Below are 57,671 nucleotides of genomic sequence, written 5' to 3'. Positions count from 1 at the left end.
TGCCGTGATCTGGACCTTGTTGCCAGGTGCGGGAGAGGGCAAACCGGAGCCGTATCAGACCCTGAAACAGTCGATGCAAATTGGCGAGCAGAAAGGCGTGCGCCTGTCGCATGCTCTGTATGCAGTGGCCGCGCAGGCCAGCGGCGATGATGCCAAAATTCGTGATGCGCTAAAATCATTTGCGGCTGCACGCACCGAAGAAAAACCGATTAACCCACAATTCAAGTTAATTGACAGTATGGCCGCCACCATGGTGCAGGGGATTTCTGACCGTTACTGGACTGAAAATACCGGGGTACGTACTGCCGATGATGGTATGAGCCGTTTCTGGGATGAGCAGGACAATGCGTCTGAACTGGATGATTTATTTGGTGAAGATACAACGGCCGTTCCAGATACGGAACTCAACAATCTGTAAATAGTCGCTACGAGGAGGACGCTTTATACTTAAAAGATTCAACAGGGACAACGACATGACACTTCATTTTTTCAGTAAGAAAATTATTTTTATTGCCGTGTTTATGTCGCTGGCGGCCTGTTTGCAGGTGTTTGCGGATCATTTTATTTATTGGCGTCCTGCTCTCTTACAAGAATTCTGGCGCTTGTGGACAGCGCATTGGGTGCATGTGAGCTGGGTGCATTATCTGCTGAATATTCTGGCCTTTGCCTGTTTGCCTTTTATTTTTCCGCGGGTCAAAACCTGGCATTTTGTCAGCCTGTTATTGCTGTTACCTCCGGCTATCAGTTTCAGTTTCTATTTCCTGTTTCCACATATTGAAGCCTATGCTGGCCTGTCTGGGGTGCTGCATGGAGCGTATATGGCAGTGGCGGTGGTGCATCTGCTTGATGCTCAAGAACGCCGGTTTGCTGCGCTGGTATTGCTGCTGATTCTGGCCAAACTGCTGTGGGAAAATACCTTTGGCAGTAAGGAAACGGCCGAGCTGATTGGCAGCCCGGTACTGGTCGAGGCGCATTTGCTGGGCGTGATCTGGGGTGCGGGATTGGCGATTGTCTATCTGATCTATACCCACAGCTTGAAAAAGTGATCCGGTTGACCATTTCTACCAAAAAGAAAATGAATATTGTCATTTTAAATGAATGTACTTTGATGCACATTCGAAAAGAATGACAACAAGATTTGAATAGCAGCAGGATGGCTGCTTGCTACAGGATGCGCGAAATACGGCCCTGTTGCCGTTTCCGAAAATAAAAAAACAGGAAAAAATATGTCAAATCAAGGACAACGCAGATCCGGACTGGATCTGCTCAGATATATATGGACAGAATGGATTTCTGCCTTTGTGATTCTGGTGCTGCTGCTGCTGACGCTGATCATTGGAACCGGTGAGATGATTCACGGCCAGCTGTTGCGTATGGGCGAACGGCTATACGGTGATCCTGCCACCGGCATGCAGTATTCATTCTTGCGCGCTGAACCAAGTGCCCCTGACTGTGACCGTAATCCAGATATTGACGGCCAGGTGCAGGCACAAATGAAAGCTAACGCGGCCGATGAATTTGCCGATATTTTTGGAACCCCGTCTGAATCAGATGTGCGTGCCTCAATTATGGCCGCGCAGCAGGTCTGTGAAGAAAAATATGTGTTCTATGATCAGGCTGTGCAGCATATGCAGGCGCATCCAAGTTTACGCACCTATCGCAGTGTAGAAACCACCTTCTTTGGCATCTTTAAATTTGGTACTGAAAACCGTGCCTTGCTGCTGGTGTTGATGGTGGTGTTTGCCGCGATTAGTGCCACTTTAAAAACCCATCATATTGGTTTGCGTGGGCCTGCCACACGAATTGATTATCGGATATATACCACCTGCATGACCGTGGCCAATGCCTTTCTGGCGTTCTCGGCCTATAGCCAGTATCGTTCGGTGCTGAATTCCGGGGTGCCGATGACCGGTGAAATGCAGATCATTTACTGGTTGTGGATGATCCTGTTTAGTGCGCTGACCCTCATCAGTTTATGGCAGTTTATTCGCCCGCCTGCACCAACGCGAGAAGGGGGCAGTCTAGGTCTGGCTTTCCTGAGTGTACCGCTGTATGCCTATATGGCCATTATTACCGGTATTGCCTTTACCTTCTTCATGGATTATCCAATGGGGCAGGGGATTTACCTGGGCCAGCTGGTGGAATTCTCCAGCATCTTCCTGAATCTGGCGCTGTTTATCTGGGCCGGTATGCTGCTGAAACAGACCCGTGTGGTGGATAAATTCCTGAACATCATGCGGCCATGGAATCTGGCACCCGAAACCCTGACCTGGTTAATCCTGATTGGTGCAGCATTACCGACAGCCTATACCGGTGCCTCGGGGATTTTCGTGATCGCGGCCGGTGCCATCATTTATAAAGAAGTCTGGAATGCTGGCGGGCGCCGTCAGTTTGCCCTGGCAGCAACGGCTTTATCTGGTTCGATGGGGGTAGTCTTACGTCCATGTCTGCTGATTGTGGTTGTTGCCTCTTTAAACAAGGAAGTCACCACCGATGTGCTGTACCACTATGGCGTGTATGTATTCCTGCTGACTACAACAATTTTCCTGGTGGTATCGCTGTTCTTTGCTGAAAGTAAGTTCCGGATTGCTTCACCAGCTGTGGCTGCACCACGATCTTTACGTGCCATGGGTGCGGTGGTGCCGTATGTGATTATTTTCGTGCTGATCTGGATGTTCTACAAATATGCGCTGGACACCAACCTGAACGAATTTACCGCGCCGGTGATGATGCCTGTGATTCTGCTGTTAATTGTCCTGTTTGATAAATTGCGGCATGAACCGGCGCCAATTCCACCAGTAGGTCATTGGGATGAAAGCCTGACAGCAAAATATACCGATTCATCGCAACCGGCGCTGGCGACCGCCAGTGCAGTCAGTGGTGTGGAATACCGCGATGGCGTACATACTGCAACTGAGGATACTGGCATGTCGGCGGATCATAGCGTGGCGGTGTCCGAGCCGGAGCGTGAGGTTGGCTTCTGGAAGTCGATGCACATTTCCATTAGTGAAACCGTGGGGCATATTGGTGCACTGGTGATTTTGATGGCCTTATCGGTCAGTGTCGGCGGCTTCCTGGAACGGATTGAAATCATGGAAGCTTTCCCGACCGATATCAGTAGTACCTTTATTGTGATTAGCCTGATTGTGCTGGTGATGGTACTGGTCGGCATGATTATGGACCCGTTTGGTGCGGTCATCCTGATTTCTGCCACGGTGGCACCGGTAGCCTACCAGTATGGGATTGAACCGGTACATTTCTGGATGATTACCCTGATTGGCTTTGAAATGGGCTATATCACCCCGCCGGTCGCGCTGAACCACTTGCTGGCCAGGCAGTCGATTGGCGATGAAGAAGTGGCGGCGGCAGATGCCGAAGTGCGCCACAAATCCTTCTACTATCGTTTTGAGCGCTGGATTCTGCCGATTCTGGTGATGCTGCCAGCGATGCTGATCATTGCCTATGTACCATACTTCTTTAAACTGTTTGGCTGGTATCAGTAAGCCAGCCGTTCAACCGTGATGATGACCATACCCTGATCTTTTGCGAAAGGTCAGGGTATTTTTATGGCGCCTGTGTAGGACTGGCTTTTTTAAACAGCGGGCTGCACAGTAAAATCGCAATTAAAATCAGGCCAAAGCCGAGCAGGCTAGACAGATCTGGCAATTCCTGCCAGAACAAAAAGCCCCAGATGCCGGCAAAAATAATCGCAATATAATTTACCGGCCCAATCTGACCGGCAGGTGCCAGACTATAGGCCCGCGACATAAAAATCTGGCTGATATTGGCCAGCACCCCGGCACTGATCAGCAGGCCCAGTTCACTCCATTGATAGCTTCGCCATAGCCAGAACATTGGAATGACTGAAATCAGGGTGCCAATCAGGCAGAAATAAAACACAATCCGTTCTGGTGGTTCGGTTTGCGTCAGGGCGCGCACAGTGACAAAGGCCATTGCGGCCAGAAAACTGGCGCCCAGACCAATGATCGACAGATGATTGAACAGGCCGGCATCTGGTTTGGCCACACAGAGTACGCCCATTAGACCAAACAGGGCGGCGATCAGCATGGCTGCACTGACTTTTTCTTTCAGGAATAACCAGGCAATGAGCGGAATAAAGATCGGGGAAGAATAGGTAAACACCATCGCATTGGACAGTTTAAGCTGGGCAATGGCATAGAAAAAGCCATACATCGCCAGCAGACCGACCACACTACGCCAGGTATGCATCCACAGACGCCGGGTTTTAAAAAAGCCGAGGCCTTTATTGAACAGCAGCGGCAGAAAAATAAACAGGCCAATAAAATTACGGAAGAACACAATAGTGGCATTGTCGACCGTATGCGAGGCGTAGCGGATACACACGCCCATCAGCGAAAACAGAAAAGCAGAGAGGGTTAATAACTGCTAATTGAAATCTACTTATTTCTATATTATTATATACAAATGAATAGATATGTTAGTATTGGCGTTGCAGCTAAAACACTGGGTGTTTCCATCCAAACCCTAAGAAGATGGGATGAGGAAGGCACTTTAGTCGCAGATAGAACCCCAAAAAATCACAGACGTTACGATCTAAGCAAGATCACACCTGAACTTATCCATGATCTATCAATCCAGAACAGCCGAAAAACTATTGCTTATGCAAGAGTATCTAGTCACGATCAAAAGGCTGATCTTGAGCGACAAAAACAAGTTTTGGAAATGTACTGTGCCAAGCAGGGATGGACATTTGAGATTATTAGTGATTTAGGCTCAGGGATGAATTATCACAAAAAAGGGCTTAAGGCTCTTTTGGATGGAATTATTAATAATGAAATTGGTCGATTGGTTTTAACCCACAAAGATCGATTATTACGTTTTGGTGCTGAATTGGTTTTTGCTTTATGTGAAGCTCGGAATGTTGAAATTGTAATTATTAATCAGGGTGAAAATTTGAGTTTTGAGGAGGAACTGGCTCAAGATGTCCTGGAAATTATCACTGTATTTTCAGCACGATTATATGGAAGCCGAAGTAAAAAGAACCAAAAGTTAATACAGGCGGTCAAAGAAGCACTATGAGTCGATTTATACGAGGGCATATCATTGAATTGATGCCCAATAATAAACAAGCAAGCCATTTTGCTCAGGCAAGTGGTGTTGCTCGTTTGTCGTATAATTGGGCTTTAAGAGAGTGGCAGCGACAATACAAGGCTGATAAGGAATATCGAGATCAGTGTGAGTATTATGATGTTGCGGTGAATGAAATGCTTCTTAATAGACCTAAAGAGAGTAAATTAAGAAAACACCTAAACACTTTTAAATTTGAAAAATATCCTTTCATGAAGAAAGTGACTAAGTGCGCACCACAGTTGGCGATTAAGCAGTTGAGTAGTGCTTTTGATAGATTTTTTAACGGCAAATCAGGATACCCCAAGCCAAGAAAAAAAGGCAAGGATGACCGTTTTTCATTATCAAATGATCAATTTAGCGTCAAGGGTCGGTCTATTAAAATCCCTAATTTGGGTTGGGTGAAAATGACTGAGAATCTGCGCTATAAGGGTAAAATTCTCTCGGCCAAAATATTTAAACAAGGTGGTAAGTGGTTTGTATCAATCGCTGTCGAACTCACCCAGATCGAAAAGCTTAAACCGAAAACAGGTTTAAGTATCGGTGTTGATTTGGGTGTCTCTAATCTTGCCACCCTTTCAAATGGTGAGGTTATTCCTTCTAACGCACCACTTAAAAGACAGCTGCAAAACTAAGACGACTCAACAAGTCTTTTAGTCGTAAGAAAAAAGGTAGTCAGAATCGAGAAAAAGCAAAAGCCAAGCTATCTCGCCTGCACTATAAAATTGTCTGTCTACGCAAGAATAATCTTCATCAAGTCACAACGGATTTGGTAACACGTTTTGATGTGATTGCAATTGAAGATTTGAATGTTAAAGGCATGTTGAGGAATCGTAAACTCGCAAGAGCTATATCCGATATGGGTTTTTATGAGTTTAAAAGGCAGTTGATTTATAAAGCCAAACAGCATGGAAAATCGGTACTTTCGGTTGGTCGATTCTTCCCAAGTAGTAAAATGTGTTCGTGCTGTGGTGAATTAAATCAATCTCTCACACTTTCTGCGCGAGAGTGGAAGTGCTTAGTTTGCCAAACCATCCAAAATCGTGATGTTAATGCATCAATTAATATCCTGCGATATGCGGATAAAGATTTAATCACTGCATAAGTGGTGATTAAGGCGGTGAGTTACACCGTGACAGCCTATGGAATTGAGGTAATCCCTAAAGCAAATGCTTTAGGTTCTTGATGGTGAAGTAGGAATTAAACATCAAACCCACATTGAGTAGGTTTGAGTAGGTTTTAAATAACGGTGAGTAAGCCAATGGCTTTGATCAGATCATGCTGAGGCGTGGAGGCAGTCATCATCAACCCGGGCGAGGAATAAGGATGTATTCTAGCCGATTTAACGCAGACTGCCGGTCATAATTATTGCTGTTTGAGCTGGGCTTCGAGCAGCTGAATCTGTTCTTCTTTCAGGCGAATCAGTTCATCAGCATCGGCGTGCTGGGCATTGAGCAGTGCGGCCTGATCATCCAGCTGTGCCTGCAGGTCTTCTAGTTTGGCCATTTCTTCTTTGGCCAGGGTCGCGTTGGTAGCAACCGGCTGTTTCAGAATATCTTCACTCACCAGTTGCTGTGGCATTTCTTCCAGCTGCACCGCTGGTTCTGCTTTGGCTTTGGCAGCCGGTGCGGCCGGCTGACTTAGCAGCTGGGCTTCAGGTGTTACCTCTGCGCTCTGGTTTTGGCTCATCCATTGATAAGACAGCACCACAAGTACGATTACGATCAGGCCCCCAATAATGGCCCATAATAGTTTTGAGCTATTTCTCTGATCAAGCGTCATGAATAAATGAACCTTAATTTTTTTACTTAGGATGACGTGGTTTAAATTGAATCACACCCACTTCATCAGGCGCTGCCGGTGGCTGAGGTTCATCGACATGGGTCGGGCGATTTTCGCTATAGCCACAGTCGATACATTCAATCCATTCATCATCACCTGAGGTCAGCATGACCACCCGATCCATAGCCTGGCATTTTGGACATTTTGCGCCTGCAATGAAACGACGTTTGATGGTCATCATACTGATCCTGTGTTCAAATTAAGGCCCTAGTTTAAGCGTTTTTAATTGGCTTCGTCCAACCTTGATGACGCAATAATGCATCTATTTTTGGCTCGCGTCCGCGGAAATTGATAAACGCGTCAAGTGCTGAATCTTTTCCGCCAACTGCTAGAATAAACTGCCTGAACTGCTTTCCGGTGTCGGTGTTAAATACCCCTTCATTTTCGAAGCGATCGAAGGCATCGCTGGCCAAAACTTCGGCCCATTTATAGGAATAATAACCGGCCGCATAGCCCCCGGCGAAGATGTGACTGAAGCTATGCTGGAAGCGGTTGTAATCGGTGGTTGGCACCACCGCATATTTATACCGGATTTCATTCAGCACATCCTGAATCTGGCTGGCGGTCAAGGCTGGGGTCATGCGGTGAATATTCAGGTCAAACAGGGCAAATTCCAGCTGGCGCAGGGTCTGCATGCCGGACTGGAAGAAGCGCGCATTCAGCAGCGCCTGCAGTAAATCATCCGGCAGGGTGGCCTGTGTGTCGATATGCTGACTGAGTACATCCAGGCTTTCTTTGTCCCAAGCCCAGAATTCCATAAACTGGCTTGGCAGTTCCACAGCATCCCAGGCTACGCCGTGAGTGCCGGCCACCGCAATGTTGTCGACTTCCGTCAGCATATGATGCAGGCCATGCCCAAATTCATGGAATAAGGTCAGTACTTCATCATGGGTCAGTAAGGCCGGCTGATCCCCCACGGGCGGGGTGAAGTTACAGACCATATAGCAAATTGGCTGTTGCAGGCCCTGGCTTTGCTGCATGCGCGAACGGAAACCGCTCATCCAGGCGCCGCCGCGTTTGCCCTGACGGGCATACAGGTCAAAATAGAAACCGCCAATTACCTGACCCTGATCTTGCAGTTCAAAATAACGGGCGTCTGGATGCCAGACTGGTGCTTCACGCTCGATAATATCCACATCGTATAGACGTTTAACGATGCTAAATAAGCCATCAACCACTTTTGGCGCCGGGAAATACGGTTTCAGTGCTTCCTGAGACAGATTGAACTGGGCCAGTTTCAGCTTTTCTGAATAGAAACTGGTATCCCACGGTTGCAGCTGCTGAATGCCATCTGCTGCGGCAATGGCTTTCAGTTCGGCAATCTCCTGTTCAGCCGGCTGACGGGCATGTTCGGCCAGCTCAACCAGGAACTGCTCAACTGCTTCGACACTTGGTGCCATTTTGCTGGCTAATGACAGTTCGGCATAGTTGTTAAAGCCGAGCAGCTGGGCCATTTCCTGACGCAGGCTTAAAATTTCTTCCATCACCGCGGTATTGTCAAAGGCCTGATCGGCCGACTGGTCAGAAGCACGGGTGGTATAAGCCTTATATAACTTTTCACGCAGGCTGCGATCTTCAGCATAGGTCATAATGGCCAGATAGGACGGGAAATCCAGCGTCGCAACCGGCTGCTCCAGCTCACGTTGCTGGCCATACTGCTTGAGTAATTCCACACTGCTGGCAGGCAGGCCGGCTAGTTGTGCTTCTGTGAGCGGTTTAAAGTAAGCCTGTGTTGCATCCAGTACATGGTTGGAAAAGTCAGAGGACAGCTGCGACAGGCGCGCTGAAATTTCCGCATAGCGTTTTTTCGCTTCACCTTCCAAGGCCACACCTGACAATTTAAAGTCACGCAGCGCCAGTTTAATTGCGCTTTGTTGCGCTGCGGGTAAGTCATTAAACGTCACTGCATCATGAACCTGCTGATAGGTCTGATACAGCACCGTGTGCTGACCGAGCTGGGTATAGTATTCGCTCAGGCCAGGTAACAGTGCCTGATAGACTTCACGGGTTTCGGCATTGTTCATCACCGCATTCAGGTGCGAGAGTACGCCCCAGCTTTCGCTCATCTGGTTTTCCAGATGATCGACCTGCGCCAGAACCTGCAACTGTGCATCGCTACTGGCCGGAATGTCTTGGAGTTGCTGTAAAAAGGCCTGCCCTTGGGTGATGGTCTGTTCAACCTGTTGTTTTAATTGGGGCAGCGTAATCTGGTCAAACTGGGGTACTGGCAGGGTTGCCTGTTCTAATGTCATTTCTTTTTCCATGTTGAAGTCCTGTCTTAGCAATAGATGTAGGGCCTCCAGCGTGGGAAATCAAGCGGTGTGTACAGAATTGCTCAACTTCATACAAAAAAGAGCGCCGTGGCGCTCTGTTTCTGATCGGGCTGCTTAGTCCAGCTTGGACTTGGCATTGGACTTTTTCTTTTTCACTTTGGCTTTTTTCTTGACCTTGTCTTTGCTTTCGGCCTTGGCGGTGACTTTTTTCGCCGGCTTTTTGCCATAAGAACTCGGTTTCGATTTGGCCTTTTTCTTCTTCAACGGCTGTTCGCCATCTTCACTCACGGCAAGCTTGACTGGACGATCATGAAAGATTTCTTCGGTGGCTTCAGCACGCGGCGCGGCTTTGGCCACGCGTGGTGCACGGCTGCGGATCGCACGACCGGCATGGGTCAATTGTTTGACCAGCTCGAAATCAATCTTGCGTTCTTCCAGGTTGACTCCGGCCACCTTGACTTTGACTTCATCGCCCAGACTAAAGGTCTGACCGCGTGACTGACCGACCAGTGACTGGCTGGCCTGATCAAACATAAAGAAGTCATCGCCCAGCTGGCTGACGTGAATCATGCCATCGACATACAGATCTTTCAGCGTGACAAACAGACCAAATTCGGTCACGGCAGAAATCACCCCGACAAATTCTTCGCCTAAATGCTGCTGCATATAATGACATTTCAGCCACATGGTCACAGAGCGGGAAGCTTCATCGGCACGACGTTCGGTTTGCGAGAAATGCTCACCGGCATCATCCAGCGCGGCACCCGAAATCGGATATGGTTTCTGGGCCAGATGCGCTTTAATGGCACGGTGCAAGAGTAGATCCGGATAACGGCGAATTGGCGAGGTGAAGTGAGTATAGGCTTCATAGGCCAGACCATAGTGGCCGGCATTGGCCGCGCCGTAATAGGCCTGCATCATCGAGCGTAATAGCACCGCATGAATACTTGGCGCATCAATGCGGTCTTTGGTGGCATCAATCACGGCCTGATAATCGGCCTGGGTTGGCTGTTCCGGGAAATTCAGTCCCAGCAGTTTTACAAATTCACGAACTTTCTGAATCCGTGAAAACTCAGGTGGTTCATGCACACGGTACAGCATCGGAATATCATTTTTGAGCGCAAATTCTGCTGCCGCCACGTTGGCCAGTAACATACACTCTTCAATCAGTTTATGCGCATCATTACGGGTTCGTGGCAGGATTTCCTGAATCCCGCCGAGTTCGTCGAAGGTCATATAGGTTTCGACGGTTTCAAATTCCATGGCATGACGCTGGGCACGTAAACCTTTGAGTACCTGATACAGCTGGAACAGGGTATTCAGCGATTTGCGTACATCCTGGTCTTCCGGAATGGCAGCGCTGTCGCCGTCAAAATATTGCGCTACCTGGGTATAGGTCAGACGGGCTTTGGAATGCATTACCGCAGGATAGAATTCGAATTTGGTTACCCGGCCGGCACGGGACAGGTTCAGGTCACAGACCATACACAGACGATCTACCTGCGGATTCAGCGAACATAAGCCATTCGATAAGGCTTCTGGCAACATCGGTAAGACAAAATGCGGGAAATAGACCGAAGTGCCGCGTTCCTGGGCTTCATCATCCAGCGGTTTGCCCGTGCGGACATAGTGGCTGACATCAGCAATCGCAACCACTACGCGGTAGCCGCCCCCTGGACGTTTTTCTGCATACACCGCATCATCAAAGTCGCGGGCATCTTCACCGTCAATGGTGACCAGAGCTAAATCACGTAAATCGACCCGGCCTTCACGGTCTTTGGCTGACGGTTCTTTAAAACTGTCGGCATCTTTTAAGACATTGTCCGGAAATTCATATGGCAAACCAAACTCTAAAATAGTCTGGGGAATGATGATTTCGGTATCGGCTTTATCGGCCATCGACTGTACCACATGGCCGGTGGCAAATTCTTCACGGCTTGGATAGTCATCAATGGCAACGCGAACTGAATCGCCCAGATTCAGTTTGGCGTGTTCAACCAGCTCTTTTTCTAAAGTCACCGGCTGATGGCTGTTCGGATTGCCCGGCTGAATAAAATATTCACCGTCATACATCGACAGTTTGCCAATGATCTGTTTCACACGGCGCTGCTGGACTTCGGTAATAAAGCCCCAGGCTTTGCCTTTGCGATCGACCGAGGTCTGGCGCACTTTAACGCGGTCGCCATTAAACACCAGACGCAATTCACGCTCGGGTAGCAGGATGTCATTTTGTCCGTCAATATGGGCAGAACCGAGACCCTTGCTATTAATGTAGACCGTGGCTTCATGGGTAGGCTGCTCGGCGGCAAGCTGGAACTTGAATCCGTCTTTCATGAGCTGGCCATCACGCACCATGGCAATTAAGCGGTGGCTCAGGGCATCAATACTTTTCTGATCGGCAATTTCAAAATATTCAACCAAGTCGGCATGCGACTGGGCCTGTTGCAGTTTTTCAATACTTTCAAGAATCAGTGTGCGACTTGGAATCGGATTATCGTAACGTTCGGCTTCAGCTTTTGCTTCAGGATCGACCCAGTTTTTCATCATGTCTTTGGCTTCAAGTCAGAAGATAGGTTTAGCATAAGTCATGCAGCGTCAGACTGCACGTAAATGATTGCAATAATGTGTTTTAAGTCTTTATTTTAAGATGATTGCGAGTAGATAAAATCACATTCCCCATAAATTTGCAGAAAATGCCAGGCTAGAAGCAATAAATTGTTTAAAAAATATTTAATTGAGCAAAAAACTGCAAAAAATAGAGTGACTGCGCTTGCAGTGCTACAGTTAAATTTGTATTATGGCGGCACGTTACGGTGAGATGGGTGAGTGGCTGAAACCACGTCCCTGCTAAGGACGCATACGGGCAACTGTATCGAGGGTTCGAATCCCTCTCTCACCGCCACTTTACTTATGTCGCGCTCATAGCTCAGCTGGATAGAGCACTTGGCTACGAACTAAGGGGTCGGGAGTTCGAATCTCTCTGAGCGCACCAATAAGTAAACCGGGAAATAACGCAGTCTAATATAGACGACACAAGTGACGCGCTCATAGCTCAGCTGGATAGAGCACTTGGCTACGAACTAAGGGGTCGGGAGTTCGAATCTCTCTGAGCGCACCAACTTGAACAATTAACCGCACATGTTGCGGTTTTTTTGTGCCTGCAATTTGGCTACTCAGCTGCATCAGCCGGCTTCCTTATTTGTTACACTTTCAACTGCAATTTAAAACCTGTATAAAATCAGCGCACAAATACATGATTTGTCCAATATCTATCCATTTGGTTGCATTTTTATGAAATAAGACTTAACAAATACCGAAAAGCCCGTATAATGCACCCCATCAAGACGTCGCGCTCATAGCTCAGCTGGATAGAGCACTTGGCTACGAACTAAGGGGTCGGGAGTTCGAATCTCTCTGAGCGCACCAATCTTGATAAAGAATTCTGAAAAAACCGCACATGTTGCGGTTTTTTTGTGTCTATAATTTACTAAAACATTCCCGCATTATTTGATCTTCTGTTGAATCTTTAAGGTCAGCACGGTATTGCCACCCAATGCCGGCAGCAGCTCGTGATACGGCATACTGCGCATGGCGCGTAATAAAAACGGTGCCTGCGCATCAATGTTCATGGCGCTGGTCACATTCAGTAAACTGCCCTCGGCTTGCGGCAAAATCTGCATGCCGCCTTGCACATAGCGTAAATCTCCCCCCACCGCCTGAAACTGCTGCTCCAGAGCGCCTTGTGCCTGAAAACGCAGTTTAAAATCAAACGGAATCTGAATCACGCCCAGTCCGACCGAAATTTTATAGTTGGCATCCAGCTGCCGGGCAGAGGGCTGCTGAATATGAACTTTTTTAATTTGCCGTGGAAACAGGTGCTGGTAGGCCTGCGGTTCAAGCCAGGGTTTTAGCTTGCTGGCCGGCTGGGCATAGTACTGATAGCTGCTGCTAAAACGCATGATTTCCTGCTTTGCACCATAGGACACCTGATAGGCCGGCAAAATAAACGATACGGGTTCTTGTGATTTCTGGCTGATCTGCCGGATTTTGTTCATCTGGCTGACACTTAATTCAGGGGCTGGTACGTCGCCGGCGGGTAAGGCTCGGGGTGTTGTGCTTTTAAATTTACGTTGCAGTGCTTCCAGAATAAAGGCATTGGTGCCGGCCGGCAGGCCCAGTTTGGCATCGGGCAGGGCATTCAGGATGGTACGAAATAAAAAGCCTTTGGGCTGCGCCAAATCTCCCCAGTGCGTGACCGTGACCAGCATCTGATGGGCCGACAAGGCAAACCATTCTATTTTTCCGGCGCCATACGGAATGGGCGCGTCAATCACTAGGGTTTCAATACTGTTGTCGGTGCGCTGATGTTGCAGGATCACATCGTCTTTAAAGTTCAGCACCGGAATGGGCGTGGGAATATGAATCCGGTATTTGACCTGACTGATGTGCTGGCGCTGCTCCAGCATCTTGGCGCTTTTTAAGGTCGGAAACAGCTGGGCATAGCCTGAATAATCACTGAGCAGCGCCGCAACTTTGTGACTGGGCACTGGCAGCACCACCGCAGCACTATAAAATTTACCCCGTTTTGTGGATGCGAAGGTTGGCAGCTGAATCGGTTGCGCGGCATGCGCATAAATCAGAATTCCATCTCCGGTCAGCGCGGCCAGCTGCTCGGCACTGCTGCCATAGCCTTGTAAACTGCCTGGCATTTTTCCTGTCCAGCGAACTAAACTGGCCCAGGCAGAAACCGGCAGCAGCAGACTGCAAAGCAGGGCGATCAATCGGGTGTGCGTCTGTGGCATAAAACATCCTGTTTTTGCTGTGGAGGTGAGCGAATCATCCCGTTTTGAATAGGGTTATTTTTTGAATGGTGGTTGCAGCATCATCATGACAGCACTGGCGAGAAAAAGAATAAGGAAATCACCTATTCTGGTGTAATATTTAGCGTAATTTAACTGATTTGATGATGAGCCGATGTCGGAACTCAAGCCTGCCTTGTCGCTACGTTATTTTTTAAATCTGGAAGAATCTCAGGATGGCTTTGCTCTGGCCACCTTTGGTAAAAAACAGTTTACCCGTTTTATTACCCCGTTAATCAGTGTCGGGATTATTGCCTGGGGCATTTATTTGGGCCTCGATGGTGTAGGTCGTTACTATCTGGCGCTGGGGGTATTTTTTCTGGTGCTACAGATGCTGATGCGCTACTGGTTCCTGCCAATGATGTTTAAGCGTCAGTTTGTCAAATACCAGTTTGGAAAAAGCGAACAGGGCATTGCGCTGTATCAGGATTATGCCGAGATTTCTGCCAATGGCCGTGACAAAGTGGTGCATTATAACGAAGTGCAGAATTTTGCTTCAGGCAAGCTGACCTATATGATTGAGCTGAAAAACCGCATGGTGATTATTGTGCCAAAACGCGTGTTTGAAAGCACAGCCGATCAGACCCTGTTTGAAAATACCTTTAAAAAATAAGCCTGTTAAAACCATCACATCATAAGAGGGAAGATCATGAATACACGTCCATCGAAAATTGTCTGTGTGGGTCGCAGTTATGCGGATCATGCCAAAGAACTGGGCAATGCGGTTCCTGATCGTCCGGTGCTGTTTATCAAGCCGCCGAGCAGCCTGCGTCCGTTATCTGCCGGGATTGCCTGGAATCCGGCCTGGGGCAGCTGTCATTATGAATGTGAACTCAGCCTGCGTATTGACCAGCCCTTAAAGGCAGAAACCGATCCGCAAAAAGCCTTGCAGGCCGTGGGGGCGGTGACTTTGGGGCTGGACCTCACCTTGCGTGACTTGCAGGATGAACTGAAACAGAAAGGCCATCCATGGGAACGGGCCAAAGCCTTTGATGGGGCTTGTGTACTGGCAGACTGGGTCGATGTTGCAGAAATTAATGACTGGAAAGATGTGCACTATACGCTGCATATTAATGACGAACTGCGTCAGCAGGGGCATACCGCGCTGCTGATTTTTGAAATTGGTGCGCTACTGGCTGAAATTAGCCACAGTTTTAGTTTGGAGCCGGGCGATGTGGTAATGACCGGTACTCCGGCCGGGGTGGGTGCCTTAAAGGCCAATGACCAGTTAAGTATGCGTTTGCAGGGCAAAACCCGGGAATTTGTCTGGAGCACTTTTGTTCAGGCTTAAGCCGTATATCCAGACGACAAGGACTGCAATTGCAGTCCTTTTTTATTGAACTTTTCGAGCCTTCCTGGTTTCAGTCTTTGAGTAAATCCTGAAACTTGCTATGCAGCTTCATCAGTTTGGGTGGAATTACAAAGTTGCAATAGCCCTGAGTCGGGTTATTGGCAAAGAAGTTCTGATGATAGGCCTCTGCCGGATAAAAACGCGGTGCAGCGGTCACTTCGGTGACCACAGCAATGCCCTCGGCTTTGAGCTGCTGGATCATCTGTTCGGCCTGTTGCTGCTGCTCCGGATTTAAATAATAAATCACCGAACGATACTGGCTGCCGACATCATTGCCCTGACGGTTAAGCGTGGTCGGGTCATGGGTGGCAAAGAACACATTTAACAGCTGGGTATAGCTGATTTGACTGTCATCGAAATCAATCAGAATGACTTCGGCGTGGCCAGTATCACCATTGCATACCGCTTCATAATTCGGATTGTCCATCTGGCCGCCGGCATAGCCACTCACCACTTTGGCCACACCGCGCAGTTGGAGAAATACCGCTTCGGTACACCAGAAACATCCACCACCAAAAATTGCCTGTTGCATAAGGTTAGCCTTCTGTTGTCAATCGTTCATAAAAAAGCCTGCAAAGATGCAGGCCGGTGCAGTATTAACGCGGTTGTACGGCACTTTCCAGCTGAATCAGCAAATTACCATAACGATCCAGCAGTTTCAGGGTTTTACCAAAGACCTGATAATGGGTTACTTTGGCCAGCGCTTCATTGAATTTCTGATCAATGCCATTGCTGTTGAGGCAGGCCATACGGGTGCCAGCCATTTGGCTTAGCGTTAGCGTGTCACGGCCGGCGCTGTAGCTGCCCATAATCCGGTTACAGCCATCGGCACCGCTAACGCGTTGGGTGGCGCTATCAAATTGCAGGCTTGGAATATTGTGGGCAGTCGGTTCGGTGCGAACCGCAGTATTGCCAATCTGGGTCACAATCCAGGTGCGGTTTTGTAGCTGGACAAGATTGGCAGTTTCAACGGTAGCACCCGGGGTTGGTAAAGTTTCACAGCCACTAAAAGCCAGGGCTGAACCTAAAAGGGCAACGGCAGCAAGATGTTTAAGCATATGGATTGCTCTTTATTTTAAAGCTGATGGATGTATCTAAACAAATTTTAAATTTGATCGCCAGTTAAAATTGTATCATTGATTTGACGGAGAACCAGTAGCGGATGGCGCGGGCAAACCCTGCCGGATTAGTGCTGAAAATTGTGCACTATCCAGCTGGCCCGGCTGTTCCACACGCGGATTGATATAAGCGCGCTGATACCAGCTTTCAATGCTCAAGCTCTGATCAAGCGCCTGTAAATCATACAAATAATTGGGTAAATAACCCGAAGCTAGCAGGCGATAATCGGTGGGCAAGGTCTGGTTGGATACTGCCTGCACCATGTCAAAGACCAGGGTAGTGCAGTTACTGGTCAGGGTGTTATACCATTTGGGCTGTTGTGCCAGTTCATCGGCTTTGGTCAGATATTCCAGAAACAGGGCTTTTTGCATTTCTTGCGGCATCTTCAGCGGGAAAAAATAGACCTGTTCACCGCGAATATTACTGCGGGTATAGATAATATCTTTTTCATCCGCCGCCACCAGACTCAGTTCATATTTGCGGAAGAATCCGCCCAGCGAAGAAAATTCTTCATGGCGTTCTTTGCGGATTTCAATCGAAAAAGTCAGCGGTGCGGCATTGGCAAAATCGAAACTGACCAGGGTGTGGGCAATTTGTGGTCCCATCCAGTAGGAAGTGATGATGTTGACGCCCCGAATCTGGTTCAGGTCATAATGGCGACTTTCCCAGCGCTGCTCGTAGGAACCATCGCTGTGCCAGTTAAAGTTACGCACATTGTGCAGAATGACCTGATCGCCGTGACGCTCGGAATGTAACAGCTGCGCCACTTCGGGATTCCAGTCGCGGTCCTGGCGAGGTGGCAGGCCAAAATACCAGAGCTGGCTGCACAGAAACACCAGCAGATAAATCAGCACATCCAGTTTACGGCTAATCAGATGCCGGCTGATATAGATGCCCAGAATGCTCATGGCAAAGGCAATCCACAGGCCAATCAGGATCCGGCTAAACAGCAGTCCAAACGGCTGCTGAAACCACAGGATCAGCACCAGCCAGATCGAGCTGCCAATTACAAACAGGCTAAACAGGCCATGCAAACTGCCTTGAATCAAACGCTGTGCCAGTTCGGGCTGTTGGGGGGTCTGCATGCTGATGAATTCATTCAGAAAAATAAGCTTTATTTTCGGTAGCTGGCAAACTCAAATGCAATGCCAGTTTTGTCATCCAAATGTTGCTCGGCACTGACTTTCTGGAACGCTGCCGGAATTTCCGGATAATGCGCATCGCCCTGCACATCCAGCTCGACATGGGTCAGTTCCAGACGGTCGGCAATATCCATGGTCTGTTTAAAGATTTCACCACCGCCAATAATAAAAATACTGTCCGGCTTTTCTGAAGCCTGCACATCAGCCACGGCCTGAGTTAAAGCTTCTTCAATTGAATAGGCGACTTTGGTGCCCTCAAAGGCCCAATTTGGATCTCGGGTAATCACCCAATTGACACGTTTCGGTAAGGCACGACCCATTGATTCCAGGGTTTTACGGCCCATCACTACCACGCCGCCCTGGGTAATTTCCTTAAAATGTTTTAAGTCGGCAGAAATATGCCATGGCAAATCATTGGCTTTTCCAATACAGCGCTGCTGATCCATGGCCACCACGTGTACAACTTCTAAACCTTGAAATGCCATGCTGTTTCATCCATATCTCATGCGAAAAATTAACCCTATTAAAATGTAAAATCCCCCTCGATGAAAGGGGGATGGGGCATTTGTCCGGAATTAATTGGCTTTAAACCGCTACCGGGGCCTTAATTGCCGGATGTGACTCATAACCGACAATTTCAATATCTTCAAATTTAAACGCGAACAGATCTTTGACGTCCGGGTTCAGTTTCAGCTGGCACAGCCCCAGCGGTTCACGACTGAGTTGCAGTTGTGCCTGTTCAAAATGGTTGGCATATAAATGGGTATCGCCGCCGGTCCAGACAAAATCACCAACCTCTAGATCACATACCTGGGCAATCATATGGGTCAGCAGCGCATAGCTAGCAATATTGAATGGTACACCCAGGAAGACATCGGCACTACGCTGATACAGCTGGCAAGAGAGTTTGCCGTTATGAACAAAAAACTGGAACAGGGTATGACAAGGTGGTAATGCCACCTGACCGGCTTCCTGCGGATTCCAGCCCGATACAATTAAACGGCGTGAATTCGGGTTGGTTTTAATCTCATTGATTAGCCAGGAAATCTGGTCAAAACCATCCTGATTATAGCTGTTATCGGCATTTTTGCTGGCGCCAAAGTTACGCCACTGATGGCCATATACCGGACCAAGCTCGCCTTCAGGACGGCCGAAACGCGCCGTCTGTTCTGCCGTTGACCATTCATCCCAAATCGTAACTTTGTTGTCCTGCAGATACTGAACGTTGGTATCACCTTTCAGGAACCATAACAGTTCAATCACAATTGAACGGAAATGCACTTTTTTGGTGGTTAACAGCGGAAAACCCTGAGACAGATCAAAGCGCATCTGATGACCGAATACAGAACGGGTTCCCGTGCCGGTACGGTCGCCTTTGTCGCCGCCGTGGTCAAGGATATGTTGTAACAGGTCAAGATATTGGCGCATGAAATTCTCTCAATCAAATAGTGATGTGGCTCCTGTGTCGACCTTCATTGCAGCGCAAAAGGCTGGCTGTGTTGAAGATCTTGGCTTTAAATGAGCACATAAAAGTGCAGCCATCATAACATTGATGCCGGGCCGAGATGAATATTCATCATCATTAAAAAAGGCATCTTAAAAAAGATGCCTCAGCAAAATAGTGGCAGCTTATGCGGTTGGCCGGCCGGTGTGCGGGGTGTAAATCAGATCACTCAGGTCATAACCCAGACTTTTGGCCTGCGCCAGATATTCATTTTGTGTGGCTTCATCCAGCTGTGGATGACGATGCAGCAACCATAAGTATTTGCGGCTCGGGTCACCGACCAGTGCGGTCTGATACTCCGGATCAAGTTTTAAAATCCAGTAATCACCTTTGGTAAACGGAATCCAGCGCAGGCCTTCTGGCAAGAAGCTGACTTCCAGCTTGCCATGTTCAGCATCGACCGGGGTGGCTTCACCAATCGATTCATCTAGTTGACCCTGACCATCCAGACGGCGGTTTTGCACACGCACTTTGCTATCTTCATTCAGGCTGTAGGTGGCGGAAATATCGGTACTGTCTTCGGGTTCATGGCGCATTGGCAAACGGGCAATTTCGTACCAGGTGCCCAAATAACGTTGCAGGTTAAAACCGGAAATGGTGTTCAGTTCTGAATTCATAAACAACTTCCTGAATTATTTTCATAAAGACTGCAGTTATTCTAAGCAGGCTGAACGGGATTCGGGTTATTGTTGTTAGCGCTCCTGTTTCGGCATGTATGCAGTGTAAATTCAGCCCGGTTTTCTGTGCAGCAACTGCTACACAGGTTATTAAAATGCAAAAAATTGGACAGGAAAATAAAGCTTAGGAGTCAAACCGTTTGGCACGTTGCTGGTAGATCGACACCATAAACAGTCCTACCAAGATAAAGCCGAGTGCTTGCAAGGCCATGGCCCAAAGTTGCATTTTCGGTAGAAACAGCAGCAATACGGCCAGCAGGAGCAGCGGTGCCAGATTCAATCCCCCGTACATCAGTCTGCGCTGATGTTCTGGCCAGGAACGACGATTGCTCCATTGATACAGCAGATGTAAGCCCATGCCCAGAATCAGACTGAGGATGACCCAAAACGGTGGCAGCTGTGCCTGCGTCGAGGCCAGATAAATCAGCAGACAGGTACCAATACAGATCATCAGTTTGAGCTGACGATGACAACGCGCGGAATACCAGAAACTGAGCATTTATGCCTGATCCTGATGTTGATGCAGCAATGACAGTGGCGAGAACAGACAAATTGCCAGAGCCATAAAGCCAAGTCCTTGTGCGCCCGGTAATAAAATTTCACCCTGTTGCATATTCATGAAAATTAGTGCCAACAGCAGGGCAATCGGAATCCAGGTCAGCAGGCGATACAGTAAACCGGTGGGACGTTGTGCCGCAAAATGAATTTTGCAGTAACGGCAAATCAGAAAAATAATTCCGGTGCCCATAAACATCAGGATGGCATCATAGGCCAGCGGTTGCATCCAGTATAAAACGCCGGTGACCACTGCAATCAGAATAAACAGCATGAGTTTTTGCAGTACGGATACGTTGGGATTAAACCAGAATTCGAGCATAGCCCACCAGATGAATTGTGCAAGGGTGCATGCACTTTAGCAAAAATGGCATAAAAAAAGCGAGGCCAATGCCTCGCTCCGGTTTAACTATTTTTCTGTGGGCCCCAGTCATAGATTTTTTTCTGGTAGGCGTACCACATCATCCAGAGACCGACCAGAATCATTGGCAGACTCAGGAATTGGCCTTTACTCATCCAGGCAATAAATAGCTGACCATTGTCCGGTTCGCGGAAGAATTCCACCACAAAACGCGCCAGACCATAACCAATCAGGAACAGTGCCGAAACCGCCATACGTGGACGCGGTTTGGAACTGAACCACCACAGCAGAATAAATAACAGCAGCCCTTCAAACAGCGCCTGATACAACTGTGATGGATGACGTACCAGCTGTAGTGGATCGGTCGGGAAAATCATGCCCAGTGCAAAGTTTGGATCACTGACCGGACGGCCATATAACTCGCCACCAATAAAGTTGCCGATGCGTCCAAACATCAGCCCGGTCGGGACACAAGGTGCAATAAAGTCCAGGGTTTGGAACCAGGTCATCTGGTATTTTTTGCACCAGAACAGCATGGCCAGCATGACCCCCAGGAAACCACCGTGGAAACTCATGCCCCCGGTCCAGACTTGAAACAGCCACACCGGGTTAGCCAGAAACTGCTCAAAGCCATAAAAGAACACATAACCGACACGGCCGCCAATGACTACCCCCAGCGCGCCGTAAAAGATCAGGTCCGAAACCATGTCCGGCGTCCAGCCACGCTGCTTGGCGCGATAGGTGGCCAGACCCCAGGCAAATAAAAAGGCCAGTAAATACATCAGTCCATACCAGTGGACTTGTAAGGGACCCAGCGATATCGCCACCGGATCAATATTTGGATAGGTCAGCATTCCTGTTCCTTGTCATTCTGTTTTGCACAGATTTTAGCTGAATAAGATGAAAAATGTTGTACATTCAATGTGTAAAGATAGCGAGCAGGAAATTATGTGTATTGTGGCCTTTGCCTGGCAGGTTCTGGATGAGCTGCCTTTATGTTTAATTTCAAACCGTGATGAGTTTTATCAGCGTCCGACTGCGGCGTTGCATGCCTGGGAAAATAGCCCGATTTATGCTGGACAGGACTTGCAGTCGGGTGGCACCTGGATGGGCGTGACCGCCAGCGGCCGCTGGGCCATTGTTACCAATTTTCGTAATGGACAGGATCAGCACAATTATCCGACCTCACGCGGCCATCTGATTCAGGATTTTCTGGAATCTGAATTAAGTCCAATTCGCTTTGCACAAGCATTGGAGCCGCGCCAGTGCGATTATGCCGGCTTTAATTTATTTGTCGGCGACCGGGAACAGGCGGTGTATATGAGCAACCGAGGGGAGGCGCCGCAAGTGCTGGCCAAAGGGGTATATGTAGTGTCCAATGGCTTAATGGGCGAGCACTGGGAAAAAACTGGTCATTTGCGTAAACGCTTTACCCAGGAATTTTTACCGATGTTACAGCAAGCCCAGATGCCAGAAGCAGATCTGCAGCATGCTGCCTGGGATATTCTGGAAGATGAACGCAAGGTGATTGCAGATTTATTGCCAGAAACCGGCATTCCTGTCGAGCTGGAAGAGTTATTGTCGTCGACCTTTATTCAGAGTCCGGCGTATGGTACACGCTGTTCCAATATTTTAAGATTAAATGCTCAGCAATGGCACTGGTTAGAGAAAAGCCAGCAGGGTGAAACCGCCGGACAGATCGTGGAGCTGAATATTCCATTACAGAAATAAAAAATACCGGCATCAAGCCGGTATTTTTAAGTTTAAGGATGCTTAAGAGAAAGCGTTTTATGCTTGCTCTAGTGCCTCACCTGCAATCGGACCACCGTCTTTACGGGTGATGACCACAGTAGCTGAACGAGGAACTTTACCTAACGCGCTGTAGCGGGTACTTTGGTTCGCTGGCCAAGCACCACCTGGATGCTGAACATTGACAAAGATCGCTTTATAGTCAGGTGTAATGGTTACCCCGGTAATTTCACAGCCAGATGGACCAACCAGGAAGCGGCGGACACGGTCATTAGAAAGCTGTGCACCCACAATTGTTTCTTGACCACCTGCTTTGGTACTTGCTGCAATCGCGGTACCGCCATCACCGACTGAACCTGGAAGTGCTGCAAGCATCATACAGTTGGTTTCATCTGTATATTGACCATCATCGGTTTGAATCCAAAGGATACCACGTGGGTCAAACCACATACCATCCGGGCTAGAGAAGTCGTTCATATCGTCTAGACCAGACAGGTTGATGTTTGACTCAGCGCGTGCTTCAGCACCAAATAAGAAGATATCCCATTTAAATGCTGTAGCGGCTACCGTGTCGCCTTCTTCACGGAAGCGAATAATATGGCCATTCATGTTTCCGGAACTACTTGCGCTTGTGCCCTTGAAGTCAATATAGCTACGTGGGTTAGCGGCATCAGTTGGATACGAACGACCACGGCTGCTGTTATTGGTTAAGGTGACATAAACTTCGCCATTTTCAGGGTTCACTGCAACCCATTCTGGGCGGTCCATTTTGGTTGCACCAACGTGGTCTGCAGCAAGACGGGCATGAACAACGACATCATCCTGACCGGAGAAAGGATAGATTGCATTCGCAGAGGTGAGGCCATTCTGGTTATGCGACAGTTCTAACCATTCACCGGTACCATCATCATTGAACTTGGCAACATATAATGTACCGTTATTCATATATTTGTCGCCAGCAGCATAGCCGCCGTTTACATCTTTAGGGTCCCACACTGCATCTGATACGAACTTATAGATATATTCACCTGTCGCATCATCACCCATATAGAACGCTAATGGCTGACCAGGGATCGGGTTACTACAACGACAATCTTCATGTGCAAAACGGCCGAGTGCAGTACGTTTTACTGGACGTTCAGTTGCGCTAAACGGGTCAATTTCAACAATAAAGCCACAAGTGTTCATGACATTACGGTAGTCTGCTAGCGCGTTTTCACCTTTAACTGAAATATCCCAACGATCATACAGATCTTTGTCACCAGTTAACTCGGCAACTGGAGTATTCCATAAATATTGCGAAGAACGGGCATTAGCACCACCACGACCATAACGTGATAAGGCAATTTCTTCTTTTGCAATGGCACGTGTGTCATTGGCTTGACGAGCGAAATAACCGCTCCAGTTTTCTTCTGCAGTCAGATATGTCCCCCAAGGTGTATAACCGTTACCGCAGTTTGCAAATGTACCACGTGTTAAAGTACCGTCTTGAGAGAATCGGGTTTTAACCAGATCAGAACCGCGCGCTGGACCACGGATTTCCATTTCAGTTGCGGCAGTAATACGACGGTTAAATTCAGAATTTAAATTAATTTTAACGTCTTGGGTATTTTCATCTTTGCTAATTTCAACAACAGATACACCGTGAGCATTTACTTCACGTAAAACCTGATCTTCAGGGCGGATGCCATCTACTGAAATCGTGCCCACAGGGGTATGTAACTGAGATTGCTGCAGATACTCATGGTTTAATACCAGCAAGCCTTGTTTTGATTCTTTGGCAGCATAGTTTTTGTTGGTTGGATGCATACCGAAGAAGCTCATACCATCATGGTTATCGCCGGCACGGAATTGATAAGATGCACCTGATGGTAGTTCAGCATCGGTTTTTTCTGGATAAGTAGGGTTAATTGGATCGCCTACTGCATATAACACTTTCAGCTGGTAGCCTGCAGGAACACTGAAGAAGTTCGCTGTATTTTTTCTCACAGGTTCAAAGGTTAATTTATTCGGGCGGGCGTTCAGATCGCTCCACTCATGCTGATCAGGAGAGGTTGTGTCTGGAGGAGAGGTTGGATTTTCACCTGAATTACCAGAATCATTATCATCATCTGAACAGCCGCTCACGCTTGCTGCAAATGCTAATGCCATTGCCCCACTTGTAGTTTTTGCAATAAAACCACGACGATTCATATGTTGATCAAGAATCGTTTGAAAATGCGTATTATTTGAAGTGTTACTATCTTCGGTCAGATCCTGACACGGAATCATTTCATCGTTGTTCATTTAAAAGTCCTAGCTTTTCTTTAATGGCTTGGTTGCTGCTTAAAAGCTAGAAATAAACTACCCGCTGAATATGACAGTACCTTGAAGAAAATATTTCAAAAAAGTTAAATAAGAACAATGGTTTACTAGAATAAAAAAGAGCAGCCGGAGCTGCTCTTTTTTAATCGGGTTTGTAAAAACTTATTCTGCAGTCAGCCGACGCTTCTCAATCAGCTTGCCAGCAAATAAGCCCAATTCGAATAACATCCACATTGGAATGGCCAGCATAATCATCGACAGCGCATCCGGTGGGGTAACAAACATCGAAACAAAGAAACAGCCGACAATAATAAAGCGACGTTTTTCGACCAGCTGCTGGGTACTAACCACACCAATTAAAATCAGCAATAGGGTAATAATCGGAATTTCAAAGGTAAATCCGAACACCAAAAATAGCTTCAAACAAAAAGTCAGATAACTATTAATATCGGTCATCGGGGCAACTGTTTCCGGTGACACACTGATGAAAAAGTGCAGAATTGACGGCAGTGCAATAAAGTAAGCAAATGAAATCCCAATATAGAACAGGGCAATACTGCTTATGAGCAATGGCAGCGCCAGACTTTTCTCTTTTTCATATAAGGCCGGTTTTACGAAAGCCCACAGCTGATAAATAATAAATGGCATCGCAATCATCAACGCCACAAAAAAGTTCAGCTTAAACGGTGCCATAAAGGTGGCCGTGACATCGGTGGCAATCATGGTCGATGAGGTCGGCAACTGCGCACGCAGCGGCTCAGATAAAATCTGATAGGTGCGATTGGCAAAAGGCAATAAGCAGAAAAACAGTGCAATAACCAAACCCACAATTTTAAATAGATGCTTGCGTAGAATCACCAGATGTTTGGTGATCGGCATTTCTTCTAAAGCAGCCTGCTCGCCCACTGTCGCCGCTGGCAATTGAGAAGGAGAACTTTGACTCATACAGCCACCTTATAATCGGTAAATTGTGACGTGGTCGGAGGAATAGCTTCAGCCGAATTTAGCGGTTGATGCTGAGGACGCAGCAACAGCGAAGGTTGCGGGGCAATAAAGGTATAGCGCATCGGCAAATTTTTATTATCCGTTGCAGCGGTCTGGTTCGGTTGTTCTTCCGCGAATATTTTTTGTTGTTTTAGCTCATGCATCTGAGATTGCATTTTTTGCTCAAGTTCCTGAATACGTGCCATTTCCTGTTGCATCTGTTCACGCAGTTCAGAAAGTCGAAGTTCCCGATCAATATCATTTTGCACATTGCTGATGGTACGTTTAATTTTGCCGTACCACTTTCCAACAAAACGTGCAGCTTCAGGCAGCTTTTCTGGACCCAGCACCAATAATGCAATGATGCCGAAAAACAGCAGCTCCGCCATTCCAATATTGAGCATAACAAAATTACCTGAAAAATTATTGTTTTACAGTCGTGTTAACATCAGATGATGTCGCTTGATGTTCAATGGTACGTGGCTCGTTTAGGGCCGCAGTGGTCGTTTCATCATCTTTAATTGATTTTTTAAAGTCTTTAACCGCACCGCCCACATCTTTACCCAGGTTTTTCAGTTTAGATGTACCAAACAGAAGAATCACCACGATTGCAAAAATCAGAACGTGCCAGATCGATAAACCAGCCATAATATTTACCTCTTTTTAATTCAAGACATATCTCAACAGGTCTAGATGACAGCGAGGTGACAGGAATATTGCGATTCAAAGACAGCAGATGGGCTAAAAGCATGTTGTGCCATCAATTATGTTAGGATAATCACCACTTTTCTACCTTCCTGTGTACCCGCATGGCGCTGCTGCTTCCGCTAATTTCATTTCTGATTGGATACTTCGGGGTCGCGTATTTAAAGCCGTTGCGTCCGGTGCTAGCGATGTTACTGGCCCGGCTGTTTATTCCGTTACTGATTATCTACAACATGGTGTTTTATCAGGACGGCAGCTTGTGGCTGATTGGTTTTAGTCTGGTCAGTTCCATCCTTTTCTTTGCAGTCTTTTATGTCTTGCAAAAAGATAAACTGATCGCACTGTGCTTCAGTTATTTAAATGGGGCCTGGCTGGGTTTTCCCTTTGCCTTGGCCCTGTTTGGACCTGCGGCCAGCAGTATTATTGTGGCGCTGTATATTGGCGGATCCTTATTTGGCAATGTCTGTGCGGTGATGGCGGTGAGCCAAACCCGGCAAGAATTAAAGTTTATTGTTAAAAATGTGCTGCTTTCACCGCCGGTGATTGCCCTGAGTCTGGCGGGTATTCTATCTTTTTGGGATGTGAGCCAGTTTGAACATCAGACCTGGGTACAAGTGATTTACCAAAGCAATAAAGTACTGGTGACCTTTGCCGGCATGTGCGTGCTGGGGATGTGGCTGAGTAAAGTTCGGATTGGCTGGGCTGACTTAAAGCGTAGCCTGGCTTTACTGGTCGCACGTATTCCGCTGGCCTTGTTGCTATGTGCTGTGGCGTACTGGTGTTTACCCATTCCGCAGCAGACCTTGATTTATGCCGTCATGCTAATGTTTTTCCTGCTGCCACCGGCTGCCAATATTGTGGCACTAGAAACCCATTATCAGGGCACCGGTGATTCTGCCAAATATATTGCCTCAGGAACGATTGCCAGTGCGATTTTGATTGGCGTATATGGCGTGGTGGTGCATGCGGTGGTGCCGGGTTTATAAATCAAAAAGTTCTCTCTCCCTTTGGGAGAGAGTTAGAGAGAGGGTATAAAAGTTTTTGAAAGTCCCTCTTTATTAAAGAGGGGGATTTACGGAAACCCTTTGTAGAAATGAGCAATATTTTAGCGTCAGAAGAAAGATGTATAGAAGAATCTCTCCCAGCCTCCCTTTTTCAAAGGGAGGAGTTTTAAAAGGATGTTACTTCTCCAAACTCGCTTTAAACAGCTGCATCGCCTGACCTCGATGGCTGATCTTATTTTTTTCTTCCTTGCTCATCTCGGCGCTGGAAATACCCAGCTCCGGTAACCAGAACAGTGGATCATAACCAAAACCATTTTCACCACGTGGTGCATCCAGAATTTCACCTTGCCAGATGCCCTGGAAAATTTGTGGCAATGGATCTTCGGCATGCTGCACTAGGGCCAGCACACAAACAAACATACCTTCAATCGCTGTTCCATCTTTGCGTAAAGGCAGTAAGTCTGCCAGCAGTTTTTCATTATTGGCGGCATCATTGCCATGTGCGCCGGCATAACGGGCAGAGTAAATTCCCGGTGCGCCGTCCAGTGCCGGTACGCAAATCCCGGAATCATCAGCAATCGCAGGCTTGCCAGAAATTTTAGAGGCATGACGCGCTTTAATAATCGCATTTTCAACAAAGCTCAGGCCATCTTCAATGGCATCTTCAATATTGAGTTGGCCTTGCGGGATGACATCAACCGGTAAATTCAGTTCTGCAAACAGTTTTTCAAATTCCGCAATTTTGCCTTTGTTATTGCTGGCTAGAACCAGGGTGCCTTGAGAGAGCCAAGCAGGTGCAGTCATCTCGAATTACTCATGATTGAAAACATGCCGGCTAGTTTAACCGAAAACCACCAGACAGCAGGCATGAAAAAAGCACCCGAAGGTGCTAGTATTTTTGAACCTGGCTTATTGCGCCTGAATCCATTTGTCGGCACGGTCACGCGCCTGACGAATCTGTTCCTGGGTCAGGTTGGCGGCCAAGGCTGTTTTTTTGCCTTCAGATAAAGAAATCACTTTATTGTCGAGCATGCCATCACGGGTAGACAGCTCATACCACTGATAAGCGCCCATATAGTTTTTCTTTTTCTCTTCCATCATCGCCAGGTTAAAGCTGGCACGGTTATCACCGCGGCTGGCCGCTTTTTCAAAATACTGACGGGCCAAGACTTCATCTTTTTTGGTGCCAATGCCATCAGCCAGCATACGACCTACGTTCAGTTGGGCTGAAGACAGTCCCTGATCGGCAGCGGCTTTATACCAGGCAAAAGCCTGACGTTCATCTTTAGCGACATCTTGGCCATGCAGATATTTGGTTGCCAGATAGAACTGCGCACCGGCCTGACCGGCTTTGGCGGCTTTAATCAGACCCTGAATGTCCATCACCGAATACTGGGCGGCCTGGCTCGACACCGAGCTGCCTGGCGCCACGTAATCTGCATGCGCCTGCAGGCTAAAAAGTCCAACCAGTAGCGTCGTGCTTAATAATAATTTTTTCATAGAGCGCTCACTCGATAAATTGCGACTTCACCAAACAGATTCGGGATATGTTTACTGAGTAAACTAACTTGTTGATCCCCATTCACAGCGAGTCGATTAATAATACGGATATTGTTTTCAGCACAGAGTGCTTCGAAATCACGGAAAGTACAGAGGTGGATGTTCGGGGTGTTGTACCACATATACGGCAAAGCTTCTGAAACCGGCATTTTTCCTTTCAGTGCCAGGAAAGAACGGGTCCTCCAGTGGGCAAAGTTCGGAAAGGTAATAATCGCCTGTTTTCCGACACGCACCATATCACGCAATAATACGTCAGGTGCATCTACAGCTTGCAAGGCTTGTGCCATGACCACATAGTCAAAAGACTGGTCGGCAAAGCGGCTTAAACCGAGGTTTAAGTCTTGTTGGATGATATTTAACCCCCGACTGACGGCAATTGCAATCTTTTCTTGGTCAATTTCCAGGCCGTAAGCACGAATATTGTGCTTTTTACTCATGTGGGCCAGCAGTTCACCATCACCACAACCGAGGTCTAAAACGCGGGAACCGGGCTTAATCCACTTTTCGGCAAGTTGCTGATCAATACGCATTACACAGCCTCCTGCGGGGTTGCCTTGAGGTGTTCTGCACCTCCCAAAAATGCTCTTAAAGATTTGACATATAAAGGAATCGGGAACAGGAAGGAGTCATGGCCCTGTTCGGCATCAATATCTAAATAGCTGACCGGTTTATGGTTGCTAATCAGCGCATCGACAATTTCCTGCGAACGCGAAGGCGAGAAACGCCAGTCGGTGGTAAACGAAATCACCAGGAACTGGCATTGGGTATGGGCCATGGCCTGTACCAGCGACTGTTCGTATTCACGCGACGGATCAAAATAATCCAGCGCCTTGGTCATAATTAAATAGGTGTTGGCATCAAAGTTACGGCTGAACTGTTCACCTTGATAGCGCAAATAGCTTTCCACCTGAAACTCGACATCGAAACCGTACATGAATTTGCCCAGTTTCAGGTCACGGCCAAATTTCTGCTTCATGGCTTCTTCAGACAGATAGGTGATGTGTCCGACCATCCGCGCCAGAATCAGGCCACGTTTTGGATAGCTGTCATGTTCCAGATAACGGCCATGATGAAAATCAGGATCAGAAAGAATCGACTGACGCGCGACTTCATTAAAGGCAATATTCTGTGCCGACAGTTTTGGCGCACTGGCAATAATCACACATTTTTCCAGACGGTCCGGATAATCAACCGACCATTGCAAGGCCTGCATGCCCCCCAAAGAACCGCCAATCACTGCATACCATTTTTGAATGCCTAAGCGGTCTGATAGCATGGCCTGGGTTTTGACCCAGTCACGCACCGTCACCAGCGGGAAATCCGGACCATAAGGGCGGTTTTCATTTTCCGGGTTGGGTGAGGTTGGACCGGTCGAACCATGACAGCCACCAATATTGTTCAGTGCCACCACAAAGAATTTAGAGGTATCAATGGCTTTGCCCGGACCAATACAGCTGTCCCACCAGCCAGACTTTTTATCATCTTCATGATGATAGCCCGCCGCATGATGATGCCCGGACAGGGCATGGCAGATTAAAATGGCATTGGATTTGTCGGCATTCAAGCTTCCGTAAGTTTCAACCATCAGTTCAAAACGTGGCAGAATGCGTCCACATTCCAGCTCTAACGGCTCTTCAAATTGAAACTGTTGTGGCGTTACGACACCCACAGAGTTAGCAGGGAAAGACACAGGAATAATTCGCCTTAGAATCTTTAGAATGAATAAATAAAAAGGATACCACTTGGGGTATCCTTTCTAAAGTACTTTATGTGCTTAAACGGCAGCAGCAACCAATTGTTCTTTGCTTAATACGCCCTGATCAATCAGACGGTTAGTGCTGGCAATAATGGCTTCAATGGATGAAGTCACAATGTTGTCATGCACCCCGGCACCAAAGGCAGATTTACCGGTACCTTTCACCTGCAACTCAACCAAGGCCAAGGCTTTGGCATTGGCACCCGAGCTGATGCCGCGTTCTTCATAGTTCAAGACATCAATTGGTAACTGCAAGGCATCCAAAATGGCCGAGATCGGACCGTTACCTTCACCGCGCAACTGCTGTGTCGAGCCATTCACCACCACTTCAAGTTCAATTACCTGTTTGCCATTGTCATCAGACAATTTATAGCTCTTGGCAGAATAATGTGAATCTTTGGCATCGACATAGGTTTGCTGGAACAATGACCAGATTTGCTGTGCTGAAATTTCAGTGCCTTCTTCATCGGTCACTTGCTGCACCACTTGCGAGAACTCGATTTGTACACGACGCGGCAACACCACGTTGTAGTTCGATTCTAACAAGTAAGCAATCCCGCCTTTACCTGACTGCGAGTTCACCCGAATCACGGCATCATAGTCACGGCCCAAGTCTTTCGGATCGATTGGCAAGTAAGGCATATCCCAGATTTCTTCGTTTTTCTGGTATTCAAAGCCTTTTTTAATCGCATCCTGGTGTGAACCCGAGAACGCCGTGAACACCAAATCACCGGCATATGGATGACGTGGATGCACAGGTAAACCGGTACATTCTTCTACGGTCGCAATAATTTCGTTGATGTTAGAGAAATCCAATTCTGGTGCCACGCCCTGGGTGTACATGTTCAAGGCAATTGCTGCCACGTCAACGTTACCGGTACGCTCGCCGTTACCAAACACACAACCTTCAACACGGTCAGCACCGGCCATAATCGCCAATTCAGAGGCAGCAATACCACAGCCACGGTCGTTATGACAGTGAACAGAGATGATCACCCCGTCACGACGTTTGATGTTGCGGTGCATCCACTCGACCTGGTCGGCATATACGTTTGGAGTCGAAACTTCTACAGTCGCAGGCAAGTTTAAGATGACTTTGTTTTCAGGAGAAGCTTCCCAGATTTCAGTCACGGCGTCACAGACATCTTTAGCCACTTCCAATTCGGTTGCGGTGAAACATTCCGGGCTGTACTGGAAAATCCAGTCCGTTTCTGGATATTGCGCTGCGTATTCTTTCACTTTTTCAGCAGCGTTAATGGCCAACTGTTTGGCACCCGCGACATCAACATTCAAGACTTTTTGACGGAAGGTTGGCGAGTTGGAGTTATAGATATGTACAATCGCGCGTTTTGCACCTTCCAATGCTTCAAAGGTACGCTGAATCAAATGGTCACGTGCCTGAACCAAAACCTCGATATACACATCATCCGGAATGTGGTTTTCTTCAATCAATTTACGGGTGAAATCGAAGTCAATTTGTGAAGCAGACGGGAAGCCAATTTCAATATGCTTAAAGCCAATTTTCACCAACATCTGGAACATTTTGAACTTCTGTTCAATGCTCATTGGTTCGAAAATTGCCTGGTTACCATCACGCAGGTCGGTGCTCATCCAGATAGGCGCTTTTGTAATTTCGTTATTCGGCCATTGACGGTCTGGCAAGTCAACACGTTGATACATGCGACGATATTTTTTACTTGGATCAGCCAACATCATGAGGTAACTCCTTGTGAAGCATGGGTTGCTTAAGCTTATAAAAAAGCAACGTACTACTTATATAGATGGTATCTATGGTATCAATTTACAAGCGTATTTCCGGAAAATATTAGGATCAGTCCACATTTTCAGAAAGAGTTGCTACCTGGCTGGTACCGTTCGCGGTCTTGCAAATTCCTAAGATAAATATAAGCCAACTGAAGTGGAAATTATTCTCTTAATTTGCATCATTAAAGGTTGTGGAGATAAAAAATTTCACTGGATCTGGTTTTTGTGAAAAATATAGCGACTATTGATCTCTTGCAGGCGCGCTGTTCCCATTAAAGCCATGGTCACTTCCAGTTCTTCCCGCAAAATTTTAATCACATGCGCCACACCTAACGCACCGGCTACTGCCAGACCATAAATATACGGCCGGCCAATCAGCACGGCGGATGCGCCCAAGGCCAGCGCCTTAAAAATATCGGAGCCGCGGCGGATGCCACCATCCAGCACTAAGGGAAAATTTGCCGGCAGTTGTGCGCGTATCATCTGTAGAGCTGTCAGTGGGCTAATGCAGTCATCTAGCACCCGGCCACCATGATTGGAAATGACCAGTCCCTGTACACCGTATTGCAATGCCAGTTGAGCATCTTCAGGATGCACAATGCCTTTGAGCAGCACCGGTAAAGACGTTTGCTGTACCAGCCAGGCGATATCTTCCCAGGTCGGTGCCTGTTGCATCAGACCATCAAACAGGGGATGTTGCTCTGGCCTGAGGATGGGGGATGTAAAGGAAGATAGATGCGGATGAGGCAGATGCGCCGGCACTTGAAAACCGGCCCGACGTTCACGGTCACGAACGCCGCTATGCGGTGAATCGACGGTCACCACAATGGCTTTAAACTGTTGTTGCTCTGCCAGTTGCACCAGTGCCAGCGATTGTTCGCGATTGCCTTGCCAATACAGCTGAAACCATTTAAGAGAGGTTGTTGGCGCAACTTCACGCAGATCGGTAGTACTTAAATGACTCAGGACCAGATTACTGCCCACCGCTTCTGCTGCGAGGGCAGTGGCTAGTTCACCCTGTGGATGAAACAGTTGCTGATGGCCAACCGGGGCGAGAAAAATTGGATGGGGAAATTCCTGCCCGAACAGTTCGCAGCGGGTATGGCCTTGGCTCAGGTCACGCAGCATTCTGGGCAGCAGTTGCAGCTGCTGAAACTGGTCCAGATTCTGTTGCAGGCTGCGCTCATCCATGGCGCCGCCTTGTAAATAGTGCCAGGTGGCCGGCGTTAAATGTTTGCTGGCCTGAGCTTCATAGTCAGCAATGGTTTGCAGATAGGCTGGAATCTGGGTAAGTGGCGGCAGTGGCTGGGCAGATGTCATAGTTCGCCCCATTGACGCAGCAGATTATGATAATGCGCGGTCAGTTGCAGCACTTGTTCATTATCGCCAAGTTGCTGACGCAGTTGGCCAATGGTCATATCCAGATTAAACAGCATGCTGCGCTGCCAGTCATCGCGAATCATGCTTTGTGCCCAGGTAAAGGCGGCAATGCGCCGCCCGGCAGTGACCGGTTCTACCCGGTGCAGGCTGGTGGCGGGATAGAGAATCACATCACCGGCATCCAGCTTGACTTCATGAGCCCCGTAAGTGTCTTCAATCACCAGTTCACCGCCCTGATATTCTTCCGGTTCAGACAAAAATAAGGTCATGGAAACATCAGTACGAATCAGCTGCTGATGTGCAGCCGAATAATGCACGGCGCTGTCGACATGATTGCCATACGTCCCTTGCTGCTGATAGCAGTTAAACATTGGCCGCAGAATATGTTTGGCTAAGGTCGCAGATTGTACCAGCGGATGCTGTCTCAGTGCCTGTTCAATCTGTTCAGCCAGCGCTGGATACACCAGATGCTGTGGGTCAAATTGCAGATTGTGTTTGCTTTTTTTTGCCTGTGGCCCGGCACTGTGCTGGCCATCAATCCAGGCGGTATGCTGGTTAAGCTGCTGACGAATATCAGCCACGGCCGCTTTACTGAGAACTTGAGGAACATGCAGCATCATGAGACTTGAATCATCCTTCAGACAGAGCGCTGTCTGTCATCATAAAGCCAAATAAAAAATGAAGCAGCATTTCAGATAAATGCTGCTTCAACAGAACAAAATAAAACTTAGAACTTATAGTTAAAGGTCAGGCTGGCACTGCGCTCCTGACCAAGCGTCATACGCGAACCGCCGTTGTTCAAGGTGCTGATGTATTCTTCATCTGCCAGGTTATAGACATTCAGGTTCAGTGAGGCATTTTCATTGAACTGATAACCGGCCATGGCATCAAATACCACATAGCTTGGAATGCTTGGCATATTGGCTGGAGCAGTGCTGTCGGTGACGACACGTTTTTGCTCATCGATATAACGTGCACCCAGACCCAGTTTAAAGCCGGCAATGTCATAGGTGGTCCATAATGAGGCGGTCCATTCCGGTGACCAGCGCACGCTATCGGTACGGGTCATGACATTGTCACGGAAACTTTGCTGATCTTCCTGTTTGGTTTTCATATGCGCCACACCGGCAGAAATATTCCAGGCATCGGTAATCTGGCCGACTGCACTCAGCTCAACCCCATCGACGATGGTTTTGCCTTCCTGGATGGATTCCTGTGTAATCGCATCTTGGGTAAACTGGTTTTCATTTTCCGTGCGATAGACTGCGGCATTCAGGGCTAGACGGCCATCAAGCAGATCCCATTTGCTACCCAGTTCATAATGATGGGTTTCTTGCGGTTCTGCCGCTGCACTGTTAATGCCCGACTCAGACATCACAAAGTTGGTGCTGCCCGGTGGGGTTAAGGATTTGCCATAAGAAGCATAAACGCTGCTGTAAGCAGTTGGTTTGTACAGACCGCCAAGTTTCCAGCTCAGCAGGGTGTCATGTGCACTGATATCTGAAGCTACAAGGGCATTTTTGCCGCGAGGTAAGGACAGGCCTTGATAGTCAGTTTCGTAATAATCTACCCGTACTCCACCGTTTAACTGGAAGCGTTCGCCAAACTTTAAGGTATCAAACAGATAAGCCGCAGCCGTCTGGGTTTCACCATCGCTATAAGCACCGTTATAGATCAGGTCGGCCATTGGATCATTGGGGTTTGGGTTATACAGGTTGGCTTCAGTGGTGGATACTGCAGGCTCATCCGGCATTTGGGTGGCCAGATTGCGGGTGTATTGCTGCTCTTTTAAAAATTCCAGGCCAGCTACCACATCATGTTCAATAGCACCGGTTTTCAGGTTCAAATTTAAAGTGGTCTGGTTGGCCAGAATTTTATTTTCCTGATCAACCCCCTGACGTGAACGGCTGATGGTCCAGTCGGCTGGATTGGTCGAATCATGTGCAGAAATGGTGTTAATCCCGGTCAGGACTCGGTTCATCTGGGTTTGACCCAAACGGGTGATATTAGTTAGTTTCAGATTATCTGCCAGATCACTTTCAATTTTCGCGGTGAACATGTCGGCATCGACATCTTCGTAATCATCTACATGGCCATAATAGTTTTCACGATTAACCTTGCCAGCTTGGGCAATATCCGGATTGGCATTCCAGAAGCCTTCCATACCAATGGTTGGAATACCGCCGTCTGGAATATTACGCTGACGGACGTGTTGTGAATATAAATACAGGCGGGTCGGAGTATTCAGGCCAAAGGCAACAGATGGGGCAATGGCATAACTGTTGTTTTCGAGCACATCACGGCCTTGCACGCCGCCTTCTTGTCCCATGACATTGAGACGAAAAGCGGTATTGTCATTGATGGCTTGGTTGATATCGGCCGAGAGGCGGGCATTTTCTGCGGTATTGTAGCTGGCAGAGACTTCGCTACTGTTTTGCAGATGTGGCAGTTTGCTGACCAGGTTGATATAACCAGATGCCGAACCACGACCGGCTTCGGCACCGGCCGGGCCTTTCACGACTTCAACCTGTTCCAGGTTAAATACATCGCGGCTGACTGCGCCCAAATCACGGATGCCATCGACATAGGTAGAGGTTTGGGTAGAGAAACCACGCATCTGGAAGGTATCACCAGCGCTGGTATTACCATTTTCACCCATTTGTAAGGTAATGCCCGGGGTATTGCGTAGCGCTTCGACCAGTGACGTCGCGCCTTGTTCTTTTAATAAGGTTTTATTAATAACAGAAACTGTTTGTGGGGTATCGACCAGTGGCTGGGTCTGTTTCGCGGAGCTGAGCTGATTGGTTTTATATTTATTTTCAGCCTGAGATTTCACCGTTATTTCAGGAAGCTGGGTGACTTCTTCGGTTGCTGTGGTTGCATGTGCCATGAGCGGCAGGGTGGCTGCAAGGGCAACGAATGATGCAGTGCGTTGATGTTTTCGGCTCTTAATCTGTGCCATGGTGGTGTATTTCCTGATATGAATGACAAAATTCCCTTACCACAATGATTTGAGTGCGCAGTTCAAATGCAGAGTAATGATGGACTTATTGTATGCGTTCAATAAGTAATGCGAATTTTAGTGATAATAATTCTCAGTAACAATATGTAAGTTGGTTAAAATAAGCTAAACAATCAAGAAAATATTTATGGATTGCTCGCATTTAATGAAATAAATCAATAAGAATATTTGAATAATCGTATTTTTAATTTAATTTGATCGGTTTTTGGAATTAAAAAACCCTGCCGGGGCAGGGTTTTGGGTTCTTATGTGAAATCAGGATTAGAAGTCATAAGAAATAGACAACCAGTAGTTGCGGCCTGGGAGGTAAGTACCAGACATACCAGAGGCAATGTCTAAGTATTTGTAAGCAGTTGCGCTGGCGATAATTGGATTACCGTTCTTATCAGTTGAATCATATTGGTAGGTTTGATTGTCTTCAGTAAAATCTTTGTCTAATAAGTTATTTACCGCCATATTAATTCGGATCTGATCATTCACTGTATAACTTGCACCTAAGTTAAACACGTTATAGCCTGCAAATTTATCTCCAAAAATCAAAGACTCTTGATAGTCTGAAGAACCAAGTCCAGATGCTGGTGTTTTGGGTTGGGTCTGGAATCGGTCTTTACTTGAACGATATTCGTGTTGTAACCAGATATCTAAAGCAGGGTTAATATGCCAAGTCGAGGTCGTATTCAGCGCGTGTTTTGGTACGTTGCTGAAGTAAGCGCCTTTATTTTTACCTTTGGTGATCTCAGTTTCCATCAGCGTATAGGCTGTTTTAATATCCCATTCTGGCAATATTGAATAATTTAGGCTAACTTCTAAACCCTTTGTTTCAGCTTCATCTGCATTGGCACTTTGTGTGTATTCGGTCACACCTGTAGCTAAATTGGCACATTCAGGAGAGGCCGGGCAGTTGAATCGTGAAGATATAATTTTGTCTTCAATTTGGTTAAAGAAAGCTGTTGCAGTTAGATTTAATTGATCACTAGGTTGGAAATTAAAACCTAATTCATAGTTAATCGAAGTTTCAGGCTTTAAGTTTGAGTTGCCTAAAGTCGGAGTTTCACCTTGTCCGCTGTAGTTAATAATTCCGTCATGTAAAGCTTTTGGAGATGGAACTTTATAACCTGTACTCACACCACCTTTCACAGTGAAGATATCGTTGGTGTTCCAAACTAAGTAAGCACGTGGACTAAATTGTCCACCAAAACCTGAGTGATCTTCGTAACGTCCCCCAAAGGTAAAACGGAGATTATCTCGTAATGCCCACTCATCTTCTGCGTATAACGACCAGGAATCTTTAGAGAATTCTTGGCCAATACCTGCAATATCATCAGCAACTGTTGCATCTTTATATTCAGCACCTGCAGTCACGGTGTGATTTGCCAAAGGCATGACAATGTGTGAGTCAACAACTAAGTCTGTATTTTCTAAAGTACGATCTTGACCTTCATATGCATTGTTTGGGAAGGTGCCATTAGGAATCGTACGGCCTATAGTTTCTGTTTCAGTATGGCTAACATAAGTTTTCCATTGACCAAAACTATAGTCACCATCATGTCCTACAGAAACTTGTGTACGGTTAAACTCTAATTCATCTTTATAGCCATTTGCTTTGTTAGGTTTATCAATATTACCTAAACGGTTGTCTTCATTTTTATATTTTTGACTGGAATGGAAGCCGTCTATCCATAAAGTATTTGTATCATTTAACTGGTAAGTAAGCTTAGCACCTGCATCATAATTGTCTGCTTTACTTGGGCGTGGATCACGACCTGTTGAGCCAGGTACTCGCTCTGAACGTTGACGGTCTAAATATGAGCCACGTAGTTGCATACCAAGTCGATCATTGATAATCGGACCATTAACAACAACGCTAGTTTTCCAGGAATCAGCTTCACCATTATGTTCCATTGCATTGCCACTAACCGTGACATTGCCATTCCATTCATTACTGACTTTTTTGGTGATGATGTTGATTACACCACCCATCGCTTCTGAGCCATAGCGGGTTGCCATTGGTCCACGGATGACCTCAATACGTTCAATTGATGAAAGAGGCGGTAAGTAACCATTTGATGATTCACCAAAACCATTAGGCGCAACATCAGAAGAGGTGGTTTGGCGACGTCCATCAATTAAAATCAAAGAATATTCGTTACCTAAACCGCGCATTTTAATATTTAAGCCGGAGGTTTTGCCTACACCATCACGAATATCAATACCAGGTACATCAACTAACAAATCAGCAATACTGGTGGCATTTTTCTTTTCAATATCTTCTTTTGTGACCACGCTAATAGAAGCAGGTGCATTTTTAATATCTTGTTCAAAACCTGCCGCAGAAACCACAATCGTGGATAATTGATGTGTCGGGTCAGCTGTTGTTTCAGTGGTTGTATTTGCAAATGCGGAACTAGCAGAAATTCCAAGAATCGCGAGCGAAAGCGGGCGAAGGTTAAAGGTGCGCATAACCGAATTCCAGTATTGGGATATAAGAAGAATAGTTAAAAATATGAGTTAAAAACCATTGAATATTAATGATAGTACTTATCATTTGCAACAAATATTAGACAATAGATAAAAATAGCGAAGGGAATATGAAGAATTTAAGCCGAAAAATTGTTCTGATCGCTTGTTATTTTGTATATCTTTAAATGTTGTCATATAATATGGCACTTTTTTAAAAACTGTTATTACTAAATATCGAGGAAGCCATGCAAGTAACTTCTGAAGCGGTTTCGGGCGTTGCCCGTCGTTTAAATGTATCTGTACCGACGAGCCGTATTAACGAGCAGTTCGAAGCTCGCTTAAAACGCACAGCTAAAACTGCGAAGATTAACGGCTTCCGTCCAGGTAAAGTGCCTGTAAACGTTGTACGTCGTGAATATGGCGCGGGTATCTATCAAGAAGTTGTAAACGACATCATTCGTGACACCGTATTTGAAGCAATCCAACAAGAAAAAATTAATGCTGTTGGTATGCCAAATATTGAAAAAACTGAAATGAAAGACGACGCTTTAGTATATGAAGCGACTGTTGAAGTTTATCCAGAAGTTGAAGTGAAATTCGAAGGTCTGGAAGTTGAGCGTAAAGCATCTGAAGTTAGCGACAAAGATGTAGATCAAATGATCGAAAATCTGCAAAAACAGCGTGCAACTTGGGCTGAAACCAAAGGCATGGCGAAAAAAGACATGCAAGTGACTTTTGATTTCGAAGGCACAGTAGATGGCGAGAAATTTGAAGGCGGTTCTGCTGAAGACTTCAAACTGGTATTAGGTTCTGGCCGTATGATCCCGGGCTTTGAAGACGGCATCGTGGGCATGAAAAAAGGTGAAGAGAAAGTTATTGATGTAACTTTCCCGGAAGACTACCAAGCTGAACAGCTGGCAGGTAAAGCAGCTCAGTTCAAAATCAATGTAAAACTGGTTGAAAAACAAAAGCTTCCAGAAGTTGATGCTGAATTCTTAAAAATCTTCGGTTTAACTGAAGAAGAAGGCGTTGAAAAGTTAAAAGCTGACGTTCGTAAAAACATGGAACGTGAAGTGAAAAACGGTCTTCGTAACCAGGTGAAAGGTGCAACGTTTGATGCGCTGGTTGCTGCGAACGAAATCGAAGTTCCAGAATCTATGGTTAAGCAAGAAATTGACCGTCAACGTCAACAAATGATCCAACAGTTCACTCAGCAGTTTGGTGCGCAAGGTGCGAAAGCATTTGACTCAAGCATGCTTCCAGACGAACTGTTCAAAGAACAAGCTGAAAAATCTGTAAAACTTGGCGTATTGGTGAGCAAAGTTTTAGCAGACGCGAAACTTGAAGTGGATGCTGCACGTGTTGATGCTTACATCGAAGACATGGCATCTTCTTATGAAGATCCAAACGAAGTAATTGAATACTTCAAAAATGACAAACAGCAACGTGCTCAAATTGAAGCAGTTGTGTTAGAAGACCAAGTGGTTGATCACATTCTTGCAGCTGCAAAAGTGACTGACAAACAAGTCAGCTACGAAGACTTATTGAAAGAGCAACAAGCTCGTCAACAAGGCTAATTTCAGCTGAAGTAAAAAAGGCGCCTAAGGCGCCTTTTTTATATAATATAAAAACTTGGATGGTTTTAAAGTTTACAAAGCTTATGCAAAAAATATCCATGAATTGTGGGTGAATATTTTGCAATTTAGATGATTATCCCTCATATTGTGATCATGGGTGAACTCACAAGAATTTAGGAATAAATAAACGTATGTATGTTCCATCAATTGATAACGCATTGGTTCCAGTAGTCGTTGAGCAATCATCTCGTGGTGAGCGTTCTTTTGATATTTATTCACGTCTTTTGCGTGAACGGGTGATTTTTTTAACGGGTGAGGTTGAAGACAACATGGCCAACTTGATTGTGGCGCAAATGTTGTTTTTAGAGGCAGAGAACCCAGATAAGGATATTCATTTATACATTAACTCGCCAGGCGGTTCAGTCACTGCTGGTATGGCGATTTATGACACCATGCAGTTTATCAAGCCAGATGTGGTGACTTACTGTATGGGGCAGGCAGCGTCAATGGGTGCATTCCTGCTGAATGCCGGTGCCAAAGGCAAACGTTACTGCCTGGAAAATGCCCGGGTCATGATTCACCAGCCTTTAGGCGGTTTCCGTGGTCAGGCTTCTGATATTGAAATTCATGCGCGTGAAATCCTGTTCATTAAAGAGCGCTTGAACCGTTTGATGGCAGAGCACAGTGGCCAGGACTATGAAAAAGTGGCCAAAGATACCGACCGTGATAACTTTATGACTGCACAGCAGGCCAAAGAATACGGTTTAGTGGACGAAGTGTTATCTAAGCGTCCATAAGTTTTAAAGATTTAAATTGGAGAGAATATGTCCGAACATCCTCAAGGACAAAAACATTGTTCATTTTGCGGTAAAACGCAGTCTGAAGTCGGGAAGCTGATTGCAGGCGAGGACGCATATATCTGTAATGAATGTGTGGACGTATGCCTGGATCTGGTTCAGACCAGTCAACAAGTTGAGTCGAGTGACTGGGCCGCCCGTCCGTTGCCAAAACCGCATGAAATTCGCGCTGCACTGGATCAGTATGTGATTGGTCAGGACCTGGCGAAAAAGACTTTATCGGTGGCAGTTTATAACCACTATAAGCGTTTGAAAGTCACGCATAACGGTCAGAAAACCAATGATGCAGTCGAAATTGCCAAAAGTAATATCCTGCTGGTGGGTCCAACCGGTTCGGGTAAAACCTTATTGGCACAGACCTTAGCGCGTTTGCTGGATGTTCCGTTTGCCATGGCCGATGCCACCACCTTAACCGAAGCTGGTTATGTGGGTGAAGATGTTGAAAACATCGTGCAAAAGCTACTGCAAAAAGCCGATTACGATGTCGAAAAGGCGCAAAAAGGCATTATCTATATCGATGAAATCGACAAGATTACCCGTAAGTCTGAAAACCCGTCGATTACCCGTGATGTATCGGGCGAGGGTGTGCAGCAGGCCTTGCTGAAAATGATTGAAGGCACAGTGGCTTCTATTCCGCCGCAGGGTGGCCGCAAGCATCCGCAGCAGGAATTTATCCAGATTGATACTTCCAACATCCTGTTTATCTGTGGTGGTGCATTCTCGGGTCTAGAGAAAATTGTGCAGCAACGTCAGGAAAAAGGTGGTATTGGCTTTACCGCTGAAGTACGTAACAAGGATGAAAGTAAAAAGCTGTCTGAACTGTTCCGTCAGGTTGAAGCAACAGATTTGGTGAAATTCGGTTTAATTCCGGAATTTATTGGCCGTTTGCCAGTCATTGCAACGCTGGATGAGCTGGATGAAGACGCATTAATGCAGATTCTGACCGAGCCGAAGAATGCCTTGACGCGTCAATACGAATATCTGTTCGAGATGGAAAATGTCGACCTGATCTTTGATGACGCTGCATTACGTGCGGTGGCGAAAAAAGCCTTGGAGCGTAATACAGGTGCGCGTGGTCTGCGTTCAATTCTGGAAAATGCCTTGCTTGAAATCATGTATGACTTGCCAAGTCGTAGTGATGTAGGCACGGTCATCATCACTGAAGCAGTGATTAATGGTCAGGCCAAGCCAGAATTAAAAGCGGAACGTCAAAGCAAAGAAGCTGTGGTAGAACAGCCGAAAGCCGATTTAAAAGTCGTGAATTCAAAAACGGCTTAAGACGCTATTCGTCAGAAACGTGCGGGAATCAACGGTTTTCGCACGTTTTTTATTTGAAAAAATAAGACAGAGTGCTAATCTCTGCATCAGGGCCTGGATGCCAAACCCAATAAAAATATTGAAAAAGTGTTAAGTGTAAAAATAAAAACGAAGGAATGAGGGATGTTCATGCGTGCTATATCAATCGTATTTCTGGCTGTCGCATTGGCTGGCTGTCATGGGAAGTCGTCAACCGAGGCGCAGCTGCCGCCCACCTCTACGTTAAAAGCTATTGATCAGAACGAAAAGCCGAGTTTGCTGGAACAGTACCGTTTTGGCATGTTTACCATTGGCGGTTGGGTCAATCAGAAATTGGGCCAGCGCTTTCAGGCCATTCAGCCGCAGCATGATCAGGCCGCCGTGGTGTATTTATATCGTCCGGATTCACGCTGGAACCGTCAGGAAATTGTAGCCTCCAGCCTATTTATCAATAGCGAACGCATTCCAAGCCTGCTGCATAATCATTATTACTGGATTGAATTGCCAGCCGGGGATTATCGTTTATCTACCAGCCGTCCTTTAGGTGTGCAGCATTTTCAAAAACCGAAGTATCTGGATTTTTCCGTTGAAGCAGGCAAGTCCTATTTTATTAAATATGATGAAGAAAATAGCAGTACCCGCCGCACGATTTCTGGTCCCTTAATCATGATGCCGGAAACAGTAGGCCTCAATGAAATTGCTTTTACTCAATTGAAATCGCACAGTTATAATTTTGTGGCTGAAGACCAGAGCACCGGTAAAATTCGCTCTAAGGCACAAAAAATCAAACATGCCGATTATGACCCGGCCAGCGATGTGCAGTTGACTAAGCCATTTAAATTGTGGGACCCACGCACCTGGTAAAAATGCTTGAATCGAGAAATAAAAAAAAGCACCCAGATTTGGGTGCTTTTTTAATCGCTTCAACAGCATTCATTAGCCAGCAGCGGCATCAACCACTGGAATCTTGCCAATTTTAGCTTGCCAGATTTTTGGTGCAGTCGCGTGTACAGAAGTACCGTTTACGTCAACTGCGACAGATACAGGCATGTCTTTTACTACAAACTTGTAGATCGCTTCCATACCCAAGTCTTCAAAAGCAACTACTTCAGCTTCGCGGATTGCTTTAGATACCAGGTACGCAGCACCACCGACAGCCATCAGGTAAGTTGCTTTGTTGTCTTTAATCGCCTCAATGGCAGCAGGACCACGGTCTGCTTTACCAATCATGCCATAAAGACCAGTCGCTTCTAACACCTGACGAGTGAACTTGTCCATACGAGTCGCTGTTGTCGGACCTGCAGGGCCAACCACTTCATCACCCACTGGATCAACAGGACCTACGTAGTAGATGAACTTGCCTTTTAAATCAACCGGTAATTCTTCACCGTTGTTGAGCATGTCAACCATACGTTTGTGTGCAGCATCACGGCCGGTATAGATGGTACCGTTTAGCAGCAGTGTATCGCCTGGTTGCCAAGAGTTCATTTCTTCTTGGGTGATGTTGTCGAGGTCAACACGTTTAGACGAAGATGAGTCCCAAGTAACTTCAGGATAATCTTCAAGACGTGGTGCCTGAATATGGGCAACGCCTGAACCATCTAAAGTGAAGTGTGCGTGACGTGTTGCAGCACAGTTCGGAATCATACCGACTGGTTTGCCCGCAGCGTGGCAAGGGTAATCTTTAATCTTGATGTCAAGTACAGTGGTTAAACCGCCCAGACCTTGTGCACCAATACCGAGTGCGTTTACTTTTTCGAAGATTTCAATACGAAGTTCTTCAAGTTTATTTTGTGGACCACGACGAAGCAGTTCGTCCATGTTGATCTCTTCCATGAGTGCTTCTTTGGCCAGCATCATGGCTTTTTCGGCAGTACCACCGATTCCGATACCGAGCATACCTGGTGGACACCAGCCTGCACCCATGGTTGGAACAGTTTTCAGTACCCAGTCTACGATAGAGTCAGATGGGTTAAGCATTGCCAGTTTAGATTTGTTTTCTGAACCGCCACCTTTGGCTGCAACAGTAATGTCGACTTTGTTACCTGGAACCAGTTTGTGGTAGATCACCGCAGGGGTGTTGTCTTTGGTGTTCTTACGACCAAATGCAGGGTCAGCAAGTACAGATGCACGAAGGACGTTTGAGTTTTCTAGGTAACCTTGACGCACACCTTCATTAATCGCGTCGTCTAAGCTCATTGTTAAATCAAATTTAACATCCATGCCCACTTCAACGAATACGTTGACGATACCGGTATCTTGACAGATTGGGCGGTGACCCTCTGCACACATACGAGAGTTAATTAAGATTTGTGCAATCGCATCTTTTGCAGCTTTGTTTTCTTCACGGTCATACGCACGGCTCATCGCTTGGATGAAATCTTGTGGGTGATAGTAAGAAATGAACTGAAGCGCATCTTTAACCGATGTGATCAAGTCATCTTGCTTGATAATAGTTGTCATATCAAAATTCTCTTGAGCGGGCTGATAGCTAGCGGGCTAAATTATAAGACAAAATGACGGCATTGTGGGCGTTTTAGAAGTGGATTGGCCGAAAGTTTATAGTGGTGCTTTTACACGGGATTTTGGGTGATTTTTACTGTATTTGGCGGGTGGTTTTGTCATATTTGAGCTGAAATTAATGTCATATTACAGCTTAAGTTTAGATGAAACTTTATTAAGTTGTTGAATTTTAATTATTTAATAAAATTTAAATATTTCAGCTTTGTCATATAACTGTCATAAAACTTTCGGATAATTGTCACATCCAAAAACGAGACCTTAAAGATGACAACAGGTATTTTGATGGTTGCGGGCTTTTGTGTATATATCGCTGCAACTTGGATGTATGGCCAAAAAGAAGATCAAGCTTAAGCTTTATCTTCTTTTTTCATTTTAGGCTGATAAAAATAATATTTTTCTCAATTCTCAATTCTCAATTCTCAATTCTCAATTCTCAAAATTTGTTTATAGCTTTGCTTTATCCTCCTTTAAAGAAGGCAAGTTCTAAAGCTCGATATGCTGAAATCTGATAACCCACTTTGTCTTGCATTAAACGATAAAAACTTTCAAAAACTGCCTCATTTTTTAATTCGTCCAGAAGCGTTAGATATTCCAGATAAGTTTCAGGACGTTTAAATGCGAAGTTATGGGGTTCGTTGCCGCTTAAGAATCTAAATACACGGCTATCCCAAATCGCATAGTGTTCAGGATGAATAAAGTGCAACAATTTAGATACACCGACAAGAGAGTTATTGAATGCACTTTTGAGTGTTTGAAGTTCTGGTACTGTTAATTGATGACCTTGTTTTGCTTTGTTAAATATTTTGATCAGATCATCTGCTGCAGTTAAATCAATTTTTTTCAAAATAGTCGGCATCCACGAATAGGTAAAGCTGATGCCGATAACAATGTCATCCAAGGTAAGTACATCTGTTTTTTTGAAATAATTTAAAAAATGGGAATACGCAATGAGATAATTTTTTTGCTCTTTGTCAAATTGATTGGCGATTTCAAAGATCTGTTTAAAAACTTCGTTGTTATTTTTTTATGTTAAAGGCATGTGATTACCACCTCACCTATACAGAAAATGAGATGTATTTGATACGTCTGGTCTAAATTAAAAAACCACCCTATCTTTCGACAGGGTGGGTGAAGCGGAGCTTGTTAAAAACAGTTGTTTAAGCAGACTGCTGTTCAGCCTGAATTGCAGTTAGAGCAATGGTAAACACAATATCATCGACCAATGCACCGCGTGACAGGTCATTTACCGGCTTGTTCAAACCTTGCAACATTGGGCCAACACTCACCACATTGGCAGAGCGTTGTACTGCTTTATAAGTGGTATTACCCGTGTTCAGATCAGGGAAAATAAACACATTGGCACGACCAGCCACCTGAGAGTTTGGTGCTTTAGAACGACCAACGCTTTCAACCGATGCAGCATCGTATTGCAGCGGGCCATCAATCAGCAGGTCTGGACGGCGCTGTCTGGCAATTTCAGTCGCTTGCGCTACTTTTTCTACATCGGCACCGGCACCTGAAGTTCCGGTTGAGTAAGAGATCATGGCAATACGCGGGTCAATACCAAAGGCTTTGGCCGAGTCAGCAGATTGAATGGCAATTTCAGCCAGTTGTTCTGCATCCGGGTCCGGGTTAATCGCACAGTCACCATACACATAAACTTCATCTGGCAGCAGCATAAAGAACACTGAAGATACCAGTGAATATTCAGGTGCAGTTTTAATCAGCTGGAAGGCCGGACGTACGGTATTGGCCGTGGTATGTACTGCACCTGAAACTAAGCCATCAACCTGATCCAGTGCCAGCATCATGGTACCTAAAACCACCGTATCCTGAAGCTGTTCGCGTGCCTGTAATTCGTTAAGTTTGCCTTTACGCAGCTCAACCATTTTCTCGACATAGTTTTCGCGAATCAGATCCGGATCAATAATTTCCAAGTCATGCGGCAATTCAATACCACGGGCTTTGGCCACTTCAACTACGGCTTCAGGTTTGGCCAGCAAGATACAGTGCGCAATACCACGCGATTGGCAGATGGCCGCAGCCTGAACTGTACGTGGCTCATCACCTTCAGGTAAAACAATGCGTTTTTTCGCTGCAATTGATTTTTGTACAAGCTCATGACGGAAGGCAGAAGGCGATAAACGTGGGCTATGCGCACCGCTAATCAGCGAGTTTAACCATTCCGGATCAATATGGCTGGACACAAAACGGGTTACCTGTTCAGCGCGTTCAATATCATCGACCGGAATTTCATTACCGAAAGTCGAGAGTTGTTGCGCCGTTTCAAAGGTGGTTAAAGGGGTATGTAATACTGGTAAACCTTGCTTGATGGCAGTTTGACAGAAATTTAAGGCCTGTTCATTCGGTTGATGCTGCTCGGTTAAGACTAAGCCTGCTAAAGGAATGCCATTGCTGTTTGCCAGACTGCTGGCCAGTAGTACATCGGTACGGTCAGCTGCGGTAATAATCAGTTCACCGGCCACAAACTTGTGCAGTTCATGCTCGATATTCGAAGTAATCAGGCTGCTATGTAACACACGGCGTGTATTGGCTTCGCCTTCATGAATCCACTGGGCAGAAATATGCGCCGCCAGATCAGACAGGCGCGGCACGCTCAGGGTATTACTAAATGGTACCAAACCAATCACTGGCAGTTTTTCTGTGCCAATGTAGCTATAAGTTTGCTGAATGCTGGCCACAAACTTGCTGGTGTCTGACAGTAAACGCAGGTTTGGATCAATCGTCACAGGAATTTGCGCAGAATCTTCTGGCAAACCTTTGGTACGCATAAACAGCACACCGCGTAAACGGTTCGATTCTGCACCACCGAAGTTACGAATCTGGTGTTCAATTCGTTCAGCAGAGCGAAGCGGATTGTTGATGTCGGCACCGCTGACAATCACTACCTGTGCATCTAGGGCTTGAGCCAGCAGGGCATTCAGGTCATCTGCGAAGCTGTCACGGAAATTCGGTAACAGGCCTTCGACAATAATCAGGTCATGCTGTTTGGCCACTTGGCGGTGTAAGCGAACCGCTTCTTCCAGCAATTCATCTTGCTGGTCATGGCTTAGTTGATGCACCACCTGTGCATAAGGAATGGGTTGAACCGTTTTGGTTTTAGAGACATGCTCAAACAGCGCTGTCGTCCGTTCGTTTTCAGGCTGTAATTCTTGAGAGAAAGGTTTGACGAAACCGGGTTTAATGCCCTGGCATTCCAAAGCATACACCAGACCTAAACATGCAGATGTTAGACCAACACCTTCTCCAGTTGGGACAAGTAGAATTGTTTTCATAAGGTATTATTCAAATCAGCCAAAAGTAAACAGGGTAAAACTGCGATTGCTTAAGCAATCGCAGTTTCTAATTCAGACTTTTTTGCCGGAGTTGCTCCCAACTCAGACTCCACCACCGCGCTGGTTTCTTTGGCGATACGGCCTTCTTCATCGGTTGGAACCACCCAGATTTGTGGACCAGTACCGTTATCGATACGGCCTTCGGTGCCACGTTTCAGGCTGTCATTCTTCTCTTTGCTAAAGTTAAAGCCGAAGTGTGGTAAGTAAGACAGAGTTTTTTCACGGATATAAGCCGAGTTTTCACCAATACCACCTGTGAAGAACAGGCCATCTAGACGCGGTAAGCCACAGCTTAATGCTGCTAAAGATTTCGCTAAACGGTAGCAGAATACTTCAATCGCCAGAGCTGCATCTTCATTGCCTTGTTCAGAAGCTTCAATCAGGGTACGCATATCGTTAGAGAGGCCAGATAAACCGAGTAGACCGCTTTGGCTGTTCAGCATCTTGTCAATTTTGTAGATATCCCAACCCAGGTTGCTGGCCAGGAAAGTGTGTAAAGATGGATCAACATCACCACTACGGGTACCCATCACCAGGCCTTCAAGTGGGGTAAGGCCCATAGAGGTATCTACACTTTCACCGTTCCAGATGGCACAGGTCGAGCTACCATTGCCCAGGTGCGCTGTTAACCAGCCGCCTTGTTTCAGGCTGCCGGCCAGTTCTGAACCACGTTCAGAAACATAGGCATGGCTGGTGCCGTGGAAGCCGTAACGACGTACGTTATGATCGGTGTACAGGAATTTTGGCACAGCATAACGATAAGCATGTGCTGGCATGGTCTGGTGGAATGCCGTATCAAATACAGCAACCTGAGGTAATTCAGGGAATAAACGCATGGTCGCTTCAATGCCTACCAGGTGCGCCGGGTTATGTAACGGTGCCAGTGGGGTTGCTTCACGAATGCGTTGAATAATTTCTGGGGTTAAGCGCTCGGCTTTGGTCAAGCTGCCGCCATGTACCACACGGTGGCCAATCGCTTGAGGATTGTATTGTGACAAGCGCGATAAAATGGTTTCTAAGGCTTTTTCATGATCTGCGTGCGGAATAGAAAGTTCGAGCGGTTCACCTCCGACAGTGATCCCTTTAATACGTGCCTCGGCAGATCCTAAATTTTCAGCCAAACCAAAAATACGGTCTTCGCGACGTTCAGAAACAAGCGCGTATTTAATTGAAGAAGATCCGCAGTTAATTACTAATACAGTTGTAGACACGTTGTTTTACCCGAATTCTAATTGAAATATTTGTATCCCGTATTGATCTGCACCTGTTCCAACACGGTGCAATCTTGATCAATAACTAATTTTTATCATGGGATGGGTATCGCTTCTAGATAGACTTTAGGAGATTAGACTTAAGCACTATCGACCCTTTCGGGAATAATAACTAAAATTTATCGGTTGATAGATTTCATTTATTAATAAAATAGTAGTCATGTCCAGTCGCGTTGTTCTTCTCTTTACCATAACACGCCTTGAATCAAAGCATCTGACAGAACTGTTTGAAAATATTTCTTATTCCTTCATATTCAAGGTTTCTGATACTTCATTTCCGACCAGCGCACAATCACATAGGCAAATAGCGCCACCATAAAAAATACCAGCATCATCCAGGCCAAGCCTTGCAGGGTTTCAATTAAGGTGCGGTAAATTTCCAGAAACCAGCGTTCCTGCGTCAGTTCAATAATAATTTTCTGGTCGTTTCCGCTATAGGTGAGTGGGGTAATGTATTTTTCCATGTCATAAATCCGGATTCCGGAGGAAGTCCCGACCACCATACCGGCAAATTTGGTATATCTGGCCCAAGCTTCATGAATCGGATCATGAATAATACGCGCCAGAATACGGTTAATGGAACTGGAAAAAATACGCATCACCACAAACGACACCAGCAGTGCCAGAACAAATGTGGTCACAATTAAATAATAGAACATTGTCCACCTCTTATTCTCATTCTTAAGACAGTGTACGGTGGAATAGACAGGGAAAACAGCAGAAAAATGTTCAGCCTCAGCAAAGGCTGAACATTCATATCTTTAGAAAAGTGAGTTATTGGCGAATCTGGCCATCTCCAAACACCACCCATTTTTGCGAGGTCAGACCTTCAAGACCGACCGGACCGCGGGTGTGGATTTTATCGGTAGAAATACCAATTTCCGCCCCTAAACCATATTCAAAGCCATCGGCAAAGCGGGTAGAGGCGTTAATCATCACTGAACTGGAATCAACACGGGCCATGAACTGACGTGCCAGACTGAAGTTTTCAGTAATAATGGCATCGGTATGATGCGAGCCATATTTATTGATATGGGTAATCGCTTCATCCAGACCCGACACCACTTTAATGGCCAGAACCGGACCAAGATATTCAGTATACCAGTCGTCTTCGGTAGCCGTTTTAACGCTATCGCCTAAAATGCGCTGGGTTTCGGCGCAGCCACGGAGCTCGACCTGTTTTTCTGCATACAGCTCGGCAATGCGCGGTAAAAACTCATCTGCAATGGCTTCATCCACCAACAGAGTTTCCATGGCATTACAGACGCCATAACGATGGGTTTTGGCATTCAGGGCAATCGGCAGGGCTTTTTGCAAGTCGGCCTGTGCTTCGACAAAGACATGACAGTTACCATCCAGATGTTTAATTACCGGAATACGGGCTTCATTGGTGATGCGCTCGATTAAGCCTTTACCGCCACGTGGCACAATCACATCGACATATTCCGACATGGTAATTAACTGGCCTACAGCAGCACGATCTGGGGTATTGATGACCTGTACCGCCGTTTCTGGCAAGCCTGCAGTTTTCAGACCGTGCTGAATGGCTTCGGCAATGGCTTTATTCGATTCCAGCGCTTCTGAACCACCACGTAAAATAATGGCATTGCCTGATTTTAGCGCCAGCGAAGCTGCTTCTAAGGTCACGTTCGGACGGGATTCATAAATCATGCCGACCACGCCTAAAGGCACACGCATTTTGCCAATCTGGATGCCCGACGGACGATAGGCCATATCGGTAATTTCACCAATTGGGTCAAGCAGGCCAATCACATCTTTCAGGCCCTGTAACATGCCTTTAAAGCGCGGGGGAGTCAGTTCTAAGCGATCAAGCAGGGCGCTATCCAGATTGTTGTTGCGACCTTTGGTCATATCAACCTGGTTGGCAGCTAAAATTGCTGTTTCACTGTTTTCAAGTGCAGTGTAAATAGCAGATAAAGCATGGTTTTTTGTTTGGGTAGAAGCACTTGCCAGAACTGCGGAAGCTTGGCGCGCTTGTTGTCCTACCGTTTGCATATATTGTTCAATAGACTCGTGCATAGCGGTTTGATCACTTAGAAATTTCTCCTCGATATTAACAGTCTAGGTCGGGACAATGAAGCAGTTTGATGGAATTTTCCGCAGGAAAGCTGGAAAAGCGCTAAACATTTTGAAATTGTTTCCTGTTTAAAAGCAGACAAGTGGTTGCAGAAGAGGTTGCGTGTCAAAACGACACCTGTATAGAATGAAACACGATGGACATTGAAGTCATACAAATAACAATGAAAGAGCAGGATGCGATTTTTGCTCAATTTTAGAAATCATCTCTTGCACAATAAAAATAAGCGCGAGAATGGAGGAAAGGAATATGAATTCCATTATCCAAATGGACTCGGAAGTCGGGCAGTCAAGTGCTCACTTTGGTTTTTTTGATCTTTACGATAAGCACAGTTTCAAACAGCCAGCGCGTACAACCTGGATTGACGGTTGGAAGGTTGAATACATGGCGATTGCTCGCCCAGACACCTTGCACATGACGCCGATGGTGATTATCGGGGGCGCTTTTCAGAATTTTAACTCCTATAAATACTGTGTTGAACAACTGTTTGATGCCGGCCCGATTATTCTGATTGATTTACCTTCCATGGGCGCCAACCAGCAAATCAGCAATGTCGATACTGGCATATCTGCCGGTACGCTGGAGCTGGAAGATCTGGCAGCCATGCTCGGTCGCTGGCTGGATATTGTTGGCTTGAGTCAGGTCGCGGTATTGGGCATGTCCCTCGGTTCGGTGGTGGCCTCTTGCCTGGCGCATCAGCGTCCGGAACTGATAGACCGCATGATTCTGATGGGTGTCATGCAAAAGACCCGGAAAAGCTGGCGTATGCTGCTGGAAGAATCGCTGCATTTAATGAAAGAGCAGCGCATGGATGAGTTTGGTCAGGCGGTAATTTTATATCTGGTCAATCATGCCAAGCTGGAAGCGACCCGCATGTCGCCAACCGCCAAGCGGCTGTTCTTCCGGCAGATGGCCGAATTCACCGCCACCGAACAGGAACGCTATGATATCAATTGTAATCGTCTGCTGCGCCTGAGTCACGTTCCTATTCCGCAGTGCAAGGTGCTGGTGGCCTGTGGTCAGTATGACAGTTTTACCTTGCCACATGAAAATGCCAATTTTGCCTTGCAATGTCCGGACATGGAATTTGCCATGATTGCCAATGCCGACCATGTGCCGCAGTTGCAGCGCCGTAAAGAAACCATGCGCCTGTTTGCCACCTTCTTAAGAGATGAACCAATTCAGTCGTTAGAAGGTATTATCCCCATGACCCGTGCCCAGCTCTTGACCATGGAGCGCCGTGGAGAAGAACGCATTGCTGTACAACAGCCATTTAGTCAGTTAACGCACCGTCATTCCGATTTAAGTTTTGCCACGGAAATTGTCGATCTGAACTTTTTTGGCGTATTGCTACGTTTTGAAGATGGAGAGGCAGAACGGGCCGCGCAGTATGAGCGTGATTTGGCCCTGACATTAGAAGATGAAGAGGGTAGTTTCCAGATTGAGTGCCTGATTTTTGAAGTGCAGGATCAGCAGATTCGCGCTTTATTAAAACATGGCAGCTTTGATATTGCCGAGCGTTTGCTGCGTTATATCCAGCGTCAAAAAGGTTGTCTGGCAGCAATTGCCTAAATTGAGGTGTCTAAAAATAAAACAGCGCAAAGGCGCTGTTTTTTTATGGGCTGATGAGGCTCAGAACTCTCTTTTAGGCACTGGGCTGTTTATGGCAGGCGTGCAGCACCCAGACAATATCACCCAAATGTTCTTCAGGGGCGGGCAGGTCCGGAGTGTGGAAATAGTGCTGCGGCTGCAGAATATCGACCCGCTCAAAACCGCTGGCTTTAACAAAGTCACGGACTTCACCCGGACTTTGAAAATGAAAACTAAAGGCACTGCGAGACATGACTTTCAGTAATTTACTGCTGGTCCACATAAAGCTGGCCAGTTTGTTTTTCACCGGTTCAGGATAAATATCACTCAAGTAATGCAGTTCCTGAAAATGTTGTCCATATTGATAAATCCCATGCAGCAGTTTGCTGAGCATCGGCTTGTCGAAATAATTGATTAAGCCTTCACTAATAATTACCAGCGGTTGCTGCGGGTCAAAATGCTGAAAAATCTGGGCAAATTCTTCACTGAAAATATCGGCACTCAAGACTTCCGGTGCCTGCTGGTCCAGTTGTTGCAAGGCGGCGGTTTTCACCTTGGCCATATCCGGTAAATCCAGCTCGCGGTAATTCAGTTCCGGATATTTCTGGCGGAAATTCCAGCTCCGTGGGGACAGGCCGCAGGCAATTTCCAGCACCTGGGTACGAGGATTGCGGGCAATCAGCTCGGTCAGTTGCTGGTCAATAATGGTGTGGCGTTCTTTCAGGGTGGTGCGCATACTGCCACCGACATATTTTTCGGCCCAGCTTTCCAGCGGATGGACCAATTTGGCCAGAAACTTGCCTTTTGAAGTAGCAAATACCGGATGCGAGATGCCCATTTGAAACCAGATATAGCCGGTATAGTGGGCAGTAAAGGATATATGGCGATGTTCGGAAAGCGGTTGGTTCATGCAAGGTCCTCTATTCTTTTTATTTATTCGGGGTGGATTTATGTATTTGCATCATAAAGAAAAAGGAACAGCTTGTCCTGTTCCTTTGTCGGTATTACTGGCCGCTGTCTTTAAAGCGGACAATACGGTCGCGTACTGCTTGCCATTCCGGGCCGAGCTCGAGTACATCACCAATTTGAATTTCTGGAATCTGGCCACGCATACGGGCTAAACGGGCCTGATTTGGTAACGGTAAATCCTGAATGCCGTCCAGTGCCAGACAGGCGGCGGCACGGTCATTACAGACCAGTCCCATATCACAACCGGCGTTTAAGGCCGCTTGAATGCGGGCATCGGCACCACCTGCCACACAGGCGGCCTGCATGCTTAAATCATCCGAGAACAGCACGCCATCAAAATTCAGCTGTTGACGTAGCACGGTCTGAATCCAGTACGGAGAGAAACCGGCCGGGTTCGGATCGACCTGATCATAAATTACATGCGCAGGCATTAGGGCATCCAGTTGGGCTTGCAGCTGGATAAAGCTTTGCAGGTCTTTTTGCTGAATCTCTGCATAAGAACGTGAATCAATCGCAGCGGCCACATGCGAATCGGCCTTGACCGAGCCATGACCGGGGAAATGCTTGCCGGTGGTGGCCATACCAGCGCGCTGCATGCCACTTAAGAAGGCGCGTGCCAGTACGATAATATCGTCCATATTGCGGGCAAAACTGCGGTCGCCAATGACATCGCTGATGTCATTTAAATCCAGCACCGGGGCAAAACTGAAATCAATACCGACCGCTAATACTTCGGTGGCCATCAGCCAGCCGCACTGTTCAGCCAGCTCGACCGCCAGTTCCGGCTGCTGCTGATACAGCTCGCCAAAACGGCCCATGGCCGGCAGTAGGGTGAAACCCTGTTTTAAACGCTGCACCCGGCCGCCTTCCTGATCGACTGCAATTAAAATATCCGGACGTACCTGACGCATATGATCGGTCAGGGCGCGTACCTGCCGCGGTGATTCAATATTTCGACCAAATAAAATGACGCCACCGACTTGCGGAGCTTGTAAGAGTTGAATATCTTCTTGAGTAAGTGCTGTGCCAGCGATGTCGAGCATCAATGCGCCAATCATATCGGTTCCGGATTCAAATTTTTATCGAAAAACAATACCTGAATTCTGCAATGATTTGCTACATTTTGTCAGCACAGAATATGATAAAACTACACGACATAAACAGATTAAGTTGTTTAAGATTTTGAATCTGCTTGATTCGTCGCTAAGCAACCTTGTACTACTGGTCGAAAACCAAGGAAATACACATTATTTATGAAACTTCAAACGATAGCTTGTGCAGTTGCCGTGGCAACTGGGGGATTCTTCTTTAGTCACGCAATCAACGAAGCCATTGCTGCCAATAATACTGCTGCTGTTTCCAATACCATTGTTCCAACCCGGGAACAGGCCTTGGTGTCACGCCAGTTAGCGACCTTGGTTGACCGTCAGCATTACCTGAACCAGCGTTTAGACAGCAACACCTCCAATCGCATTTTTGATTTTTACATCGATAGTCTGGACCCGGAGCACACCTTGTTCCTGGCCGATGAAGTCGAACAGTACAAGAAAAAATATGGCGCCAATTTTGGAGCCGCCTTAAAAGCCGGTGATTTATCGGGCCCGTATCAGATTCATGCGCATTATCGTGAACGCATGCAGGCCTTTTATCAGTTTATGCTGGCCGAGCTGAAAAAACCGCAGAATTTAAAACAGCCGAATGTCACCATTGAGCTGGATCGTGAAAAAGCGCCATTCTTTAAGACCCAGGCCGAGCAGCGTGCCCACTGGCAAAAAATGCTGGTGTCCCAGCTGATTAACCTGACCATCAGCAAAGAAGAAGAGCAGGCCAAACAAAAAGCCCTCAAGGAAAATCCAGAACTGGCCAATGGGCAAGATTTATCCGGCCCGGAAGATATGACGCCGGTGGAAACCCTGACCAAGCGTTATACTCGTCAGCTGGAACGCATGAGCCGTCTGAAAAGCGACGATGTGCTGGACAAAACCTTAAATGCGATGATGCTGACCTATGATCCGCACAGCAACTATTTCCCGCCTGTTGATGCAATGGAGCTGAACCGTCAGACCACCTTGCAGCTGGAAGGGATTGGGGTGTCGATTCGTCCGGATCGCAGCAATGAAGATTACACCAAGATTGAAACCATTGTTGAAGGCGGACCGGCGAGTAAATCTGGTCAGGTCAAATCTGGCGACCGGATTATTGGTGTCGGTCAGGATGGCGAGAAAATTGTGGATGTGATTGGCTGGCCAAGCAATGAAGTGGTCGGTCTGATTCGCGGTAAACGTGGCACCAAAGTGACCTTGCGTTTACTCGGTCCGGGTGCCTCGATGAGTCAGGCACGTACCGTGACGTTGGTACGTGACATTATTCAGGAAGAAGATGCCGGGGTGCGTAACCGAACCGTGCAAATTCAACGTGATGGCAAAACCTATACCTATGGCGTGATTGAAATTCCATCATTTTATCTGAACTATCGGGCGCGCCGTGCCGGGGTGGAATACCGTTCGGTATCGGAAGACACCAACAATGCCTTGAAAACGCTGGCTGCCAAAAATGTCGACGGGATTATTGTCGATTTACGCAATAACCCGGGCGGCTCACTTGAAGAGGTGGCACGTATGCTGGGTCAGGTGATTAAATCGGGTCCGGTAGTA

General features: G+C 46.7%; 51 protein-coding genes, 4 tRNA genes and 1 pseudogene (2 of these 56 only partly in view). 20 read left to right on the top strand and 36 right to left on the bottom strand.

The annotated features are described in order from the left end of the window. The 3 genes from ACVLR6_RS12410 to ACVLR6_RS12400 form a co-directional block, all read left to right on the top strand. Nucleotides 1-418 carry the final stretch of a hypothetical protein gene (locus ACVLR6_RS12410; protein WP_045795327.1) on the top strand. The gene continues 656 nt to the left of window position 1, outside the view, so 418 of the gene's 1,074 nt are visible here — the last part of the coding sequence; its start codon lies beyond the left edge, outside the window; it ends in the stop codon at nt 416-418. Between the two features lie 55 nt (nt 419-473). Next, the gene (gene rrtA / locus ACVLR6_RS12405; protein ID WP_455995348.1) at nt 474-1,046 is read left to right on the top strand and encodes a rhombosortase; all 573 of its coding nucleotides are present in this window, start codon (nt 474-476) and stop codon (nt 1,044-1,046) included. A 180-nt stretch (nt 1,047-1,226) separates the two neighbouring features. Next, entirely contained in the window at nt 1,227-3,503 is a 2,277-nt protein-coding gene (locus tag ACVLR6_RS12400) for a TRAP transporter large permease subunit (protein WP_168407008.1), read from the top strand. Between the two features lie 61 nt (nt 3,504-3,564). On the opposite strand, the gene ACVLR6_RS12395 is transcribed toward ACVLR6_RS12400, so the two are convergent. Then, nucleotides 3,565-4,383 (bottom strand): DMT family transporter, encoded by an 819-nt coding sequence (locus tag ACVLR6_RS12395; protein WP_168390961.1) that lies wholly within the window; start codon nt 4,381-4,383, stop codon nt 3,565-3,567. A 63-nt stretch (nt 4,384-4,446) separates the two neighbouring features. Here ACVLR6_RS12395 and ACVLR6_RS12390 point away from each other — a divergent pair, with 63 nt between their 5' ends. The 3 genes and pseudogenes from ACVLR6_RS12390 to ACVLR6_RS12380 form a co-directional block, all read left to right on the top strand. Further along, complete coding sequence (locus ACVLR6_RS12390) at nt 4,447-5,061, top strand: IS607 family transposase (protein ID WP_152342123.1); 615 nt, start codon at nt 4,447-4,449, stop codon at nt 5,059-5,061. Next, a complete protein-coding gene (locus tag ACVLR6_RS12385; RefSeq protein WP_455995346.1) occupies nt 5,058-5,744 on the top strand; it encodes an RNA-guided endonuclease InsQ/TnpB family protein in 687 nt (228 codons plus the stop codon). The genes ACVLR6_RS12390 and ACVLR6_RS12385 overlap by 4 nt, the downstream gene beginning before the upstream one ends. Before the next feature lie 47 nt (nt 5,745-5,791). Next, nucleotides 5,792-6,214 (top strand): annotated as a pseudogene (locus ACVLR6_RS12380) (RNA-guided endonuclease InsQ/TnpB family protein); the annotation flags it as partial. Nucleotides 6,215-6,474: 260 nt separating this feature from the next. Here the strand turns inward: ACVLR6_RS12380 and ACVLR6_RS12375 are convergent. The 4 genes from ACVLR6_RS12375 to rnr all read right to left on the bottom strand — a co-directional run bounded on the left by ACVLR6_RS12375 (nt 6,475) and on the right by rnr (nt 11,771). Continuing rightward, nucleotides 6,475-6,891, bottom strand: a complete 417-nt coding sequence (locus tag ACVLR6_RS12375) for a hypothetical protein (protein WP_160232303.1) — start codon at nt 6,889-6,891, stop codon at nt 6,475-6,477. A gap of 22 nt (nt 6,892-6,913) precedes the next feature. Then, nucleotides 6,914-7,123: a YheV family putative zinc ribbon protein gene (locus ACVLR6_RS12370; RefSeq protein WP_171065117.1), complete on the bottom strand. Its 210-nt coding sequence runs from the start codon at nt 7,121-7,123 to the stop codon at nt 6,914-6,916. 40 nt (nt 7,124-7,163) lie between these two features. Continuing rightward, complete coding sequence (locus ACVLR6_RS12365; protein WP_455996188.1) at nt 7,164-9,203, bottom strand: M3 family metallopeptidase; 2,040 nt, start codon at nt 9,201-9,203, stop codon at nt 7,164-7,166. A gap of 135 nt (nt 9,204-9,338) precedes the next feature. After that, the gene (rnr, locus tag ACVLR6_RS12360; protein WP_455995344.1) at nt 9,339-11,771 is read right to left on the bottom strand and encodes a ribonuclease R; all 2,433 of its coding nucleotides are present in this window, start codon (nt 11,769-11,771) and stop codon (nt 9,339-9,341) included. A 265-nt stretch (nt 11,772-12,036) separates the two neighbouring features. Between rnr and ACVLR6_RS12355 the strand changes: the two genes are divergently transcribed. The 4 genes from ACVLR6_RS12355 (at nt 12,037) to ACVLR6_RS12340 (ending at nt 12,650) form a co-directional block, all read left to right on the top strand. Then, a tRNA-Ser gene (locus ACVLR6_RS12355) sits at nt 12,037-12,126 on the top strand. Nucleotides 12,127-12,139: 13 nt separating this feature from the next. Beyond that, nucleotides 12,140-12,216 (top strand) — tRNA-Arg (locus tag ACVLR6_RS12350). A 49-nt stretch (nt 12,217-12,265) separates the two neighbouring features. Next, nucleotides 12,266-12,342 (top strand) — tRNA-Arg (locus tag ACVLR6_RS12345). A gap of 231 nt (nt 12,343-12,573) precedes the next feature. After that, nucleotides 12,574-12,650: transfer RNA gene (locus ACVLR6_RS12340), tRNA-Arg, on the top strand. A gap of 77 nt (nt 12,651-12,727) precedes the next feature. Here the strand turns inward: ACVLR6_RS12340 and ACVLR6_RS12335 are convergent. Continuing rightward, nucleotides 12,728-14,026: an SRPBCC family protein gene (locus tag ACVLR6_RS12335; protein WP_455995342.1), complete on the bottom strand. Its 1,299-nt coding sequence runs from the start codon at nt 14,024-14,026 to the stop codon at nt 12,728-12,730. A 172-nt stretch (nt 14,027-14,198) separates the two neighbouring features. Between ACVLR6_RS12335 and ACVLR6_RS12330 the strand changes: the two genes are divergently transcribed. Beyond that, the gene (locus ACVLR6_RS12330) at nt 14,199-14,696 is read left to right on the top strand and encodes a YcxB family protein (RefSeq protein WP_005180217.1); all 498 of its coding nucleotides are present in this window, start codon (nt 14,199-14,201) and stop codon (nt 14,694-14,696) included. Nucleotides 14,697-14,732: 36 nt separating this feature from the next. Next, on the top strand, nt 14,733-15,374 hold the full coding sequence (locus ACVLR6_RS12325) for a fumarylacetoacetate hydrolase family protein (RefSeq protein ID WP_016658545.1): 642 nt from the start codon (nt 14,733-14,735) through the stop codon (nt 15,372-15,374). A gap of 70 nt (nt 15,375-15,444) precedes the next feature. Here ACVLR6_RS12325 and msrA read toward each other — a convergent pair whose 3' ends face one another. The 9 genes from msrA to lgt form a co-directional block, all read right to left on the bottom strand. Continuing rightward, nucleotides 15,445-15,966: a peptide-methionine (S)-S-oxide reductase MsrA gene (gene msrA, locus ACVLR6_RS12320; protein ID WP_016658546.1), complete on the bottom strand. Its 522-nt coding sequence runs from the start codon at nt 15,964-15,966 to the stop codon at nt 15,445-15,447. Between the two features lie 64 nt (nt 15,967-16,030). Continuing rightward, a complete protein-coding gene (locus tag ACVLR6_RS12315) occupies nt 16,031-16,492 on the bottom strand; it encodes an META domain-containing protein (protein ID WP_127801633.1) in 462 nt (153 codons plus the stop codon). Between the two features lie 75 nt (nt 16,493-16,567). Beyond that, entirely contained in the window at nt 16,568-17,638 is a 1,071-nt protein-coding gene (locus tag ACVLR6_RS12310; RefSeq protein ID WP_455995340.1) for an Lnb N-terminal periplasmic domain-containing protein, read from the bottom strand. Between the two features lie 29 nt (nt 17,639-17,667). Then, nucleotides 17,668-18,180: a dihydrofolate reductase gene (locus ACVLR6_RS12305; protein WP_016658548.1), complete on the bottom strand. Its 513-nt coding sequence runs from the start codon at nt 18,178-18,180 to the stop codon at nt 17,668-17,670. Between the two features lie 100 nt (nt 18,181-18,280). Next, nucleotides 18,281-19,123: a thymidylate synthase gene (thyA, locus tag ACVLR6_RS12300; protein WP_005180203.1), complete on the bottom strand. Its 843-nt coding sequence runs from the start codon at nt 19,121-19,123 to the stop codon at nt 18,281-18,283. Between the two features lie 201 nt (nt 19,124-19,324). Further along, complete coding sequence (locus ACVLR6_RS12295; protein ID WP_005180198.1) at nt 19,325-19,816, bottom strand: lipocalin family protein; 492 nt, start codon at nt 19,814-19,816, stop codon at nt 19,325-19,327. Between the two features lie 184 nt (nt 19,817-20,000). Beyond that, entirely contained in the window at nt 20,001-20,375 is a 375-nt protein-coding gene (locus tag ACVLR6_RS12290) for a hypothetical protein (protein WP_005180197.1), read from the bottom strand. Further along, nucleotides 20,376-20,753, bottom strand: coding sequence for a hypothetical protein (locus tag ACVLR6_RS12285; protein ID WP_016658550.1), 378 nt, complete (start codon nt 20,751-20,753; stop codon nt 20,376-20,378). It abuts the gene before it with no gap. An 83-nt stretch (nt 20,754-20,836) separates the two neighbouring features. Next, nucleotides 20,837-21,646, bottom strand: a complete 810-nt coding sequence (lgt, locus tag ACVLR6_RS12280; RefSeq protein WP_005180193.1) for a prolipoprotein diacylglyceryl transferase — start codon at nt 21,644-21,646, stop codon at nt 20,837-20,839. 94 nt (nt 21,647-21,740) lie between these two features. Between lgt and ACVLR6_RS12275 the strand changes: the two genes are divergently transcribed. Then, a complete protein-coding gene (locus ACVLR6_RS12275) occupies nt 21,741-22,523 on the top strand; it encodes an NRDE family protein (protein ID WP_455996186.1) in 783 nt (260 codons plus the stop codon). Nucleotides 22,524-22,580: 57 nt separating this feature from the next. Here ACVLR6_RS12275 and ACVLR6_RS12270 read toward each other — a convergent pair whose 3' ends face one another. The 4 genes from ACVLR6_RS12270 to tatA all read right to left on the bottom strand — a co-directional run bounded on the left by ACVLR6_RS12270 (nt 22,581) and on the right by tatA (nt 26,477). Further along, nucleotides 22,581-24,827 (bottom strand): PhoX family protein, encoded by a 2,247-nt coding sequence (locus tag ACVLR6_RS12270; RefSeq protein ID WP_168384202.1) that lies wholly within the window; start codon nt 24,825-24,827, stop codon nt 22,581-22,583. A gap of 180 nt (nt 24,828-25,007) precedes the next feature. Continuing rightward, nucleotides 25,008-25,790: a twin-arginine translocase subunit TatC gene (tatC, locus tag ACVLR6_RS12265; protein WP_005180188.1), complete on the bottom strand. Its 783-nt coding sequence runs from the start codon at nt 25,788-25,790 to the stop codon at nt 25,008-25,010. Next, entirely contained in the window at nt 25,787-26,233 is a 447-nt protein-coding gene (gene tatB / locus ACVLR6_RS12260; protein ID WP_455995337.1) for a Sec-independent protein translocase protein TatB, read from the bottom strand. The genes tatC and tatB overlap by 4 nt, the downstream gene beginning before the upstream one ends. A gap of 19 nt (nt 26,234-26,252) precedes the next feature. Continuing rightward, on the bottom strand, nt 26,253-26,477 hold the full coding sequence (gene tatA / locus ACVLR6_RS12255) for a Sec-independent protein translocase subunit TatA (protein ID WP_005180185.1): 225 nt from the start codon (nt 26,475-26,477) through the stop codon (nt 26,253-26,255). Nucleotides 26,478-26,638: 161 nt separating this feature from the next. Here tatA and ACVLR6_RS12250 point away from each other — a divergent pair, with 161 nt between their 5' ends. Next, the gene (locus ACVLR6_RS12250; protein WP_455995335.1) at nt 26,639-27,520 is read left to right on the top strand and encodes a permease; all 882 of its coding nucleotides are present in this window, start codon (nt 26,639-26,641) and stop codon (nt 27,518-27,520) included. A gap of 195 nt (nt 27,521-27,715) precedes the next feature. Here ACVLR6_RS12250 and rdgB read toward each other — a convergent pair whose 3' ends face one another. The 9 genes from rdgB to ACVLR6_RS12205 all read right to left on the bottom strand — a co-directional run bounded on the left by rdgB (nt 27,716) and on the right by ACVLR6_RS12205 (nt 39,480). Next, nucleotides 27,716-28,342 (bottom strand): RdgB/HAM1 family non-canonical purine NTP pyrophosphatase, encoded by a 627-nt coding sequence (gene rdgB / locus ACVLR6_RS12245; RefSeq protein ID WP_104494687.1) that lies wholly within the window; start codon nt 28,340-28,342, stop codon nt 27,716-27,718. A gap of 105 nt (nt 28,343-28,447) precedes the next feature. Next, complete coding sequence (locus ACVLR6_RS12240) at nt 28,448-29,038, bottom strand: tetratricopeptide repeat protein (RefSeq protein WP_005180179.1); 591 nt, start codon at nt 29,036-29,038, stop codon at nt 28,448-28,450. Then, nucleotides 29,035-29,628 (bottom strand): methionine biosynthesis protein MetW, encoded by a 594-nt coding sequence (metW, locus tag ACVLR6_RS12235; protein WP_005180178.1) that lies wholly within the window; start codon nt 29,626-29,628, stop codon nt 29,035-29,037. Before metW ends, ACVLR6_RS12240 begins: the two co-directional genes overlap by 4 nt. Beyond that, nucleotides 29,628-30,788, bottom strand: a complete 1,161-nt coding sequence (metX, locus tag ACVLR6_RS12230) for a homoserine O-succinyltransferase MetX (RefSeq protein ID WP_005180176.1) — start codon at nt 30,786-30,788, stop codon at nt 29,628-29,630. The genes metW and metX overlap by 1 nt, the downstream gene beginning before the upstream one ends. A gap of 84 nt (nt 30,789-30,872) precedes the next feature. Continuing rightward, nucleotides 30,873-32,570: a 2-isopropylmalate synthase gene (leuA, locus tag ACVLR6_RS12225; RefSeq protein WP_005180175.1), complete on the bottom strand. Its 1,698-nt coding sequence runs from the start codon at nt 32,568-32,570 to the stop codon at nt 30,873-30,875. A 255-nt stretch (nt 32,571-32,825) separates the two neighbouring features. Further along, on the bottom strand, nt 32,826-33,938 hold the full coding sequence (locus tag ACVLR6_RS12220; RefSeq protein WP_005180173.1) for an alpha-hydroxy acid oxidase: 1,113 nt from the start codon (nt 33,936-33,938) through the stop codon (nt 32,826-32,828). Beyond that, nucleotides 33,935-34,618: a Fe2+-dependent dioxygenase gene (locus ACVLR6_RS12215; RefSeq protein WP_005180172.1), complete on the bottom strand. Its 684-nt coding sequence runs from the start codon at nt 34,616-34,618 to the stop codon at nt 33,935-33,937. Before ACVLR6_RS12215 ends, ACVLR6_RS12220 begins: the two co-directional genes overlap by 4 nt. Nucleotides 34,619-34,725: 107 nt before the next feature. Then, nucleotides 34,726-36,960: a catecholate siderophore receptor Fiu gene (locus ACVLR6_RS12210; RefSeq protein ID WP_455995332.1), complete on the bottom strand. Its 2,235-nt coding sequence runs from the start codon at nt 36,958-36,960 to the stop codon at nt 34,726-34,728. A gap of 321 nt (nt 36,961-37,281) precedes the next feature. Beyond that, a complete protein-coding gene (locus ACVLR6_RS12205; protein ID WP_104471602.1) occupies nt 37,282-39,480 on the bottom strand; it encodes a TonB-dependent receptor domain-containing protein in 2,199 nt (732 codons plus the stop codon). A 245-nt stretch (nt 39,481-39,725) separates the two neighbouring features. Between ACVLR6_RS12205 and tig the strand changes: the two genes are divergently transcribed. From tig to ACVLR6_RS12185, 4 genes are all read left to right on the top strand, one after another. Continuing rightward, complete coding sequence (gene tig / locus ACVLR6_RS12200; protein WP_075167430.1) at nt 39,726-41,057, top strand: trigger factor; 1,332 nt, start codon at nt 39,726-39,728, stop codon at nt 41,055-41,057. Between the two features lie 191 nt (nt 41,058-41,248). Further along, nucleotides 41,249-41,854 (top strand): ATP-dependent Clp endopeptidase proteolytic subunit ClpP, encoded by a 606-nt coding sequence (gene clpP, locus ACVLR6_RS12195; RefSeq protein WP_005180162.1) that lies wholly within the window; start codon nt 41,249-41,251, stop codon nt 41,852-41,854. Nucleotides 41,855-41,881: 27 nt separating this feature from the next. Then, nucleotides 41,882-43,192: an ATP-dependent protease ATP-binding subunit ClpX gene (gene clpX / locus ACVLR6_RS12190; protein ID WP_016658565.1), complete on the top strand. Its 1,311-nt coding sequence runs from the start codon at nt 41,882-41,884 to the stop codon at nt 43,190-43,192. A 168-nt stretch (nt 43,193-43,360) separates the two neighbouring features. Further along, nucleotides 43,361-44,074, top strand: coding sequence for a DUF2846 domain-containing protein (locus ACVLR6_RS12185; RefSeq protein ID WP_160240957.1), 714 nt, complete (start codon nt 43,361-43,363; stop codon nt 44,072-44,074). Nucleotides 44,075-44,146: 72 nt separating this feature from the next. On the opposite strand, the gene ACVLR6_RS12180 is transcribed toward ACVLR6_RS12185, so the two are convergent. The 6 genes from ACVLR6_RS12180 to ACVLR6_RS12155 form a co-directional block, all read right to left on the bottom strand. Continuing rightward, complete coding sequence (locus tag ACVLR6_RS12180) at nt 44,147-45,673, bottom strand: fumarate hydratase (protein WP_005180157.1); 1,527 nt, start codon at nt 45,671-45,673, stop codon at nt 44,147-44,149. A gap of 517 nt (nt 45,674-46,190) precedes the next feature. Beyond that, nucleotides 46,191-46,631, bottom strand: coding sequence for a hypothetical protein (locus ACVLR6_RS12175; protein WP_228719220.1), 441 nt, complete (start codon nt 46,629-46,631; stop codon nt 46,191-46,193). Nucleotides 46,632-46,890: 259 nt separating this feature from the next. Next, the gene (gene pta, locus ACVLR6_RS12170) at nt 46,891-49,029 is read right to left on the bottom strand and encodes a phosphate acetyltransferase (protein WP_168395473.1); all 2,139 of its coding nucleotides are present in this window, start codon (nt 49,027-49,029) and stop codon (nt 46,891-46,893) included. A 50-nt stretch (nt 49,030-49,079) separates the two neighbouring features. Next, entirely contained in the window at nt 49,080-50,300 is a 1,221-nt protein-coding gene (locus tag ACVLR6_RS12165; protein ID WP_005180151.1) for an acetate/propionate family kinase, read from the bottom strand. A gap of 314 nt (nt 50,301-50,614) precedes the next feature. Then, a complete protein-coding gene (locus ACVLR6_RS12160) occupies nt 50,615-51,019 on the bottom strand; it encodes a hypothetical protein (protein WP_455995329.1) in 405 nt (134 codons plus the stop codon). Between the two features lie 115 nt (nt 51,020-51,134). Beyond that, the gene (locus tag ACVLR6_RS12155; protein WP_127800095.1) at nt 51,135-52,400 is read right to left on the bottom strand and encodes a glutamate-5-semialdehyde dehydrogenase; all 1,266 of its coding nucleotides are present in this window, start codon (nt 52,398-52,400) and stop codon (nt 51,135-51,137) included. Nucleotides 52,401-52,707: 307 nt separating this feature from the next. Between ACVLR6_RS12155 and ACVLR6_RS12150 the strand changes: the two genes are divergently transcribed. Further along, nucleotides 52,708-54,030 (top strand): alpha/beta fold hydrolase, encoded by a 1,323-nt coding sequence (locus ACVLR6_RS12150; protein ID WP_455995327.1) that lies wholly within the window; start codon nt 52,708-52,710, stop codon nt 54,028-54,030. Nucleotides 54,031-54,103: 73 nt separating this feature from the next. On the opposite strand, the gene ACVLR6_RS12145 is transcribed toward ACVLR6_RS12150, so the two are convergent. Then, nucleotides 54,104-54,958, bottom strand: coding sequence for a class I SAM-dependent methyltransferase (locus ACVLR6_RS12145; RefSeq protein ID WP_455995325.1), 855 nt, complete (start codon nt 54,956-54,958; stop codon nt 54,104-54,106). Nucleotides 54,959-55,052: 94 nt separating this feature from the next. Next, on the bottom strand, nt 55,053-56,075 hold the full coding sequence (gene nagZ / locus ACVLR6_RS12140; protein WP_455995323.1) for a beta-N-acetylhexosaminidase: 1,023 nt from the start codon (nt 56,073-56,075) through the stop codon (nt 55,053-55,055). Between the two features lie 195 nt (nt 56,076-56,270). Here nagZ and ACVLR6_RS12135 point away from each other — a divergent pair, with 195 nt between their 5' ends. After that, nucleotides 56,271-57,671, top strand: the 5' portion of a protein-coding gene (locus ACVLR6_RS12135; RefSeq protein WP_016658575.1) for a carboxy terminal-processing peptidase. 792 nt of this gene lie beyond the right edge of the window; the window shows 1,401 of its 2,193 coding nt (coding positions 1-1,401); it begins with the start codon at nt 56,271-56,273; its stop codon lies beyond the right edge, outside the window.

The organism is Acinetobacter sp. T63 (genome assembly GCF_053852345.1).
This window is presented reverse-complemented; position numbering and strand designations above follow the sequence as displayed.

Coding starts and splice junctions, on each gene's coding strand:
- msrA (WP_016658546.1), bottom strand. CDS start 15,966: ATGCAACAGGCAATTTTTGGTGGTGGATGTTTCTGGTGTACCGAAGCG.
- pta (WP_168395473.1), bottom strand. CDS start 49,029: ATGAAAACAATTCTACTTGTCCCAACTGGAGAAGGTGTTGGTCTAACA.
- ACVLR6_RS12185 (WP_160240957.1), top strand. CDS start 43,361: ATGCGTGCTATATCAATCGTATTTCTGGCTGTCGCATTGGCTGGCTGT.
- ACVLR6_RS12220 (WP_005180173.1), bottom strand. CDS start 33,938: ATGACATCTGCCCAGCCACTGCCGCCACTTACCCAGATTCCAGCCTAT.
- clpX (WP_016658565.1), top strand. CDS start 41,882: ATGTCCGAACATCCTCAAGGACAAAAACATTGTTCATTTTGCGGTAAA.
- ACVLR6_RS12375 (WP_160232303.1), bottom strand. CDS start 6,891: ATGACGCTTGATCAGAGAAATAGCTCAAAACTATTATGGGCCATTATT.
- ACVLR6_RS12295 (WP_005180198.1), bottom strand. CDS start 19,816: ATGAATTCAGAACTGAACACCATTTCCGGTTTTAACCTGCAACGTTAT.
- ACVLR6_RS12215 (WP_005180172.1), bottom strand. CDS start 34,618: ATGATGCTGCATGTTCCTCAAGTTCTCAGTAAAGCGGCCGTGGCTGAT.
- ACVLR6_RS12310 (WP_455995340.1), bottom strand. CDS start 17,638: ATGCAGACCCCCCAACAGCCCGAACTGGCACAGCGTTTGATTCAAGGC.
- ACVLR6_RS12270 (WP_168384202.1), bottom strand. CDS start 24,827: ATGAACAACGATGAAATGATTCCGTGTCAGGATCTGACCGAAGATAGT.
- ACVLR6_RS12305 (WP_016658548.1), bottom strand. CDS start 18,180: ATGGCATTTCAAGGTTTAGAAGTTGTACACGTGGTGGCCATGGATCAG.
- ACVLR6_RS12210 (WP_455995332.1), bottom strand. CDS start 36,960: ATGGCACAGATTAAGAGCCGAAAACATCAACGCACTGCATCATTCGTT.
- thyA (WP_005180203.1), bottom strand. CDS start 19,123: ATGCGCCAATATCTTGACCTGTTACAACATATCCTTGACCACGGCGGC.
- ACVLR6_RS12325 (WP_016658545.1), top strand. CDS start 14,733: ATGAATACACGTCCATCGAAAATTGTCTGTGTGGGTCGCAGTTATGCG.
- ACVLR6_RS12335 (WP_455995342.1), bottom strand. CDS start 14,026: ATGCCACAGACGCACACCCGATTGATCGCCCTGCTTTGCAGTCTGCTG.
- rnr (WP_455995344.1), bottom strand. CDS start 11,771: ATGATGAAAAACTGGGTCGATCCTGAAGCAAAAGCTGAAGCCGAACGT.
- rrtA (WP_455995348.1), top strand. CDS start 474: ATGACACTTCATTTTTTCAGTAAGAAAATTATTTTTATTGCCGTGTTT.
- metW (WP_005180178.1), bottom strand. CDS start 29,628: ATGCGTATTGATCAGCAACTTGCCGAAAAGTGGATTAAGCCCGGTTCC.
- ACVLR6_RS12180 (WP_005180157.1), bottom strand. CDS start 45,673: ATGACAACTATTATCAAGCAAGATGACTTGATCACATCGGTTAAAGAT.
- ACVLR6_RS12275 (WP_455996186.1), top strand. CDS start 21,741: ATGTGTATTGTGGCCTTTGCCTGGCAGGTTCTGGATGAGCTGCCTTTA.
- ACVLR6_RS12285 (WP_016658550.1), bottom strand. CDS start 20,753: ATGCTCGAATTCTGGTTTAATCCCAACGTATCCGTACTGCAAAAACTC.
- ACVLR6_RS12240 (WP_005180179.1), bottom strand. CDS start 29,038: ATGAAAAAATTATTATTAAGCACGACGCTACTGGTTGGACTTTTTAGC.
- tatC (WP_005180188.1), bottom strand. CDS start 25,790: ATGAGTCAAAGTTCTCCTTCTCAATTGCCAGCGGCGACAGTGGGCGAG.
- ACVLR6_RS12290 (WP_005180197.1), bottom strand. CDS start 20,375: ATGCTCAGTTTCTGGTATTCCGCGCGTTGTCATCGTCAGCTCAAACTG.
- ACVLR6_RS12150 (WP_455995327.1), top strand. CDS start 52,708: ATGAATTCCATTATCCAAATGGACTCGGAAGTCGGGCAGTCAAGTGCT.
- rdgB (WP_104494687.1), bottom strand. CDS start 28,342: ATGACTGCACCTGCTTGGCTCTCTCAAGGCACCCTGGTTCTAGCCAGC.
- tatB (WP_455995337.1), bottom strand. CDS start 26,233: ATGCTCAATATTGGAATGGCGGAGCTGCTGTTTTTCGGCATCATTGCA.
- ACVLR6_RS12330 (WP_005180217.1), top strand. CDS start 14,199: ATGTCGGAACTCAAGCCTGCCTTGTCGCTACGTTATTTTTTAAATCTG.
- ACVLR6_RS12315 (WP_127801633.1), bottom strand. CDS start 16,492: ATGCTTAAACATCTTGCTGCCGTTGCCCTTTTAGGTTCAGCCCTGGCT.
- tatA (WP_005180185.1), bottom strand. CDS start 26,477: ATGGCTGGTTTATCGATCTGGCACGTTCTGATTTTTGCAATCGTGGTG.
- ACVLR6_RS12400 (WP_168407008.1), top strand. CDS start 1,227: ATGTCAAATCAAGGACAACGCAGATCCGGACTGGATCTGCTCAGATAT.
- lgt (WP_005180193.1), bottom strand. CDS start 21,646: ATGCTGACCTATCCAAATATTGATCCGGTGGCGATATCGCTGGGTCCC.
- ACVLR6_RS12145 (WP_455995325.1), bottom strand. CDS start 54,958: ATGAACCAACCGCTTTCCGAACATCGCCATATATCCTTTACTGCCCAC.
- ACVLR6_RS12365 (WP_455996188.1), bottom strand. CDS start 9,203: ATGACATTAGAACAGGCAACCCTGCCAGTACCCCAGTTTGACCAGATT.
- ACVLR6_RS12385 (WP_455995346.1), top strand. CDS start 5,058: ATGAGTCGATTTATACGAGGGCATATCATTGAATTGATGCCCAATAAT.
- ACVLR6_RS12160 (WP_455995329.1), bottom strand. CDS start 51,019: ATGTTCTATTATTTAATTGTGACCACATTTGTTCTGGCACTGCTGGTG.
- ACVLR6_RS12250 (WP_455995335.1), top strand. CDS start 26,639: ATGGCGCTGCTGCTTCCGCTAATTTCATTTCTGATTGGATACTTCGGG.
- nagZ (WP_455995323.1), bottom strand. CDS start 56,075: ATGATTGGCGCATTGATGCTCGACATCGCTGGCACAGCACTTACTCAA.
- tig (WP_075167430.1), top strand. CDS start 39,726: ATGCAAGTAACTTCTGAAGCGGTTTCGGGCGTTGCCCGTCGTTTAAAT.
- ACVLR6_RS12390 (WP_152342123.1), top strand. CDS start 4,447: ATGAATAGATATGTTAGTATTGGCGTTGCAGCTAAAACACTGGGTGTT.
- ACVLR6_RS12205 (WP_104471602.1), bottom strand. CDS start 39,480: ATGCGCACCTTTAACCTTCGCCCGCTTTCGCTCGCGATTCTTGGAATT.
- clpP (WP_005180162.1), top strand. CDS start 41,249: ATGTATGTTCCATCAATTGATAACGCATTGGTTCCAGTAGTCGTTGAG.
- ACVLR6_RS12155 (WP_127800095.1), bottom strand. CDS start 52,400: ATGCACGAGTCTATTGAACAATATATGCAAACGGTAGGACAACAAGCG.
- leuA (WP_005180175.1), bottom strand. CDS start 32,570: ATGATGTTGGCTGATCCAAGTAAAAAATATCGTCGCATGTATCAACGT.